Below are 55,922 nucleotides of genomic sequence, written 5' to 3' on the forward strand. Positions count from 1 at the left end.
GGTGGGGTAGGGCGGGAGGACGTGTGAGGTGGTGTCGTGTCCCGCCGCGATCGAGGGTGCGGTGGCTCAGGGAGCCTGAGCGCGGGGCACTCTTGGTAGAGTGGGGCGGGTGGGTGCTCACCCGCCCCACTCTAGGAGGAGGGGCCGGGGCTCAGGCTCCCTGAGCCACCGCGTCCTCGATCGCGGTGGGACCGGAGACGATCTCCCACGTCTTCGCGATGGAGGTCGGCTGCGCCAGGGCGGCGATCACCGTGGCGGCGACGTCCGCTCGGGGGATGCTCCCCTTCTCGACGGAGGTGCCGAGCGTGATCGTGCCGGTGCCCTCGTCGTCCGTCAGCCCGCCCGGGCGGAGGATCGTGTAGTCGAGGCCCGAGTCGCGCAGTGCCGCGTCGGCGTCGCGCTTGGCCTCGACGTAGGCCTTCCAGCCCTCCTCCGTGTCCTCGGGGAGCGGCTCGTCCACACCGATCGCGCTGACCTGCACGAAGTGCTGGACCCCGACGATCGCGGCGGCCTTCTGGCTGAGGACGGACGCCCCCAGGTCGACGGTGCGCTTGCGCTCCGGGCCCGAGTCGGGTCCGGCTCCGGCGGTGAAGACCATGCCGTCGACGTGGCCCAGCGCCTCGGCGAAGGCCTCGGGCGTCGTGTCCTCGAGGTCGTGCACGAGCGGCTCGCCGCCCAGCCGGACGATGTCCTCGGCGTGATCGGGGTTGCGGATCACTCCGACCGACTCGTGGCCGGCGTCGTAGAGCAGGTGCAGGATCTGCTGCCCCACCTTGCCGTGGGCTCCGATGACGGCGATGCGTGTCATGGACGTTCCTCTCCTCGTCGGGGCGGGTCGCCCCGTGTTCGTGGTCCCCTCCATCCTGCCGCGGCGTCCCTGGACGCCCCCAGGCCTTGACGGCGTCCGGGCGCCGGGCCGTCAGGCGGCGAGGCGGTCGTCGCGTCCGGTGATGGCGAGCAGGCGGCTCTGGAGGGAGGCGGCGTCGTCGACCGGCACGGGCGCGGCGTAGAGGCCGCTCGCGCGCAGGGTCTCCTCCTGGGGTGCGAAGAGCTCCCAGACCGCTGCGACGAGCTCCTCGTCCAGCCGCTCGTCGCTGCCGGTCGCGCGGGCGAGGTCCCAGGCGTGGACGGTCACATCTGCCGTCTGCTCCTGCAGCAGCTCGACGGCGCTGACGGTGTCGCGCCCCAGCTGCACGGTCGCCGCCGGGTCGACGGTGCGGACAGCGACGCGCAGGCGGTCGGTCACGCGGCGCCACTCGCTCCTCAGATCGGTGGCGACCGACTCGAGGCGCAGCGCCGACTCGTCGCCGCCCGAGAGGAGCGTGTGCGCGCGCTGCTGCTCGCGGACGACGTGCAGCACCAGAGCGCGCGTGTCCCACTCGGTGTCGGGCGTGGGGGCCGACCAGTCCTCGACGGCGCTCAGCCGGAGCTCGAAGGCGCGGTGGGCGCGGTCCTGCAGATCGAGCCAGCGGCTCATCTCGGCGCCGGGGCCGGTCTCGGTGGCGGTGGGGGAGTCGGGCTGCTCGTGCGTCATGGTCTCTCCGGAGCGTCGTGGTGCTCGGGTCAACCGCGAGTGGTCGGCGCTCATTCCCGGGCGCGGCGGTCGAGCGGCCGATGTCGGTGGTGCGTGCGAGCATGTCCAGAGGCGTGGGCGAGCAGGACGGAGCGGCGTGAGCAAGCAGGACGGCACGGCGTGAGCGAGCAGGACGGCACCGCGTGAGCAAGCAGGACGGCACGGGGCGGCAGGTCACGACCGAGCCCTTCGACGACCCGCGCGCGAGCATCATGCACATCGACATGGACGCGTTCTTCGCCTCCGTCGAGCTGCTCGACCGGCCGGATCTGCGCGGGAGGCCGGTCATCGTGGGCCACCACGGAGCGCGCTCCGTCGTCACAGCGGCGACCTACGAGGCGCGCCGCTACGGCGTCAACTCGGCGATGCCCATGGCGGTCGCCCTCCGCCGCTGCCCGCAGGCCGTGGTCCTCGAGCCGCACATGGAGCGCTACCGCGAGGCCTCTCGCCGCGTCATGGCGATCTTCGACTCCTTCACGCCGCTGGTCGAGCGTCTGAGCATCGACGAGGCGTTCCTCGACGTCGCGGGTGCCCGCCGCATCTCGGGCTCACCGTTCGCGATCGGCACCGAGATCCGCCGCCGGGTGCACGCCGAGCTCGGGCTGACCTGCTCGGTCGGGATCGCCAGCACCAAGTTCGTCGCCAAGCTCGCCTCCGGCCGCTCCAAGCCCGACGGTCTGCTGGTCGTCCCCGCCGACGGCGTCCGCGAGTTCCTCGATCCGCTGCCCGTGAGCGCGCTGTGGGGAGTCGGCGCGAGCACGGAGGAGGCGCTCGTCCGCCGCGGTCTGCGCACCGTCGCCGACGTCGCGACCACCCCGCTGCCGTCGCTGGTGTCCGCCCTCGGCGAGGCGACCGGGAGGCGCCTGCACGCCCTGGCGAACGGGGTGGATCCGCGGCCGGTCGACACCCGCCAGATCGAGAAGAGCGCCGGACACGAGATCACGTTCGCCGACGACGTGGCCGACCCCGAGCTCGTCCGTCGTGAGCTGCTGCGGCTCTGCGACAAGGTCGCCGTGCGGATGCGCCGCTCGGGAGTGCGCTGCCGCACCGTCGCGGTGAAGGTGCGCTTCGGCGACTTCAGCACCCTCACCCGCTCCCGCACGCTCGTCGAGGCGACGGACGTGGCCCGGGTCCTCTACGAGGCCTCCTCCGCGCTCCTCGAGGCGGCCAACCCGATGCGGCGGCCCGTGCGGCTGATCGGCGTGCGCGGCGAGCAGCTGGTCGAGGGCGACGACGTCGCGTTCTCCCTGTGGAGCGACTCCGACGACTGGCGCGACGCGGAGCTCGCGGTCGACGGCGTGGCCGCCCGCTTCGGCTCCGGGGCCGTGCGTCCCGCCTCGCTCCTGTCCCGGTCGGCTCCCGAGTCGGCCAAGGGGATCGACCTCAGCGACACGCTCGCTACGCGGAACCGATCGTCAGACTGATCGGGCGGTGGTCGGAGCCGTTCGGCGGCAGGACCGCGACGGTCGCGGCGGTGACGCCGTCGGCGAGCGCGTGGTCGAGCGAGACGAGCGGCAGCAGGGACGGCCAGGTCGCCGGGAAGCCGACTCCACCCGTGCGGACGAGGCCCGCCTCCGCCAGCACCGGAGCGAACAGGTGGTCGTCCGTCGGCGTGTTGAAATCACCGATGACCAGCGTCCGCTCCGACTCGTCGTCTCGGAGAGCGGTGGCGAGGTTCGAGAGCATGGTGTCCCGCTCCTCGTGGTCGCCCGGCCGGAACGAGGCCAGGTGCACCACGAACAGGCGAGCGCTGCCGACCGGCGTGTCGACGTCGACGGCGAGCGCGCGCTCCCAGCCGAGCCCGAGGTCGAGCGGCTCCTCGTCGGTCAGCTCGGTCCTGCTCCAGACGCCGACGGTGCTCGAGACGGACGAGTACGGGTACTCGTCCGCCAGCTCGGCGTCGACCGCGTCCGCGGCGTCTCCGTCGAGCTCCTGCAGCGCGATCACGTCGGGGCCGCGGGCGGCGAGCGAGGCGGCGAGCCCGCCGGCGTCGCCGCTCGTCTCGATGTTCTGGCTGACGACGGTGAACGAGCCGGAGCGCACGGCCGGCGCCGGCAGGGCGACCGGCAGCACCAGCACGCCGTAGACCATCGCCAGCACGGTGACCGCGGCCGCCGTCCGGCGCGACCGGAGGGCCGCCGCGGCCGCGATGAGGAGCAGCACGAGGAGCCCCGTCCAGGGGATCCCGACCTCGAGGACCGACAGCCAGCCGATCGGATCGGGCAGTGCGCGGTGGAAGGCGAGGAAGGCGGCGAGCACGAGGCTCGCGACCGCCACCGCGGCCGAGCGCACGGGGCGGCGGCGGCGGGTACGGGCGGACATCCGTCGATCATGGCAGCAGGTCCCCGGAGGTCCATGGACGAGTCCTGTGCGCCCCGGCGGGCCGCTTGTCGCCGCGGAGAGCCGCGGAGTACCGTCGCACCATGCCCAACATCGCAGTCTCCCTGGCCGACACCGTCACCACCGCGGGTACCGCGACGATCTACGGCGAGCCCGTCACCGTCGACGGCGTCTCGCTCGTCCCCGTCGCCCTCCGCTGGTTCGGCTTCGGCGGAGGCAGCGGCTCCGAGGACGGCCAGGAGGGCGGCGGCGGGGGCGGCGGCGCCACGGTCATCCCGATCGGCGCCTACATCAAGGACGACCTCGGCCTGCGTTTCCAGCCGAACGTGATCTCGGTCCTTGCCGTCGGCATCCCCTTCGTGTGGGTGACCGGCAAGGCCCTCGCGCGCATCATCCGCGCCCTCAAGAAGTAGCCGGAGCGGCCCCACGTCAGCTGGCGCGCTGCTGGCGCGCGGGGTACCACTTCTTCTTCGTCCGGCCGAAGCCGACGATCAGCCGCTCGGCGTCGTCCGGCCGGCGTGGGTCGTAGATCACCGCGGCGGGCTCGCCGGCCATCCACGCGTCCCCGCGCTTCAGCGGGTACTTCTGCGCGCGCTTCTCCACACCCTCGGCGGTCCGGTAGACGACCAGGAGCCGGCCCAGATCCCGTGCCGAATCGCGGTCGCCGCGTGCCGGATCCGGCCCGACGACGCGCGCGGGCACCCGCGTGCCGTAGCTGAGCAGCTCACGGCGGATCCGGGCACGGCGCTGCCAGAGCAGGGCCTGCAGCAGGAGGATCAGCAGCACGGCCAGGACGACGACCACCGACCACGACATGACGTCTATGATTGCCGACGAACACGGGAGTCCGGTGCACCGGGCTGAGAGGAAGGCAGCAGCCTTCGACCGTCGAACCTGATCTGGGTCATGCCAGCGAAGGAACGTTTCGATCTCCTCTTACCAACCCGTGCCCTCCATTCGCTTCCACGAAAGGGCACGTCAGTGCAGAACACGAACGCGCAGAACACGAACGCGCAGAACACGAACGCGCAGAACACGAACGCGCAGAACCTCACCTCCTCCGCCCCGGCCCGGCGCGATCTGCGCTGGCGGGTCGTCGACATCGTGGTGGCGAGCGTCGTCGCCGTCGCGAGCGGGATCGTCTTCTGGGCCTGGGGCCTGGCGACGAACGTCCTCGGCCTCGCCTTCGAGTTCCTGCCCGGGCTCGGCGGGCTCCTCGGCGGCGGCTGGCTCTTCGCCGGCGTCCTCGGCGGCCTGATCATCCGCAAGCCCGGAGCCGCGCTCTACACCGAGCTGGTCGCCGCGGCCGTGTCGGCTCTGATCGGCACCCAGTGGGGCTTCACCGTGCTGATCTCCGGACTCGTGCAGGGACTCGGCGCGGAGATCGTCCTGGCGCTCTTCCTCTACCGCAGCGGCCGTCCGCTCGTCGCGATGCTGGCCGGTGCCGGTGCCGGGCTGGCCCTCGCGATCAACGACCTGCTGTCGTACTACGCCGTCAACGACGCGCTCTTCAAGACCGTCTACGTCGCCTCCTCGATCGTCTCGGGCGCGCTCCTGGCCGGGCTGCTGTCCTGGTTCGCGGTGCGGGGGCTCGCGGCCTCGGGAGCGCTGGACCGCTTCGCCTCCGGGCGCGAGGGCCGGACGGTCGAGGGAGCCGGCGCGGGCGCTCGATGAGCGGCGCTTCCGTCCGGGCGCGGGGCTGGAGCTGGCGGCACGCGGGACGCTCCCGCGACGCCCTCTCCGGCCTCGATCTCGCGCTGGAGCCGGGGGAGCGCGTGCTGCTCCTCGGCCCCTCCGGCGCGGGAAAGAGCACGCTGCTGCACGCCCTGGCCGGCGTCCTCGGCGGGGAGGAGGACGGCTCCGCGGCGGGCGAGCTCGAGATCGACGGAGCCGCGCCGCTCACCCGGCGCGGTGTCGCGGGGCTCGTGCTGCAGGATCCGGACACTCAGGCGGTCCTGGCGCGGGTCGGCGACGACGTCGCGTTCGCCTGCGAGAACCTCGGCGTGCCGCGCGAGGAGATCCCCGCGCGGGTTCGGGAGGCGCTCGGCGACGTCGGTCTCGACGTCCCGTTAAACCACTCCACCTCGGCGCTCTCGGGCGGGCAGAAGCAGAGGCTCGCTCTGGCGGGCGTGCTCGCCATGCGTCCGCGGCTCCTGCTCCTCGACGAGCCCACCGCCAACCTCGATCCGGACGGCGTGCGCGAGGTGCGGGCGGCGGTGGAGCGCACGGCCGCCCGCACGGGGGCGACGCTGATCGTCGTCGAGCACCGGGTCGACGTGTGGGTCGGCCTCGTCGACCGGGTCGTGGTGCTCGGGCGGGACGGCGCGGTCGTCGCCGACGGCGCTCCGGTCGAGGTCCTCGATCGGGCGCACGACGTGCTCGGCGCCTCCGGCGTCTGGCTGCCCGGTGACACCCCCGCCCGGCGCGGGGCGAGCGTGCTGCCCTCGCCCGCCGCCCTGAGCGCGCACGACCTCGCCATCGGCCGGCCCGTCCTCGGGCGCCGCCGCTCGACCATCGTGGCCTCGGGGCTCGAGCTCGCCGTCGACTCCGCGCGGGCCACGGCCGTGCTGGGACCCAACGGCGCGGGGAAGTCGACCCTCGCGCTCACGCTGGCCGGTCTCCTGCCGCCGGCCGCGGGGCGGGTGACCGCCTCCGAGTCGCTCCGCGCCGGTGCGGGCCCGGAGCCGATCCGCTGGACCTCGGCTCAGCTCGCCGGACGGATCGCGATGGTGTTCCAGGAGCCGGAGCACCAGTTCCTCACCGCTCGCGTGCGCGCCGAGCTCGCGCTGGGCGCCCGCGACGAGGCGGAGCGGCGGCGGGCGGAGGAGCTCCTGGAGCGCCTCGGCCTCGCGCACCTCGCCGACGCCAACCCGTTCACCCTCTCCGGAGGCGAGAAGCGGCGTCTGGCCGTCGCATCCGCCCTCACCCGGTCGCCGTCCGTGCTCGTCCTCGACGAGCCGACGTTCGGGCAGGACCGCCTGACCTGGGAGGTGCTCGTCGACCTCCTCGCCGAGCAGCGCGACGCGGGCACGGCGGTGCTCGCCGTCACCCACGACGAGACGCTGGTCGCCGCCCTCGCCGACTCGGTCGTCACCCTCGGCGCCCGTGAGGCGGTGTCGGGATGACGCTCCTCGACTCCGTTCCCGCGCGCAGCCGGATCGCTCGGGCCAACCCTGTCGCCAAGCTCCTCGCCAGCCTGGTGATCGCGTTCGCGCTCCTCCTCACGGTCGATGCGGTCTCCGCGGCGACGGCGCTGGCGCTCGAGCTGCTGGTTCTGCCGTTCGCGGGGCTCCGGGCGGGTGAGCTCGTGCGGCGGACGGCTCCCGTCTGGATCGCGGCTCCGCTCGCCGGCCTCTCGACTGTCCTCTACGGGCGCGACAGCGGCGCCGTCTACGCGGAGTTCCTCATCGTCTCGGTCACGGAGGGATCCGTCGCCCTCGGGCTGGCCATCGCGCTGCGCGTCCTGGCGATCGGACTGCCGAGCGTGGTCCTCATCGCCACCACCGACCCGACCGACCTGGCGGACGGCCTCGCGCAGATCCTGCGACTGCCCTCGCGCTTCGTGCTCGGCGCTCTCGCCGGCATGCGGCTCGTCGGTCTGCTCGTCGACGACTGGCGCACCCTGTCGATGGCCCGCCGGGCCCGCGGGGTCGCCGACGGCCGCGGGCCCGTCGAGGCGCTCCGCAGCCTCGCGGCCCGCACGTTCTCGCTGCTCGTGCTGGCCATCCGGCGGGGGAGCAGGCTCGCAACGGCGATGGAGGCGAAGGGCTTCGGCTCCGGCGTCCCGCGCACCTGGGCGCGGCAGTCGCGCCTCGGAGCCGGCGACCTCCTGCTGCTCGCGGGCGGAGTGCTGATCGCTGCCGTCGCCGTGACCGCCGCCGTCGTCACCGGCTCCTGGAGCTTCGTCCTGCATGGCTGAGCGGATCCTGCCGCTGACGGATCGGACGGCGGGCGACCTCGCCCGCTCCGTGATCGCGCGGCGTCGTCGGACGGTGCTGCTGGACGGACCGAGCGGCTCCGGCAAGTCGACGTTCGCGCGCGCGCTGGTCGAGCAGCTCCGTCTCGCGCCGGCGGCATCGTCGGTCGCGCTCGTGCGGATGGACGACCTCTACCCCGGCTGGACGGGCCTGGACCGGGCGTCGCGGGAGACGGCCGGGACGCTCGTCCGCCCCCACGGCCTCGGCCTCGCGGCGCACTGGCGGCCCTGGAACTGGGCCGCGGGGACGACGGCCGGGCGCCGCGTCGTCCGCGAGCCGCTTCTCGTGCTCGAGGGCTGCGGATCGGCCGGCGCCGCCGCGCGCCGCCACGCCGATCTGGTGGTCTGGCTCGAGGCCGACGACGAGGTGCGGCGCGTGCGCGCGCTCGAGCGCGACGGCGAGCTCTTCGCTCCGCACTGGGACGCCTGGGACCGCGACTTCCGCTCCTACTGCGCTCGGGAGCGGCCCCGGGAGAACGCCGACCTCGTGCTGGACACGGGCGGCGGGGGAGCAGTGCGCGGCTGAGGGGTCCCCGCCGAGCGCGGCGACGAGCGGATGCCGGTGGGGGGCTCTCCCTCGGCGGCGGTCAGGCCCAGCCGAGCTCGTGCAGCCGGTCGTCGTCGATGCCGTAGAAGTGGGCGATCTCGTGGACGAGGGTGACGTGGATCTCGTCGCGCAGCGCGTCCAGATCGTCGCACGCGGCGAGGTGCGGCTCGCGGAACAGCACGATGCGGTCGGGCATCTCGCCGAAGCCGTAGCGCTCGCGCTCGGTGAGGGCGACGCCGTCGTAGTAGCCGAGCAGATCCAGGGTCCCGTCCTCGGGCCGGTCCTCCACGACGAACACGACGTTGTCGAGCCCGTCGACCATGTCGTCCGGGAGCGCGTCGAGCTCGGAGATCACCAGGGCTTCGAAGGCGTCCTCGTCCAGCTCGAGCATCCGGGACCTCTCTGCGTCGGCGATCGCTGCCGGTCGCCGGATGTGCGAAGAGGCCCGGAGTCGGAACTCCGGGCCTCTTCCGCTGCATGCACAGCCACTGGGGTGAGTAACGGGGCTCGAACCCGCGACCTCCTAGACCACAACCAGGCGCTCTGCCAACTGAGCTATACCCACCAGGAGCGTGTTCCGGCGGGGTGACCCGCCGAAGCAACTGTACGAGAGTACTACATCCGCGAGGCGAACTCGTCCACGACGGCGGCCGACACGGCCTGCACCTCGGCGGTGCTCGGCCCCGGCTGCTCCACGAACACGGCACGGCGGTAGTACTGCAGCTCGCGGATGCTCTCGAGGATGTCGGCGAGGGCGCGGTGTCCGCCGTGCTTCTTGGGCGCGTTGAAGTAGATGCGCGGGAACCAGCGCCGTGCCAGCTCCTTGATCGTGCTGACGTCGACGTTGCGGTAGTGCAGGTGGCCGTCGAGACGCGGCATGAACTTCGCGAGGAAGGCGCGGTCGGTGCCGATCGAGTTGCCGGCGAGGGGGGCCTGCTGCTCCGCCGGGACGTGCTTCAGCACGTACTCCAGCACCTCGTACTCGGCCTCCGCGACGCTGACGCCGGAGGGGATCTCGACCAGCAGCCCGGAGGTCTCGTGCATCGACCGGACGAAGTCGCCCATGTTCTCGAGCGCGGTCGCGTCGGGCCGGATGACGAGGGAGAGCCCCTCGTCGAGCGGGTTCAGCTCGAAGTCGGTGACGACGACGGCGATCTCGACGAGCTCGTCGACGGAGAGGTCGAGCCCCGTCATCTCGCAGTCGATCCAGACAAGACGGTCGGGGGCGCTACTCATGCGGGGCAGTCTATCGGCGGCCGCCGACACCCGGTCCGGCCGCCTCGCTCCTCCTACACTGGACCCTCGTGATCACGCTCGCCTGCTGCCTCCTCATCGTCAACGCCGTGTGGAACGCGATCGTCTGGCCGCCCTTCCTCCGCCGCGTCCGCAAGGACCCGCGGGCGCGCGACGCGGACGGCCGCGCGACGACCTTCCTCCGCGTGCACACGGTCCTCATCGGCGTGTCGCTCGCCCTCGCCGTGGTCTCCCTGGTCGTGGGAGTGCTGGGACTCGTCCGGGGCGCCTAGGCCCCGGCGGGCGCGGCCCCTGCGCTTCGGTATCGTGGTCGGAGTCCGCCCCCGTAGCTCAGCGGATAGAGCAGGAGCCTTCTAATCTCTTGGTCGCAGGTTCGATTCCTGCCGGGGGCACCATCGGATCGGGAGCGCGCCGGTCGCCGTCCTTAGTCTTGTCCCGGTGGCGTGCGGATCAGCGTCGACGCCTCGCGCCCGTCCTTCGACCGCGTCGCGGCCTCTCCTCGGGCGGCGCTGCGCTCCTCCGAGGAGTGACGCCCGGCACCCACGGGGTTTTCCTCCGCTCCGGTGACCCTCGGACGAGGACTCGCGGTCGCTCCACCAGTAACACACCGGCAAATCGGAGGCAACACCGGCGTGTTTCCCACCCGAAGTCGTTTGAGTGTCATTCAGGCACCTAGTCTTGGGGTGTCCGGAATTACAACGACGTAACGAACGGAGGTACGACCATGCTGCTCCTCGCCATCCTCGGTGGAATCGCCGTCGCGTGGACGATCGTCGCGGCGCCCCTCGCCGTACTGGTCGGCCGAGTCGCCCGTGCACGTGATGCACACAGCTAGTCAGTACACGCACCGCCCGCACCACGGAGAAGGCCCCGATCGCACTCGCGATCGGGGCCTTCTTCTCGTGGTCGGGAGCACTCAGACCGAGCTGCGCTCCTGGCCTCGGTCGTCGTCCGAGGCGGACCGCTCGAACCGGGCCTCGTCCGCCCGGACGACCGCCTCGTCGTCGGCCGGCACGTCGTCGCGGTCTCCGTCGGCCGGAGCCGACGGCGTCGCGTCGTGCTCCGCGTCCGGCTGCGGCTCGGCGGCAGGAGCCGAGCGCTGCGGGTCGACGGGCGGCAGCTCCTCCACGGGACGCTCGCGCGACGGCACCTCCAGGCGGTCGACGTCGGCGAGCAGGCGGCGGGTCTCCTCCTGCGAGGCGTCCCCGGCCGACGCGGGGAGGACGATCGTGGGCGTCTGCGGGGCTGCAGAGCCGGAGGCGGAGCCCGCGCCGACGACGACCGGTGCGACGGCGGTCGGTGCGGCGGCCGGGGGAGCGGTGCGCTGGGGAGCGGCCTCGGCGGTGCTCGCGGCCCGATCGGACGACGGAGCGGACTCGGCGGAGCGGTCTCGACCCGTCTCCGAGAAGCGCCAGCGCTCGAGGTCGGCGAGGAAGGCCTTCCGGGCGCGCCCGGGCTTGTCCCGCCACTGCACGAGGCGGTCGCGGAACTCGCCCACGCTCGCCTGCGTCTGGTAGCCGCCGGTGCTCGACGTGTGCTTCAGCTCGGCGAGCTCGTGAGCGGCCCAGTTGGCCGCGACTCCGGAGCCCTTGACGGGCAGGAGGCGCAGGTGCGTCTCGGCCTGCGCGGACGCGCGGTCGCTGAGGACGCGCTCCGGGCTGCTGAGGACGTTCCAGGCCGAGGCGTCGACCGCGGCGTCGACGAGCGTCGCGATGACCGCGTTCTTCCGCTCGTGATCCTGCTGACGGATGAGGCGCGCGATGGACGCTCGGAAGACGGAGGCGATCACGATCGCTCCGACCACCACGGCCAGCAGGACCACAGCGGCCGTGAAGACCGCCTGGTGCCCGTCGCTCGTGCGGATCCAGGACATGAACTCGTTCCACCACTGCATGGGGCGAACGCTATCCGGGGCGGTCGCCTCGGCCCGGTCGGCACGCCGCCGACCGGGCGGATCGGCGCGTCAGGCGACGCGGAAGACCTCGATCGCGTCGTCGACGCTCCAGAACTCGCCGAGCTCGGCGCCGGCGGGCATGCCCGCCCGCAGCAGCCGGGCGCGGTACCGCTCGCCGAGCGGATCCTCGACCAGCTCGATGTGACCGACCACGGCGCCCGAGCCGGTGCTCACGCGCCACAGCCGGGCGTTGACCCGGGTGAGCGTCGGCGGGGTGCGGGTGGCGTGCAGCGTGGACAGGGACATCGGTTCCTCCTGCTCGAGTCTCGGAGCACCCACCGGCCGAGTGCTGTCGCAGACTACGGCCGACCACCGACATCCCCGCCGGGGCGTCAGCGCAGGGTCGTGCCGTGCACCGCGAACTCCTCGATCGCGTCGATCTCCTCCTGCGAGAGGGGGCCGGCGTCCAGCGCGGCGACGTTCTGCTCGAGCTGCGCGACGCTCGACGCGCCGATGATGGCGCTCGTGACGGTGGGCACCCGGAGCACCCAGCTCAGGGCGAGCTGGGCCAGCGACTGGCCGCGCTGCTGCGCGATCGCGTCCAGGCCGCGGGCGCGCGTCAGGTACGCCTCGTCGATCCGGTCGGAGGAGAGGAAGCGCGACGTCGCCGCACGGGACCCCTCCGGCACGGTGCCGTCGAGGTAGCGGTCCGTCAGGAGCCCCTGCGCCAGCGGCGAGAAGACGATGCAGCCGGTGCCGAGCTCGTCGAGCACGGGGAAGAGGCCGTCCTCGGGTCCGCGGTCGAAGAGGGAGTAGCGGGGCTGGTGCAGGAGGAGCGGGACTCCGCTGCCCGCCAGTGCCGCCTGCGCGGCCCGGGTCTGCTCGGGCGAGTAGTTCGAGATGCCGGCGTAGAGCGCTTTGCCCGACTCCACGGCCGAGACGAGAGCGCCCATGGTCTCCTCGATCGGAGTCTCCGGGTCCGGACGGTGCGAGTAGAAGACGTCGACGTAGTCGACGCCGATCCGCTGCAGGCTCTGGTCGAGCGAGGAGAGCAGGTACTTGCGCGAGCCGCCGTCCCCGTACGGGCCGGGCCACATGTCGTATCCGGCCTTGGACGAGATGACGATCTCGTCGCGGTACGGGCGGAGGTCCTCCGCGAGGATGCGGCCGAAGGCCGTCTCGGCGGCGCCGTAGGGCGGTCCGTAGTTGTTCGCGAGGTCGAAGTGGGTGACGCCCAGGTCGAACGCGCGGCGGAGGATCGCGCGCTGCGTGTCGAGGGAGCGGTCGGATCCGAAGTTGTGCCAGAGGCCCAGCGACAGGGCGGGCAGCAGCAGGCCGCTCCGTCCGGTGCGTCGGTAGTCCATGCGGTCGTAGCGGGCGGGGGCGGCGTCGTAGCTCACGCCGCGACTCTATTGCAGGGGGCGGATCCGCGGAATGCAGGGGGCCGTGAGCGTGTTGGACCGACTGACGCCTCCGGCACCCCGGACGCGTCGACGCGACAGGAAGTGAGTCACACGCAATGCGCACATTCGTACTCGCCGGAGGATGCTTCTGGTGTCTGGACGCCGTCTACCGCGTCCTCGACGGCGTGACCGACGTCGTCTCCGGCTACACCGGCGGCCGCACGACCGAGCCCGACTACGAGGACGTCTGCTCCGGGCGCACCGGCCACGCCGAGGCCGTCGCCGTCACCTTCGACCCCGAGGTCATCCCCGAGCAGGTCGTCCTCGACGTCTTCTTCACCCTGCACGACCCGCGACAGCTGAACCGCCAGGGCAACGACGTCGGCACGCAGTACCGCTCGGCGATGTTCTACTCCTCCGACGAGGAGAAGGAGCTGTTCGAGACGGCGCGCGACCGTGCGTCCGAGTGGTGGGACGGCCCGATCGTCACCGAGATCTCGCCGCTGGGCGTGTACTACCCCGCCGAGGACTACCACCAGGACTTCTTTGCGAAGAACCCGGGCCAGGGCTACTGCATGGCGGTCGCACTGCCCAAGGTGAACAAGATCCGCAAGTCCTACTCGAGGTACATCACCGCGTCGTAACGCTCCTCCACAGAGGACGATCCGCTCGTCCTCTCCCCAGAAGGGCCCGCCTCCACCTCGGAGGCGGGCCCTTCGTCGCGACACTGGCACTGCGGCGCCCGAGCGGTACCAGCCCCCTCCGCCCGGGCGCCGTGCCCGTCGCAGCCGTGGCGGGGCAGGAGTAGAGAGGACACGACCATGACCGACACGCTGACCGTCATCGGGACCATCGGCACCGAGCCCCGGAGCATCGACACCTCCAGCGGCACCGCGATGACCAGCTTCCGGCTCGCCTCGACGCAGCGGCGCTACGACCGCTCGGAGCAGCGCTGGGTCGACGTCTCGACCAACTGGTACACCGTCACCGCGTTCAACGGCCTGGCCGGCAACGCGCTGTCCTCCCTGTCGCGCGGCGACCGGATCCTCGTCACCGGGCGGCTCGGGGTGAGGGCCTGGGAGGCGGGAGGCAAGGCCGGTACCGATGTGGTCCTCACGGCCGAGGGCATCGGGCACGACCTCGCCTGGGGGACCAGCAGCTTCACGAAGACCGTCGGGCGCGCCTCTGCTCCCGCCCCTGCCGCCGAGCCCGCGTGGAGCGAGGAGGCGCCGCGCGAGGGCGCCGCGGCGGGTGACTGGGGCGCGTCGGGCCATGACCGCGGTGATGCCGCGCCCGAGCCGCCGGTGGCGGCGGGCGTCGGCGGAGGCGCTCCCGGTCTCTCGGTAGGATCCGGGGAGACCCCGTTCTGATCCGGGGGACCGGAGCGAGAGCCGTCCCGGTCGGGAGGAGCCGGGCGTGACACGGAACCGAGCGGCCCGCATCGCGCTCGTGCTCGGCGGTCTCGCCGTCTGCCTCTCCGGTTGCACATCGCCGTCGGCGCCGGACCCCGTGGTGTCCTCCTCCGCGGCCGAGGCACCGACACCGGCGGAGTCCGCCGCACCCGTCGCCTTTGTGCCGGGCGGGACGACGGAGCAGAACCTCCCCGTGTTCGAGCAGACCCTTCGCGCGGCGGCTGAGCCCGATCCGGAGGTGAGCGGCTCCAGCGTGGTCGACGCGCTCGTCGCGGCGGGGTTCTCCCGCGGGTCGATGCAGCTGACAGCGGACGAGACCTCGGTCGGACTCGACGCGGACTCGGTGCAGGTCTCCGTCAAGCTCGGGGAGTCGTGCCTCATCGGCCAGTACGGCCCGAAGAGCGGCGGGGTGCGGGCGGTGATCGCGGCACCGATCGCGACCGGCGCCTGCCTGGTCGGCCGGACCGTCCCGATCCAGGGCTGACGCGCTCGCCTCGACCGGGGTCCGCTCCGCCATGCGCCCCGGTCGGGGTCCGGAAGGGCGAAAGGATCCTCGACAAGCCCCCTCGCCCGTCGAGCCCGAGAGAGCCCGGTGTTCGCCCGTCGCTCCTGCAGGACCACTCCGACCGGTGCGGATCCGAGCGTGAGCACCGCCTCGTGCGGGCGGACCGGTCGACGATCCCGGTGGTCGGCGGCGCCCTCCCCTCCCCGGGACGCCGCTCCGCACGGTTAGGCTGCCCTGGCCGACACGTGTGCCCCAGCAGGGGCACCGCGACGGACGTGCCGACGGGAGTGCTCGGCACGAGGACCACGACGAGGGGGAACTCGCCATGACCACATCCCGACCGCAGACGACGACGCGAGCGAGGTGGAGGCGCACCGCCATCGCGGTCGCGAGCACGGCAGCCGTCGTCCTCGGAGTGACGACAGGAGCCGGAGCGGCTGCCGCCGCGGAGAGCCGGATGGTCGCGCTGACGAGTCCCTACAACTGGTCGACCACCGAGACGTTCTCGGCCGCCCAGATCAGTCCCGTCGCGGGCGACGTCACCGCGCTCGACGTCACGCTCTCCGACTCCGCTCGGCCGACGGGTTCCTATCCGGCGTTCACGACCTACAACTGGGCGATCGGTGACTACGACCTCGCCGGGTCGGCGAAGCTCGCGTCCGGGAGCCGCAGCTTCCGCATCGACCTGAAGCAGCCCCTCGCCTCGTTCGGCAGTGGAACCGTGCCCCTCCAGATCACGGCGCAGAAGCAGCCGATCAAGAACCCCCGGGAGCCGATCGGCCAGCCGGTCGACAGCGGCTACGAGCTGACCACGTCGGCCACCCTCTCCGTTGCCGGAGCCTCCGGCAGCGGCGGCGTCGGCGGGGTAGACCTCAGCGGGACCGCGCAGACGCTCCAGCGCAGCGCCGCCTACTTCGCCTACAGCAACGCCGCTGAGGTGCCGGACGTGAAGGGCGGCGACACCGTCGTCCTCGAGTCCAACCAGCCCGGCTTCTACGACCTCCAGGGGCTCACCGCCTACGTCGGTCCCAGCAGGACCGAGCGGATCCCCGCCCAGGTCGTCGCGGACAACGATCAGTCCAAGGTCACCGTGACGATCCCGTCCAGCGCCTACGACGCCTACAAGGACCGCGTGAGCAGCCTGCTCCAGGTCACCGGCATCAGCAACGGCAGGGTGGAGCAGCCCCGCGGAGCGACCATCACGTCGGACGCCGCGGTCCGCGTGACAGGAAGCGGAGCCACCACCCCGCCGGTCACGCCGACCCCGACGGCCACCGCGACCACCCCGCCGGTCACGCCGACCCCGACCACTCCTCCGGTCACGCCCACGCCGACCGCAACGCCGACCGCCCCGCCCGCCGGCTCGCCGGCCGTCTCGCGCATCTCGGGCACCGACCGTCAGGGCACCGCGGTCGAGGTGTCCAAGCGCACCTTCCCGGCGAACGTCCCCGTCGTCTACGTCGCCACTGGGCAGAACTTCCCGGACGCGCTCAGCGCCGGACCCGCCGCGGCCAAGGCGGGCGGGCCGCTGCTCCTGGTCGACCGCGACTCGATGAGCCAGGTCGTCCGCACCGAGCTGACGCGTCTCAAGCCCGCGAAGATCGTCGTCGTCGGCTCCGAGCTCAGCGTCGGCAGCCAGGTCTACAACGACCTGGCCGGGTACGCGACGAACAGGAACATCACGCGCCTCGGCGGAGTCGACCGCTACGACACCTCGAAGAAGATCCTGCAGTACGCCTTCCCCACCGGCTCCTCGAGGGCCTGGCTGGCGACGGGCGAGAAGTTCCCCGACGCTCTGAGCGCCAGCGCCGCGGCCGGCGCGAAGGACGCTCCGGTAGTGCTGACCAACGGAACCGGCTCCACGGTGGACCCCCTCACCCAGCAGATCATCAGCGGCCTCAAGATCAGGACGCTGACCATCGCGGGCTCCTCGCTCTCGGTCAGCGCCGGCATCGAGCGCTCGATCACGGGCCCGGTGATCACCCGCATCGGCGGGACCGACCGGTACGACACCTCGGAGAAGCTGAACAAGGCGGCCTTCACCTCGGCGAAGACCGTCTACCTCGCGACCGGTGAGAAGTTCCCCGACGCCCTGGCCGGAGCCACGGCGGCGGGCTACACCGGGAGCCCGCTCTTCGCGGTCCAGCCCACCTGCGTGCCCCGGGCGGTCCTCGCCGACATCACCGCATCCAAGGCGACGCAGGTGATCCTGCTCGGCAGCACGGACACGCTGTCCGAGGCGGTGGAGCGCCTGACGCCCTGCAGCTGATCCGCACCGTCGGCCGCTGACGCGATCCGCCCTCCCCACCGGCCCGGCGGGAGCGGAGGGCGGTCCGCGTTCAGACGCTCCCTCCGACGCGGACCGGCGAGTTCCCGTTATCCTCGACTGGTGCGGACGGTCCCGCGGCCTGCGCTCCGCGTCGGCCGGGGCCCGGCGTCCCGCCCCGGTCCGAGCCTCCGTCAGCGCCTCCGCGCGGAGCAGGGGACCGGCGGGCGACCCGACTCCGCGCAGACCGACGGACTTGAGGACTGGGCATGGCTGAATACATCTACTCGATGGTGCGCGCGCGGAAGGCGGTCGGCGACAAGCTGATCCTGGACGACGTCACCATGTCGTTCCTGCCGGGAGCGAAGATCGGCGTGGTCGGGCCCAACGGCGCCGGCAAGTCGACGATCCTGAAGATCATGGCGGGGCTGGACACGCCGAGCAACGGCGAGGCGCGGCTCAGCCCGGGCTACACCGTCGGCATCCTGATGCAGGAGCCCGAGCTCGACGAGACCAAGACGGTACTCGAGAACGTCCAGGAGGGCGTGGGCGAGATCAAGGGCAAGATCGACCGCTTCAACGAGATCTCCCTCGCGATGGCCGACCCGGACGCCGACTTCGACAGTCTCCTCGCCGAGATGGGGACCCTGCAGGAGGCGATCGACGCCGCCGACGCCTGGGACCTGGACTCGCAGCTGGAGCAGGCGATGGACGCGCTGCGCACCCCGCCGGGGGACTCCCTCGTCACCAACCTCTCGGGTGGCGAGAAGCGCCGCGTGGCGCTCACCAAGCTCCTCCTGCAGAAGCCCGACCTGCTGCTGCTCGACGAGCCCACCAACCACCTCGACGCCGAGAGCGTGCTCTGGCTCGAGCAGTTCCTCTCGAAGTACCCCGGCGCCGTGCTCGCCGTCACCCACGACCGGTACTTCCTCGACAACGTCGCGGAGTGGATCGCCGAGGTCGACCGCGGCCACCTCTACCCCTACGAGGGCAACTACTCGACGTACCTCGAGAAGAAGAGCGCCCGCCTGGAGGTCCAGGGCAAGAAGGACGCCAAGCTCGCCAAGCGGCTCACCACCGAGCTCGACTGGGTGCGCAGCAACGCCAAGGGCCGTCAGGCCAAGTCGAAGGCGCGCCTGGCGCGCTACGAGGAGATGGCGGCCGAGGCCGAGAAGACGCGCGTGCTCGACTTCGAGGAGATCGTCATCCCGGTGGGCCCACGTCTCGGCTCCCAGGTCATCGACGCGAAGAAGCTGCACAAGCAGTTCGGCGAGCGCGTCCTCATCGACGACCTCAGCTTCACGCTGCCCCGCAACGGCATCGTCGGCGTCATCGGCCCGAACGGCGTCGGCAAGACAACGCTCTTCAAGACGATCGTGGGCTTCGAGCCGCTCGACTCGGGCGACCTGAAGATCGGCGAGACGGTCGACCTCTCCTACGTCGACCAGAGCCGCGGCGGCATCGACCCGCAGAAGAACCTGTGGGAGGTCGTCTCCGACGGGCACGACTACATCACCGTCGGGAAGACCGAGATCCCCTCCCGCGCCTACGTCTCGCAGTTCGGCTTCAAGGGCCCGGACCAGCAGAAGAAGGCCGGCGTCCTCTCCGGTGGCGAGCGGAACCGCCTCAACCTCGCGCTGACGCTCAAGCAGGGCGGCAACCTGCTCCTGCTCGACGAGCCCACCAACGACCTGGACGTCGAGACCCTGGGCAGCCTCGAGAACGCGCTCCTCGAGTTCCCGGGCTGCGCCGTGGTGATCACGCACGACCGGTGGTTCCTCGACCGCATCGCGACCCACATCCTCGCCTACGAGGGCACCGAGGAGGATCCGGCCAACTGGTACTGGTTCGAGGGCAACTTCGAGGCGTACGAGGAGAACAAGATCGAGCGCCTCGGCCCGGACGCGGCGAAGCCGCACCGCTCCGCGTACCGCAAGCTCACCCGCGACTGATGCGCCTGCACGTCGCCATCCCGCTGCGCTGGTCGGACTTCGACGCCTACGCGCACGTGAACAACGCCGAGATGCTGCGCCTGCTCGAGGAGGCGCGCATCCAGGCGTTCTGGAAGCCGGACTCGCCGCAGCCCGGCGGGATGGCGACGGCGGTGCTCGACGCACGGCCGGGCGCCGAGTCGATCAGCCTCATCGCCCGGCAGGAGATCGAGTACCTCGCACCGATCCCGTACATGCGCGCGCCGATCGACGTGGAGCTGTGGATCGGGCGGATCGGCGGGGCGAGCCTCGAGGTCTGCTACGAGCTCTACTCGCCCGCCGGCGTCGTCCCGCGGGTGCTCTTCACGAAGGCGGCCACCACTCTGGTGCTGGTCACGGCCGCGACGGGCAGGCCCCAGCGCATCCCGGAGGAGCTCCGCGAGGCGTGGGGCCCCTACGTCGAGGAGCCCATCACCTTCTCGAAGCGGGGCTGAGCTCAGCCCAGGGGGACGCGGACCATGCCCTCCTGGGCGACGCTCGCCACGAGCACGCCCTCCTGCGTGTAGATGCGCCCGAGCGAGAGCCCGCGTCCGCCGGACGCGCTCGGCGCCTCCTGCACGTAGAGGAGCCACTGGTCCACGCGCGCGGGGCGGTGCCACCACATCGCGTGGTCGAGGCTCGCGATCCGCAGGCCGGGCGTCGTCCAGGCCGCACCGTGCCGGCGGAGCGTGGATTCGAGGATCGTGTAGTCGCTCGCGTAGGCGAGGGCGGCGCGGTGCAGCATCGGATCGTCCGGCAGTGGTCCGAGCGAGCGCATCCACACGCTCTGGTGCGCGACCCGCTCGGGGTCGGCCCGGAGGTACACCGGCTGCTCGACGTGCCGCACGTCGAAGGGGCGCTGCGTGGCCCAGAAGCTGCCGACCGGGTGGTCGACCCCCGCGAGGATCTCGGCGGTGCTCGGCAGCGACTCCGGGTCGGGGATCCCCTCCGGCATCGGCGCCTGGTGGTCGAGGCCCTCGTCCTCGGTCTGGAACGAGGCGATCATCGAGAGGATGGGGCGTCCGTTCTGGTAGGCCTGCGTCCGCCGCGTGCAGAAGGAGCGGCCGTCGTGGATCCGGTCGACCGAGAACGTGATCGGCAGGGAGACGTCCCCGGGGCGGAGGAAGTACCCGTGCATCGAGTGCACGGAGCGCCCCTCGACGGTGCGACCGGCCGCGATGAGCGACTGCGCGAGGACCTGGCCGCCGAAGACCCGCCCCTCGGGCATCCACTGCGAGGGACCCGTCGAGATGTCCTCGCTGGTGCGGGCGCCGGTGTCCGTCAGGTCGAGCGCGGTGAGGAACGAGGACAGGGGATCGGGCACGGTACCTCCGGGGTGTCGGGCGGTGGGGCGAGCGGCCTCGGGTAAGTTTATCGACGCGATGAGTTCGTCCTTCTCCCTGGCGGATCCGCCCAGCCTGTCGGATCTGCGCGTCTTCCTCGGCCGTTCGGCCCGGGTCGAGGACGGTGCGGTCCGGCTCCTCGCCGACGACCACGTGCTGGCCGCCTACACCGCGATCCTCCAGCCCCGCGGTCTGCTCGACCGCTCCGCGACCGTGCTGGGCCTGCGCGTCTTCGCGCTCGACGAGCCCGCCGGCTTCGACCGGGTCGTGCCGATCCGTGCGCTGTCGGACCGCCTCGCCCGCCTGCAGTGGGAGCCGGGCGGAGCGGACGGCAAGCCGGTCGTGCTGCCCGACGGCGACGACGCGACGGCGGGACCCTGGGCGGGCGTCTCCCCGCCCCGCGGCGGCTGGACCCGGCGCGAGCCCGTGGACCCGGGCTTCCTGGAGCGCGTCGCGCGCGAGGGGATCGACGAGATCGCGGCGGCCGTCGGCTCCGAGACGGGCGAGCAGATCGTCGGCCGCGTGCGGTCGAGCGTCTGGGGCCGCCCGCTCGACGGCCTCGAGGACGTCCCGGCGGGAGCGGCGTTCGCCCTCTTCGCGCTCGGGTTCCTCGGCGCCGACGACCCGGTCGCCCTGCTCGAGAGCGGCGCCTGGCGCCGCCTCACCTCACGGCGCGGACACGTGCTGGTCCGCACCCCGGGCTGAGCGGCTACTCCTCGAAGGTGTTCACCATCGCGTGGGCGGCGCGCTCCAGGTAGTCCCAGAGCAGGGCGTCGTCGGCCGGAGCGAGCTCGAGATCGTCGACGGCCGTCCGCATGTGCTGGAGCCAGTGGTCGCGGGCCTCGGGGTTGATCCGGAACGGCTGGTGCCGCATCCGCAGGCGCGGGTGGCCGCGCTCCTCGCTGTAGGTGCCCGGGCCGCCCCAGTACTGCTCGAGGAAGCCGGTCAGCCGCTGGATCGCGCCCTCGAGGTCGTGCTCGGGGTACATCGGCCAGAGGACCTCGTCCTCGCGGACGCCTTCATAGAAGCGGCGGACCAGGCGCTCGAACGTCGGCCGGCCGCCGATGTGCTCCCAGAAGCTGCGCAGCGGAGGCGTGCCGCCGATCTGCAGGCCGCTCACGAGCGCGCTCCCGTCGGGCCGGAGGTGCCTCCGCCGTCCTGGGGCGGCGTCCCGCTCCCGCGCCGCAGCGCGCGGGGGAGCCGCACGGGCTTGCCGTGCTCGGTGCTGATCGTGGGGGAGGGCGTGGTCCGCGGCGGTTTGGCGCCTCCGACGCTCGTCGCCCCCTCGAAGCCCTCGAGGACGACGGTGGCCAGCGAGGGGAGCTTCACGTCGAGCGCGTCGAGCGACTTCTTCAGGCGCAGGCGCAGCTCGCGGGCGACGTCGTCCTTGGCGGTGGTGCGGGTCTTGACCACGACCCGGATGACCAGGGCGTCGTCGGCGATGGACTCCAGGCCCCAGAGCTCGGGCTTGTCGATGATCCGGGCCCGCCAGCGGCTGCTCGCCGCCAGCTCGTTCGCGGTCGCGAGGACCGTGGACTGCACCTGCTCGAGGTCCGTCTCGTAGGGCACGGCCAGGTCGACGATGACGCGCGACCAGCCCTGCGACATGTTCCCGACCCGGACGATCTCGCCGTTGCGGACGAACCAGAGGGTGCCGTTGACGTCGCGGATCTGCGTCACCCGGACGCCGACCGACTCGACCACGCCCGTCGCCTGCCCGGTGTCGACGACGTCGCCGACCCCGAGCTGGTCCTCTGCGACCATGAACAGCCCGTTCAGGACGTCCTTGACGATGTTCTGCGCGCCGAAGCCGAGGCCCGCGCCGAGGGCGGCCGTCAGCAGGGCGAAGGAGCCGATGAGGTCCTTGTCGATCGTCGTCACGATCATGACCAGGGCGATGACGACGATCAGGATCGAGCTCAGGTTGTTGAGGATCGACCCGAGCGTGCGCGTGCGTTGCACCACCCGCACGGCCGCGAGCGGCGACGCGGCGATCGACTGGGTGTCCTCGACGCGCTGGCGGCGCTTCACTCCCGACACGATCTGGTCGACGACTCGGCCGATCACGAAGTGGGCGATGACGCGCACCAGCAGCGCGCCCAGCACGATCCCGAGGATCGCGACCACCTTCCAGAAGGGCTCGGACTCGAAGAAGGAGACGGTGGCGGCGACAGGGTCCGGGGTGGAGGTCTGAAGAAGCAGCATGACCGCTCCAGGCTACGGGACGCCTCCCTCCGAGACGGGTGCACGAGCCCCGAGCGCGTATAGATTCGAGGAGGGTCCGCTCGGACCCGGACACCGCCCTGGGAAGGACGCCCGATGCTCCACTCCACCCGGACTCCCGCCGAGAAGCGCCGCCTCTTCCGCGAGCGCCTCGCCTCGGGCGAGCTGCTGCAGCTGCCCGGCGCGTTCACTCCGCTCTCCGCGCGCCTCATCGAGGCGAAGGGCTTCGACGGGATCTACGTCTCAGGCGCCGTGCTCTCGGCCGAGCTGGGGCTGCCGGACATCGGGCTCACCACGCTCAGCGAGGTGGCCGGCCGCTCGCAGCAGATCGCGCGCCTGACCGACCTGCCGGTCCTCGTCGACGCGGACACCGGCTTCGGCGAGCCGCTGAACGTCGCGCGCACGGTGCAGATGCTCGAGGACGCCGGAGTCGCGGGGCTGCACATCGAGGACCAGGTGAACCCCAAGCGCTGCGGGCACCTCGACGGCAAGGCGGTCGTGGACGAGGCGACCTCGGTGCGGAGGATCGCGGCGGCAGTCGACGCGCGCCGCGACTCCGACCTGGTGATCATGGCCCGCACCGACATCCGCGCCCTCGACGGCCTGCCGGCCGCGATCGACCGCGCCAAGCGCCTCGTCGACGCCGGAGCCGACGCGGTGTTCCCCGAGGCGATGCGCGACCTGTCCGAGTTCGAGGCCGTGCGCGCCGCGATCGACGTGCCGATCCTCGCCAACATGACCGAGTTCGGCAAGAGCGAGCTGTTCACCGCGCAGCAGCTCGCCGACGTCGGCGTGAACGTCGTGATCCACCCGGTCTCGCTGCTCCGGATCGCGATGGGCGCCGCGATGCGGGCACTCGACGCGCTCAAGGCGGAGGGATCGCTCCGCTCGGAGGTCCCGGGCATGCAGACGCGCGCCGAGCTCTACGAGCTCCTCGACTACGCCTCGTACAGCCGCTTCGACGAGGGCGTCTTCGACTTCTCGCTCGCCGACCACTACGGCGCCTGAGCGCGCCGACCCGCACGAACCGGCGGCGCTCCCCGGCGCCGCCGCCCGCCTCTCGCGAAGGAGCGAAGGATGAGCACGACCGATCAGGACATCCGCAAGGGACTCGTGGGGGTCGTCGTCGACACGACGGCCGTCTCGAAGGTCGACCCGGCGTCGAACTCGCTGCTCTACCGCGGCTACCCCGTGCAGGAGCTCGCGGCGGGGACCTCGTTCGAGGACGTGGCCTGGCTGCTCTGGCACGGCGAGCTCCCCACTGCGGAGGAGGCGGCCGGGCTGGCCGCCGTGGAGCGGGCCCACCGCGCCCTGGCCCCCGAAGTGCGGACCGTGATCGACCTGCTGCCTCTGTCGGCGCACCCGATGGACGTCGTGCGGACGGCGGTGAGCGTCCTGGGCGCGCTCGAGGAGGATCCGGACGCCGACGCTGCCGAGGCCGTGCTGGAGCGCTCCGTGCGGCTCTGGGCGGCACTGCCGGCGATCGTCGCCTACGCCCAGCGCCGCCTGCGCGGCCTCGAGCCGATCGAGCCGCGCGACGACCTCGACTACTCCGAGAACTTCCTCTGGACGACCTTCGGCGAGATGCCGGAGCCGGTCGTCGTCGACGCGTTCCGCGTCTCGCTGGTGCTCTACGCCGAGCACTCCTTCAACGCCTCGACCTTCACGGCCCGCGTCGTGACGTCGACGCTGTCGGACGTCCACTCCGCCGTGACCGCCGCCGTCGGAGCGCTCAAGGGACCGCTCCACGGCGGGGCGAACGAGGCCGTGCTGCACGTGCTCGACGAGGTCGGCACCGGACCGGAGGCGGACCGGCGGTCCCGCGAGTGGCTCGCCGAGGCGCTCGGGCAGCGCCGGAAGGTCATGGGGTTCGGCCACCGGGTCTACAAGTCGGGCGACTCGCGGGTGCCGACCATGGACGCCGCTCTCCGGCGGCTCGCCGAGCACGAGGGGGCCGGCGAGATGATGGAGCTGTACGACGCCCTGGCCGCGGCGATGGCCGAGCGGACGGGCATCCTGCCGAACCTCGACTACCCGTCCGGCCCCGCCTACCGGCTGATGGGCTTCGACACCGGGATCTTCACTCCGCTGTTCGTCGCCGCGCGGGTGGTGGGCTGGACGGCCCACGTGATCGAGCAGCGGGGCTCGAACGCGCTCATCCGGCCGCTGTCCGCCTACGACGGGCCGGAGCGCCGCTCGGTCCCGCAGCGCTAGGCGCCGGGAGCGGGGAGAGCCGCCCGGTCCCGCAGCGCCGAGCGCCGGGGGACCGGGCGGCTCGCTGTCAGCCCCGAGTGTCGCGCTCCTGGGCGCGGAGCGCACGCTCCACGCCGGCCAGGTTCTCGATCACGAGTCGGCGCAGCGCCGGGACCTCCGGGTTCGCGTCGAGCCAGGCGCGGGTGGCGTCGACGATCTCCTGCGAGGGCGTGGCGGCCGGGTAGAAGCCGACGACCAGGTACTCGGCGATCTTGTAGCTCTTCGACTCCCAGAGGGAGCGGAGGGCGTCGAAGTAGACCGGGACCATCGCGTCGAGCAGGCGCGGGTCGGCGGCGCGCTGGAAGCCCAGGCCCGTCGAGCGGACGATCGTGTTCGGTGCCGAGTCGTCGGCCGTGACGGAGTCCCACGCCGCGCGCTTCGCCTCCGCGGTCGGCAGTGCGGCACGGGCGTGCGCGGCCGACTGCTGGCCGGTCGCCGTGTTGTCCGAGGCGAGCGCCGCGTCGATGTCGTCCGCACCGGCCCGCCCGCCGGCGACGAGAGCGATCAGCAGCTCCCAGCCGAGGTCGGTGTCGATGTCGAGGCCGTCGAGAGCGGTGGAGCCGTCGAGCAGCGCCTGCACGGCCTCGAGGTGCGCCGGGGTGGACGCGATCGCGGCGAAGAACTTCACGAACTGGAACTGCGCGTCGCTGCCCGGCCCGGCGCCCTGCGCGAGCGTCCACAGCTGATCGCCCGCCTCCTCGACGACCTCGGCCCGGTACTCCGGAGCGACGTACTGGGTGGCGGTGGCGACGAGCTGGTTGAGCACCGTCCGCAGGGTCGTGGACTCGGTCTCGGTCGCGACGTTGCCCAGGACGAGGCGGACGAAGTCGCGCGGCGCCGACTCGGCGTCGCGGGTCGAGTCCCAGACCGAGCCCCAGACCAGCGAGCGGGCCAGGGGGCTGTCGATGCTCGCGAGGTGCTCGACGGCCACGGCGAGCGAGGCGTCGTCGAGGCGGACCTTCGCGTAGGCGAGGTCGTCGTCGTTGAGCAGCACGAGCGCCGGACGGGTGCGGCCGATCAGCTCGGGCACCTCGGTGCGCTCCCCGTCGACGTCCAGCTCGAGGCGGTCGACGCGGACGAGGCGCTCGCCCTCGAAGTCGTACAGGCCGATCGCCAGGCGGTGCGGGCGGATCGTCGGGTACTCCTCGACCGCGGTCTGCAGGATCGCGAAGGACGCGATCGCTCCGCTCTCGTCGACCGCGATCTCGGGGCGGAGCGTGTTCACGCCGGCCGTCTCGAGCCACTGCGCCGACCACTCGGTGAGATCGCGCCCGCTGGTGGCCTCCAGCTCGACCAGCAGGTCGCGCAGCTCCGTGTTCGAGAAGGCGTGCTTGACGAAGTACTCGTGGACGCCGGCGAGGAACTCCTTCTCGCCGACCCACGCGACGAGCTGCTTGAGCACCGAGGCGCCCTTGGCGTAGGTGATGCCGTCGAAGTTGACCTGGACGTCCTCGAGGTCGTTGATGGTCGCGACGATCGGGTGGGTCGAGGGCAGCTGGTCCTGGCGGTAGGCCCAGCTCTTCTCCATCGCGGCGAAGGTGGTCCACGCCTCGGTCCACTCCGTCGCCTCCGCGGTGGCGAGGGTGGAGGCGTACTCGGCGAACGACTCGTTGAGCCAGAGGTCGTTCCACCACTTCATCGTGACCAGGTCGCCGAACCACATGTGGGCGAGCTCGTGGAGGATCGTGACGACCCGGCGCTCCTTGATCGCGTCCGTCACCTTGGAGCGGAACACGTAGGTCTCGGTGAAGGTCACCGCTCCCGCGTTCTCCATCGCGCCGGCGTTGAACTCGGGGACGAACAGCTGGTCGTACTTCGCGAACGGGTACGGGACGCCGAACTTCTCCTCGTAGAAGGCGAAGCCCTGCTTCGTCTTCTCGAACACGTAGTCGGCGTCGAGGAAGGGCGCGAGCGAGGCCCGGGCGAAGACCCCCAGCGGGATGGTGCGGCCGTCGGAGGAGACGAGCGAGTCGGTCTCGACCACGTAGGGTCCGGCGACGAGGGCCGTGATGTAGGAGGAGATGCGCGGGGTGGGCTCGAAGCTCCAGGTCGCGATCCCCTCGCCCGCCGGGACCGGCTCGGGAGTGGGCTGGTTCGACACGACCTGCCACTGCGCGGGCGCGGTGACGGTGAAGCGGAACTCGGCCTTGAGGTCCGGCTGCTCGAACACCGCGAAGACGCGGCGGGAGTCGGGCACCTCGAACTGCGAGTACAGGTACACCTCGCCGTCGACGGGGTCGACGAAGCGGTGCAGGCCCTCGCCCGTGTTGGTGTAGAGCATGTCGGCGACGACGGTGAGCTCGTTGTCCGCGGCCAGGGCGTCGAGGCGGATGCGGACGCCGTCGGCGACGTCGGCGGGGTCGAGCTCCGCGCCGTTGAGGGTGACGGAGTGGACCGTGCCCGTGACGGCGTCGATGAAGCTCGAGGCGCCCTCGGTGGCGGAGAAGCGCACCGTGGTCGTGCTGAGGAAGGTCTCGGCTCCCCGGGTCAGGTCGAGGGCGATGTCGTAGTCGTGGACCTGGATCAGCGAGGCGCGCTCCTGCGCCTCGCTCCGGGTGAGGTTGTCTCCTGGCACGGGGGTGCTCCATCCGTTCGTCTCGGGCGCTGCCGCGGGCGCCGGGGTGCGGGCGCCGCCGATCCACCCTAGAGCTGCCGGGACCCGCCGTGGAGCCCCGTGGCGCCGATCCTGCGGAGCCGCCGGGGAGCGCGGACGCGGCCCCGGCGAGCGGCGTAGCGTGTCCCCATGACCTCTGTGGACTTCTGGTTCGACCCCTCCTGCCCGTGGGCCTGGATGACCTCGCGATTCGTGGACGAGGTGACCCCCGCGCGCGACCTCGACGTGCAGTGGCACATCATGAGCCTCGCCGTCCTCAACGAGGACAAGGACGTGGACGACTCGTACCGCGCCTTCCTCCCGCGCGCGCTGCGCTACACGCGCCTGGTCGCCGCCGTCGCCGAGCGCGAGGGCCGCGAGCACGTGAAGCCGCTCTACGACGCGCTCGGCACCCGGATCCACCCGGGGGGGCGCACCGACGTCGACGCGGTGATCGCCGAGTCGCTCGCCGAGCTCGGCCTGCCCGCGGAGCTCGCCGCCCACGCCGACTCGGACGAGTACGACGAGCCGATGCGCGCCTCCCACTTCGACGGGATCGAGCGGGTCGGCCAGGACGTCGGCACCCCGGTCATCGCGATCGGCGACGTCGCCTTCTTCGGCCCCGTCATCTCGCCGATCCCGAGGGGCGAGCAGGCGCTGACCCTCTGGGACGGCATCGTCGCCGCCGCCTCCTTCGACGGCTTCTTCGAGCTCAAGCGCTCGCGGACCCGCGACCCGCAGTTCGACTGAGCCGACCCGCGGTACTCTGGCTCCCGGCCCGGGCACCGCGGGCCCCAGACGGCTCTTCCGGAGGAGTTCTCTCGTGCGCATCCACATCGCCACGGACCACGCAGGGCTGGACTTCAGCCGTCACCTGATCGAGCACCTCGGTGCCGCCGGTCACGACGTGATCGACCACGGCCCCACGTCCTACGACCCGCTGGACGACTACCCGTCCTTCTGCATCAACGCCGCCGCCGCGGTCGTCCGCGATCAGGAGGCGGGGGTCGAGGCTCTCGGCGTCGTCTTCGGCGGCTCGGGCAACGGCGAGCAGATCGCGGCGAACAAGGTCGCGGGCGTGCGCGCGGCGCTCGTGTGGAACCTGAGCACCGCCGTGCTGGCCCGCCAGCACAACGACGCGAACGTCATCTCGATCGGGGCCCGCCAGCACTCCGTCGAGGAGGCCACCGGCTTCATCGACGCGTTCGTCGCCGAGCCCTTCACCTTCGAGGAGCGGCACGTGCGCCGCATCGCGCAGCTCGCCGAGTACGAGGCCACCGGCGACATCGCCGGCCGGGTCGTCGACTCCGCCGCGAAGGAGCGCTGAGTGCCCGAGGGGCACTCCGTCCACCGGATCGCCCTGCAGTTCGAGCGCGACGTCGTCGGGCACCGCGTCGCGACCAGCAGCCCCCAGGGCCGCTTCACCGAAGGAGCCGCGCTCCTCGACGGGCGCGAGGTCCTCGAGTCCACGGCCGTCGGCAAGCACCTGCTGCTGCGCTTCGAGGGCGACCTGACGCTGCACGTCCACCTCGGCCTCTACGGTGCGTGGGACTTCCTCGGGCACGTCTCGCCGCTGTTCCCGGACGGCAAGGCCGGCAGCAGCATCGGCGCTCCCCGGCGCCGCCGCGCCGTGCGCCTCTCCGAGACGGAGCACGAGACCGACTCCGACCTCGACGAGTTCCCGCCGCCGCCCGTGGGCGCGGTGCGCGTGCGCATCATGACGGAGGAGACGGTCGCCGACCTGCGCGGCCCCACCGCCTGCGAGGTGATGGACCCCGCCCAGGTGGAGGCCCTCCTCGCCCGCCTCGGTCCGGATCCGGCCGTCGACGACTCCGACGAGGCGCGCGACCGCTTCGTGAACCGGCTCCGCAGGACGGCGACGCCGGTCGGGCTGGTGCTGATGGACCAGTCCGTGGTCAGCGGCATCGGCAACATCTACCGCGCGGAGCTGCTCTACCGCGCCGGCCTCGACCCGCACACTCCCGGCAAGCAGGTGCCGCTGGAGCTCGCACAGGAGCTGTGGCGGGACTGGGCGGACCTGCTCGAGGACGGCATCCGGACCGGGATGATGATCACGCGCCGCGGCCTGACGAAGACCGAGCGCTCGAAAGCCGTCCGCAGCCGCGCCGAGCGCAACTACGTCTACAAGCGCGAGGGCCTGCCCTGCCGCGTCTGCGGCACGAACGTGCTGCTCGAGGAGATCGGCGCGCGCAAGCTCTACTGGTGCCCGGTGTGCCAGTCGTGAGCTCCGGTGGAGAGACGCCGGCCCGGTCCCGCGCCCGCCGAGCCGTCCGCCCCGCGCTCCGCGAGGCCGCCCGATGACCGGCGGTCTCCTGCTCCGGGGCGCCCGCCTCCTCGGCTCGTCCCGACCCGGTGCCGTGCTCCTGCGCGACGGCCGCGTGGAAGCGGTCGGACCGGACGCCGCCGCCGCCCCGGGCGACGAGGTGCGCGACCTCGACGGGCGCTGGGTGCTCCCCGGCCTCTGGGACGAGCACGTCCACTTCTCCCAGTGGGCGATGACGGCACCGCGCCTGGACGTCTCGTCAGCCGACTCGGCCCGCGGAACGGCGGACGCGGTCCGACGTCGCCTGGCGGAGGAGCCCGGTACCGGCACGCTGATCGGCTTCGGCTTCCGCGACGGCCTCTGGCCGGAGCCGCCCACGACCGCGCTCCTGGACGAGGTCTCTCCGGAGCGGCCCGTCGTGCTGATCAGCGGCGACCTGCACTGCGCCTGGCTGAACTCCGCCGCGTACCGGCGCTACGCCGTCGCTCCCGAGCCCGAGCTGCTGCGCGAGGACGCCTGCTTCGAGCTCGTCACCGCACTCGGAGCCCTCGGCGACGACGAGCTCGACGCGCTCGCCGACGCGGCGGCCCGGCGGGCTGCGGCCCGCGGGGTGGTCGGCGTCGTCGACCTCGAGATGCGCTGGAACGCGGGGGACTGGCCCCGTCGCGTCGACGGCGGAACCCGATCCCTCCGCGTCGACACCGGCGTCTACCGCGACCACCTCGACCGCGCCCTCGCGGAGGGACTGCGCACGGGCGACGAACTCGACGGCGGTGACGGCCTGCTGCGGATGGGCCCGCTCAAGGTCCTGATCGACGGCTCCCTCAACACGAGGACCGCCTACTGCGCCCACCCCTACGCCGACCACTACGGCTACGGCGTCCTCACCGTGGAGCCCGCCGAGCTGGACGAGCTGCTCGCCCGCGCGGCCGCCGGGGGCATCCGCTCCACCGTGCACGCGATCGGAGACGCCGCGGCGACGCTGGCTCTGGACGCGCTCGGCCGGGTCGGCGGGGGCCGCATCGAGCACGCTCAGCTGCTCGCGGAGACCGACCTTCCGCGGTTCGCCGCGCTCGGCGTGGAGGCCGGAGTGCAGCCCGCGCACGCGCTCGACGACCGCGAGGTGGCGGAGCGGTACTGGCCGGGACGGACCGGCCGGGCGTTCCCGCTGCGCTCGCTGCTCGACTCCGGGGCCCGCGTGGTGCTCGGCTCGGACGCTCCGGTCGCTCCGCTCGACCCGTGGGTCGCGATCTCGGCCGCGGTCGCGCGGGCGCTGCCCGGCGACGAGCCCTGGCATCCGGAGCAGCGGGTGAGCGTCGAGGAGGCGATCGTCGCCTCGACCCGGGTGCGCCGGCTCAGGCCCGCGGCCGGCGATCCCGCCGATCTCGTGGTGGTCGACCGCGATCCGCTCGCCGCCGACGCGGGAGCCCTCCGATCCATGCCGGTCGCCGCGACCCTCCTGGCGGGCCGCTTCACGCACGGCGGCTGACCCGCGCCCGTCGCGACACCGGCTGCTCCGGATCGCGCGAACGGGCCCGGGAACGACGACGGCCCGCGGGATCCGAGGATCCGCGGGCCGGTCGACGCGTGGTGCTCAGCTCTCGCTGACGTGGGCGAAGAGGAACCAGCGGTCCTTCTCGAGGCCGCGGCCGATCTCGATCGCGACGTCCTGGCTGCTCGCGTCGATCTCGGCGAGCTCGGCGATCGCCGTGTTGACGGTCGCGATGGCGACGTCCATCTGGCGGATGATCTCGACGATCGCGTTCTCGGAGCGCTGGAAGCCGGGGGTGAGGGGTTCGGACTGCGTCGCCGAGGCGACGGTCTGGATGCGGGCGTCGACCGGGAGGCCGAGGGCGACGACGCGCTCCGCGGCGAGGTCGGCCCACTCGATGGCGCGGCCGACGATCGCGTCGAGCAGCTCGTGGACGCCGATGAAGTTGGCGCCGCGGACGTGCCAGTGCGCCTGCTTGCCGTTGACGGCGAGCGCGGTCATCTCGACGACGACGGGGCTGAGGAACTGGGCGACTCCGGATGCGACATCCGGGTTCGACGAGGTGAGCGACGTGACGGACGTGGTGGACATCGTCTGGTCCTTTCGAGAGGGGGTGACTGATCGTCAACAGTACGCAGATCCCTCGGCGCCGCAAGGAAGCGCAGGCTCGGCTCAGTCCGGTGAAGGACAGGCTCACCTCTGTCGCGGAGGGGCGTCACGGGGGCTTCCCCCCGGGTGCCCGGAGCCGTGCCGCCGGTACGCTCGACCGGGTCGCGGCGGCGGCGGGAGCGGACAGGAGGCGCGGATGAGCGGAGCATCGACGGCCCTCGGCGAGGCCTCGCGCGCCTACCTCCGGCTCTGGCGCGGACTGCCCCGGGAGGTGGTCGCGCTGGTGGCCGCGATCCCGGTCGCGCTCCTCGGCGCCTTCTGCGCCGGCGTCGCGCTGGCCGTCGCGCTCGGGCTCGTCGGAGTCCTGATCGGCCTGGTGTTCCTGCCCGCCGCCCTCTACACGGCGCGCTTCTTCTCGCGGGCCGCCGTCGGCCTCGACGTGCTGGCCGGACGGCCCGCCGTCCCCCGGCCGCAGTGGCGGCGACCGCCCTCCGCCGTCACTCCCTCGACCTTCGCCCTCTACGGTCCGGTGATCGACGGGCACTACTGGCTCGCTCTCCTGCACACGCTCGTCGTGGCTCCGGTGCTCGCGCTGCTGTCCGGACTGCTCCTCGCGCTGTGGACCTGGGCGGGCCCGGGCACGGTGGCCGCCGCGCTCACGGGGGCCCCCGGTCCGGCCCGCCTGCTGGCCGAGAGCGGAGCCGCTCTGCTGGGCGCCCCGCAGCCTCCGGCGGGACTGGTCGCCGCGGCGACGGTCGCCACGACCGTCCTCTTCGTCTCGACCCTGCCGTTCGCCACCCGCGGCCTCTCCCTCCTGCACTGGCTGGTCGACCGTCTCCTGCTCGGCCCGTGGGAGTCGGAGGCGCTCCAGCGCGAGGTCGCCGAGCTGAGCGCCTCCCGCGGCGCAGCCGTCGCCGCCGAGGACCGCGCGCTGCGCCGGCTCGAGCGCGACATCCACGACGGCCCGCAGCAGCGCCTGATCCGGGTGCAGATGGACCTGGCCTCGGCCCGCAACCGACTCGCCGCCGACCCGGAGTCCGCCGCCCGCCTGGTCGACGAGGCTCGCGAGCACGTGCGCGCCGCGCTCGACGAGCTGCGCGCCCTCTCCCGCGGCGTGGCGCCGCCGATCCTGCAGGACCGGGGCTTCGAGGCGGCGGTGCACTCGCTCGCCGAGCTCAGTTCGGTGCCGGTCGAGGTCCTCACCGAGCACCCCGTGGCGGACGTGCCGCCCGAGGTCGAGCGCAGCGTCTACTTCGTCGTCGCCGAGCTGCTCGCCAACGTCTCCAAGCACTCTGGTGCCCGATCGGTGCGGGTGCATCTCGACACCCGCGACTCCGGCACTCCGGGGGAGCGCTGGCTCGACGCCTGGGTGGTCGACGACGGAGTCGGCGGGGCGTCGCCGGTCGCCGGTCACGGTCTCGAGGGGGTCGGCGGGCGCGTCCGGGGCCTGCGCGGGATCCTGAGCGTGGAGTCGCCGGTCGGCGGGCCGACCACGGTCGGGGTGCACGTCCCCTACCGCCCGGCCGTCCTATCCTGAGAGCGTGCCCGTGATCCGCGTCGCCATCGCCGAGGACTCGGTCCTCCTGCGCGAGGGCCTGGTCCGCCTCTTCGAGGACGCGGGGCTCGCCTCCGTCGGCGCCTTCGGGGACGCGGACGCCCTGCTCGCCGATCTGGCGCGGGACCCGGCCGGCGTCGACGTCGCCGTGCTCGACGTCCGGATGCCGCCGACCTTCCGCGACGAGGGCGTCCGCGGGGCGCTGGAGATCCGCCGGCGCTACCCGCAGGTGTCGGTCCTGCTGCTCAGCCAGTACGTCGAGGTCACCTACGCGCAGGAGCTGCTCGGCTCCGGCGACGGCGGACTCGGCTACCTCCTGAAGGACCGGGTCGCCTCCGTAGAGGAGCTGCGCGACGCCGTCGAGCGCGTCGCGGCGGGCGGAACCGTCCTCGACCCGCAGGTCGTCGCCTCGCTCCTGCAGCGCAACCGCGACCCGCTCGCCTCGCTGACCCCGCGGGAGCGGGAGGTGCTGGAGCAGATGGCCCAGGGGCGCACGAACGCGGGCATCGCCTCCGCTCTCTTCGTCGGCGTGGGCGCCGTGGAGAAGAACGTGACCGCGATCTTCCAGAAGCTCGGGCTCGAGGACTCGGGCTCCGACCACCGGCGGGTGCTGGCGGTCCTCGCCTTCCTGCGCGCCGGGCGCTGACCACCGGAGAAGAGGAGAACCCGATGCTGTCGAGTCCCGCGGAGGGCGCCCGCGTCCTCGCCCTGACCGGGGGACGCGCCCCGGAGATCGCCGACACCGCGTGGGTCGCTCCGGGCGCCACCGTGATCGGCTCCGTGCGCCTGGGGGAGCGGGCGAGCGTCTGGTACGGCGCCGTCCTGCGCGCCGAGCACGCGCGGATCGAGCTCGGCGCCCGCAGCAACCTCCAGGACGGCGTCGTCGTCCACGTCGACGCCGACTACGACGCGGTCATCGGCGCCGGAGTCTCGGTCGGGCACAACGCGGTGCTGCACGGCTGCACCCTCGAGGACGACGTGCTGGTCGGCATGAGCGCGACCGTCCTGAACGGGGCCGTCGTCGGCACCGGCTCGCTGATCGCCGCAGGCGCCGTCGTCCTCGAGGGGACGGTCGTCCCGCCGGGCTCGCTGGTGGCGGGCGTCCCCGGGAGGGTCCGGCGGGAGCTGACGGAGGAGGAGCGCGAGGGCATCCGCCGGAACGCCGCCTCGTACCTCGCCCTGACGGAGGAGCATCGCGGCGCGGTCGGCTGAGCACGCCCGGAACGCCTCGGAACGACGAAGAGCCCCGGACATCCGGGGCTCTTCGAGAGGAGAGGGGCTGACGAGAATCGAACTCGCATCATCTGTTTGGAAGACAGAGGCTTTACCACTAAGCTACAGCCCCGGATCGCTGGTCTGACGACCGCGAACCGGTGCGACCGGGTCTCTCGACCGGGCACCAGGACAGCGTAGTACATCGCGCGAGCACCGTGGACACCCCGGTCGTCCTCCGCCGCGCGGTTCCGGTCGCCGCTGCCGCGGTGCAGTACACTTGCGAAGGCCATTTCGGCGTGTCGCGCAAGCGCACGTGCGGGGACGGCTCGACGAGAGTCTCACGCACGGTGCCCAGGCCCGCGCATCCGGGGCGTAGCTCAGCTTGGCTAGAGCGCCCGCTTTGGGAGCGGGAGGTCGCAGGTTCGAATCCTGTCGCCCCGACCACGAGTACTCATCGTGACGACATCGACCCGTGACGACCGTCATCCGGCGCCGACACCAACCAGCACAGGAGATCCCCTCACGTGAAGACCACGGTAGAACAGCTGAGCCCGACCCGCGTGAAGCTCGCGATTTCGGTCACCCCGGACGAGCTCGGCCCCAGCATCACGCACGCCTACGGCCACATCGCCGAGCAGATCAACGTCCCCGGCTTCCGCAAGGGCAAGGTCCCGCCCGCCATCGTCGACCAGCGCGTCGGCAAGGCCGCGGTGCTCGAGCACGCGGTCAACGAGGGCCTCGACGGCTTCTACCGCGAGGCCGTCCGCGAGACCGAGGTCCGCCCCCTGGGCCGCCCCCAGGCCGACATCGTCGCCTGGCCGAGCGACAAGGACTTCACCGGCGACCTCGAGCTCGCCATCGAGGTCGACGTGCGCCCCGAGATCACCGTCCCGGACTACGACGGCATCGAGCTCACCGTCGAGGCGGCCGAGGTCACCGACGCCGACGTCGACGCCGAGCTGGACAAGCTCCGCAGCCGCTTCGGCACCCTGGTCACCGTGGACCGCCCGGCGAAGACCGGAGACTTCGCGCAGATCGACCTGGTCGCCTCCATCGACGGCGTCGAGGTCGACACCGCCAACGCCATCTCGTACGAGCTCGGCTCGGGCGAGCTGATCGAGGGCATCGACGAGGCGCTCGACTCGCTCACCGCGGGCGAGAGCACCACGTTCACCGCTCCGCTGCTCGGCGGCGACCACGCCGGCGAGCAGGCCGAGATCGCCGTCGCGCTCACCGCCGTCAAGGAGCGCGAGCTCCCCGAGGCCGACGACGACTTCGCGCAGATCGCCAGCGAGTTCGACACCATCGCCGAGCTGCGCGAGTCGCTCAAGGAGCAGGCCGCTCAGCAGAAGACCTTCGGCCAGGGCGGCGAGGCCCGCGAGAAGCTCGTCGAGGCGCTGCTCGCCCTCGTCGAGGTCCCCGTGCCCGCCGGTCTCGTCGAGGACGAGGTGCACCGCCACCTCGAGGGCGAGAACCGCCTCGAGGACGACGAGCACCGCGCCGAGGTCAAGGAGGCCAGCGAGAAGACCTTCAAGACGCAGATCCTCCTCGACCACGTCGTCGAGCAGGAGAAGGTCCAGGTCAGCCAGGACGAGCTCACGCAGTACCTCATCCAGGGTGCGGCGCAGTACGGCATGGAGCCGAACGAGTTCATCAAGATCCTGTCCGAGAACAACCAGATCGGCCAGATGGTCGGCGAGGTCGCCCGCAACAAGGCGCTCGCGATCGTCCTCGGCAAGGCGAAGGTCACCGACACCGAGGGCAACACCGTCGACCTGACCGCGTTCACCGCGGTCCCCGGTGACGACGAGGCCGTCGAGGCCTCCGACGAGGCCGTCGCCTCGGACGAGACCGAGGTCGTGGAGGAGGCTCAGGCCGCCGCCGACGCCGAGGTCCCCGCGGAGCCTGTCGCCGAGGAGCCCGCCGCCGAGGAGGAGCCCGCCCCGGCCCCCAAGAAGAAGCGCGCGCCGGCCAAGAAGAAGGCCGCCGCTCCCGCCGAGGAGACCCCGGCCGCGGAGTAGTCGCCGCGAGCACGTCAGGAGCCGCCCCCCGATCCGTCGGAGGGCGGCTCCTCTCGTTGGGGGGGGGGGGGCTCCGGTCCGCCCCGGGCGAACACGGGCGACTCCCGCTCCGCCCCGGGCGAACACGGCCGGATCGGGTTGGCGGCGTCCGATAGATTCGCCTCCGAAGCGACAACTGAAACGGAGCAATACATGGCCGACATGGTTATGCCCAACAGTGTTTTCGACCGCCTGCTCAAGGACCGGATCATCTGGCTCGGTTCCGAGGTGCGCGACGAGAACGCGAACGAGATCGCCGCGAAGCTCCTGCTCCTGGCAGCCGAGGACTCCGAGCGGGACATCTACCTCTACATCAACTCGCCCGGCGGCTCCATCACCGCGGGCATGGCGATCTACGACACGATGCAGTTCGTCCCGAACGACATCGTGACCGTGGGCATCGGGATGGCGGCCTCCATGGGCCAGCTGCTCCTCACCGCCGGAACCCAGGGCAAGCGCTACATCACCCCGAACGCGCGGGTGCTCCTCCACCAGCCGCACGGCGGCTTCGGCGGCACGGCCTCCGACATCCAGACCCAGGCGCAGCTCATCCTCGACATGAAGAAGCGCCTCGCCGAGATCACCGCCAAGGCGACCGGCAAGACCGTCGAGCAGGTCAACGAGGACGGCGACCGCGACCGCTGGTTCAGCGCCGAGGAGGCCCTCGCCTACGGCTTCGTCGACCACATCCGCTCGTCGGCGACCGACGTGGCCGGCGGTGGCGGAACCGCCATCGACGAGTAGTCCAGCGAACGCGCCGAGAGATCAGGAACAGACAATGACCACACCCACCTTCGGCGGAACGGCGTTCGGCTCCGGAGCCGCACCGTCCTCGCGCTACATCCTCCCCACGTTCGAAGAGCGCACGGCCTACGGCTACAAGCGCCAGGACCCGTACGCCAAGCTCTTCGAGGACCGCATCATCTTCCTCGGAGTCCAGGTCGACGACGCCTCCGCGGACGACATCATGGCCCAGCTCCTCGTGCTCGAGAGCCAGGACCCGGACCGCGACATCGTCATGTACATCAACTCGCCCGGTGGATCCTTCACCGCGATGACGGCGATCTACGACACGATGCAGTACATCCGCCCGCACATCCAGACGGTCGTGCTCGGCCAGGCCGCCTCGGCCGCCGCCGTGCTCACCGCCGCGGGAACGCCCGGCAAGCGCCTCGCGCTGCCGAACGCGCGCATCCTCATCCACCAGCCCGCCGTGCAGCAGGGCGGGGGCCAGGCCTCGGACATCGAGATCCAGGCCGCCGAGATCATGCGCATGCGCGAGTGGCTCGAGGAGACGCTGTCGCACCACTCGAACCGCTCGATCGAGCAGGTCAAGAAGGACATCGACCGCGACAAGATCCTCGGCGCGAGCGACGCGCTCGAGTACGGGCTGATCGACCAGGTGCTCACCAGCCGCAAGAGCCTCCCGGCTCTCACGGCGTAGGGCGTCCAGGAGGGGCCGGGTGGCGGAGCGATCCGCCGCCCGGCTCCTCTCTGCGTCCTCCGTCGCCGTAGCAAAGCGCCACACGAGGCGCAAGGCACGGCGAATCCGGCCCGCCTGCCGAGCCCTCGCGGCTCAGCGGCTAGGCTCGGAGCAGTGTCAGGGGGCTCGTCCCGCTCGCACCGGCCGGAGCTCCGGGCTCCGTTGCACGACCGACCGACGCACGACAGACGCACGACAAGGAAGTGGGGCATCCCCGTGGCACGTATTGGCGAAAGCGCCGACCTGCTGAAGTGCTCCTTCTGCGGCAAGAGCCAGAAGCAGGTCCAGCAGCTCATCGCGGGACCGGGCGTCTACATCTGCGACGAGTGCGTCGAGCTCTGCAACGAGATCATCGAGGAGCGCCTCTCCGAGTCGAGCGAGGAGACGAGCCACGAGTTCGACCTCCCGAAGCCGAAGGAGATCTTCGGCTTCCTCGAGGAGTACGTGATCGGGCAGGAGCAGGCCAAGAAGGCCCTCGCCGTCGCCGTGTACAACCACTACAAGCGCGTGCGGGCCCGCAACACCATCACCGCCGCCGACGCGATCCACGACGAGGTCGAGATCGCCAAGAGCAACATCCTGCTCATCGGCCCCACGGGCTGCGGGAAGACCTACCTCGCCCAGACCCTCGCGAAGCGCCTCAACGTGCCCTTCGCCGTCGCGGACGCCACGGCCCTCACCGAGGCGGGCTACGTCGGCGAGGACGTCGAGAACATCCTCCTCAAGCTCATCCAGGCCGCCGACTACGACGTCAAGCGTGCCGAGACCGGCATCATCTACATCGACGAGGTCGACAAGATCGCGCGGAAGGCCGAGAACCCCTCGATCACGCGCGACGTCTCGGGCGAGGGAGTGCAGCAGGCACTGCTCAAGATCCTCGAGGGCACCGTCGCCTCCGTGCCCCCGCAGGGCGGGCGGAAGCACCCGCACCAGGAGTTCATCCAGATCGACACGACGAACGTCCTCTTCATCGTCGCCGGCGCCTTCGCCGGACTCGAGGACATCATCTCGTCGCGGGCGGGCAAGCGCGGCATCGGCTTCGGCGCTCCGCTGCACAACAAGGAAGACGAGATCAACATCTTCAGCGAGGTCCTCCCGGAGGACCTGCACAAGTTCGGGTTGATCCCCGAATTCATCGGGCGTCTCCCCGTCGTGACGACGGTCACGCAGCTCGACCAGGACGCGCTCATGCAGATCCTCACCGAGCCGCGCAACGCGCTCGTGAAGCAGTACCAGCGGATGTTCGAGATCGACGGCGTCGAGCTCGAGTTCGACCGGGGCGCTCTCGAGGCCATCGCGGACCTGGCGGTCCTCCGCCAGACCGGCGCCCGCGGACTGCGCGCGATCCTCGAGGAGGTGCTCGGCCCGATCATGTTCGAGGTGCCCTCCTCGGACGAGGTGGCTCGGGTCGTCGTCACCCGCGCCGCGGTGCTCGACAACGCGGCCCCGACGATCGTCCCCCACGCTCCCCGCCGTCAGGAGAAGAGCGCCTAGTCGCTCCCCGCCCCGCTCTGCCAGTTCACCGCGATTGGCCCGGCGGATCGTCGGCCGAGTCGCTCCCGCTTCCCTAACCTGGCGGAGCGCGCCGACGGCGCGTCCCGTCGCCTCGGTGCCGGTCGATCCTCCGGGAGGCTCCGCCATCGTCCAGCCGCTGCTCGCCGGGATCGTCGCCGCCCTGACCGGCTTCTCGAGCTCGTTCGCGATCGTGCTCGCCGGGGTGGTCGCGGTGGGCGCGACCGACGCACAGGCAGCCTCGGGCCTCCTCGCCGTCTGCGTGCTGCAGGGGGTCCTCTGCATCGTGCTGAGCATCCGCTACCGCGTGCCGATGACCTTCGCCTGGAGCACGCCGGGAGCCGCCCTGCTGGCCGCGACCGCGACGCTCCCCGGTGGTTTCGACCGCGCGGTCGGGGCGTTCCTGGTCGCCTCCGCTCTGCTGGTGGTCACCGGGCTGTGGCCGGCGCTCGGGAGGCTCGTCGCGCGCATCCCGCGGCCGCTCGCGAACGCCATGCTCGCGGGCATCCTGTTCCCGCTCGTCCTGGCGCCGGTGCGCGCGGCGGTCGAGATCCCCGCGCTCGCGCTGCCGGTGATCCTGCTCTGGCTGCTGCTCCTGCGGCTCCTGCCCCGCTGGGCGGTGCCGGCCGCAATCGCCCTGGCGATCGTGCTGCTGATCGTGACGGACGGCGCGGCACTCGCCGGTGCGCCGCTGCTCCCCGTGCCGCAGTTCGTCGCTCCGGTGTTCGAGATCGGAGCGATGGTCGGGATCGGCCTGCCGCTCTACGTGGTCACCATGGCCGGGCAGAACATCCCGGGCATCGCGGTGCTGACGAGCTTCGGCTTCGCGGCCCACTCGCGTCCCGGGATCGTCTCGACCGGTGCTCTCTCCGGGGTCTCGGCGATCTTCGGCGGCGTGCCGATCAACTACGCCGCGCTCAGCGCCGCGCTGACCGCGGGTCCCGAGGCCTCGCCGCGGCCGGAGCAGCGCTGGGTCGCCTCGGTCTCGGCGGGCGCCTCCTACCTCGTGCTGGGCGTGTTCGCCGGAGCGGCCGCCGCGCTGGTGTCCTCCGCGAGCCCGCTGCTGATCGAGGCGGTCGCCGGTCTGGCGCTGCTGGGGGTGTTCGTGTCGGCGGTGCAGGCCGCTGTGGAGGACGCGCGGCTGCGGCTGCCGGCGGCGGCGACGCTCCTGGTCACCGCCTCCGGCACGACCATCGCGGGGATCGGATCGGCGTTCTGGGGCCTGGTCGTGGGACTCGTCCTCCTCGCCTGGCTCGTCCCCCGGCGCCGCTAGAGGAGGCCGCGGCGCGCGAGCAGCGGCTCGGTCCGCGCATCCCGCCCGCGGAACGCGCGGTACGCGTCGAGCGGATCGCGGGAGCCGCCGAGCTCGAGCACCCCGCGGCGGAAGCGCTCGCCCGCCGAGCGGTCGAGGCCGCCGTTCTCCTCGAACCACTCGACCGTGTCCGCGTCGAGGATCTCGCTCCAGATGTAGGAGTAGTAGCCCGCGGAGTAGCCGCCGGAGAAGACGTGCGCGAAGTACGTGCTGCGGTAGCGGGGCGGCACGGCGGTGAGGAGGAGGCCCGCGCCGTCGAGCACGTCGCGCTCGAAGGCGGCCGCGTCGCGCGGCTCGACCGGGGCCGGCAGGGAGTGCCAGGCGAGGTCGAGCAGGGCGGACGCCAGGTACTCGCTCGTCGCGAAGCCCTCGCCCCACAGCGCGGACGCCTCGAGGCGCTCGACGGTCCCCGCGGGCAGGGCCTCGCCGGTCTCGACGTGGCGGGCGTACTCGGCGAGGAGCCCGGGGCGGCGCACCCACGTCTCGTTCACCTGGCTCGGGAACTCGACGAAGTCCCGGAACACCGCGGTACCGGCGAAGCGCGGGTACCGCGTGCTCGCGAACAGGCCGTGCAGGGCGTGCCCGAACTCGTGGAAGAGCGTCTCCACCTCGTCGAGGCTGAGAAGGGCGGGCTCGCCCGGGCCCGGAGCCGACAGGTTCAGGTTGTTCACGACGACGGCGGAGTCGCCGAGCAGCGAGGTGCGGCTGGACAGGGAGTTCATCCACGCCCCGCCGCGCTTCGAGTCGCGGGTGAAGGGATCGAGCAGGAACAGGCCCAGCGGGGTCCCGTCCTCCTCCTGCACCTCGAACACGCGGACGTGCTCGCTGTAGCCGGCCAGGTCGCTCCGCTCCGAGAAGCGGACGCCGTAGAGACCGGTGGCGGCGGCGAACACGCCGCGGCGGAGCACCCGCTCCAGCTCGAAGAAGGGACGCAGTGCGCTGGAGTCGACGGAGTAGCTCTCCGACCGCACGCGCTCCTCGTAGTAGGCGCGATCCCACGCCTCGATCGTGAAGCGCGGCGCTCCGGCGGCGTCCTGCTCGGCGTCGGCGGAGGCCTGCATCCGCTCGAGTTCGATCCCTGCGTTCCGGGCGGCTGGAGCGGCGAGCTCGCGCAGCAGCGACAGGACGCGCTCCGGCGAGCCCGCGGTCTGGCCCGAGATCACGAACTCGGCATGCGAGGCCGCGCCCAGCAGAGCTGCGCGCTCGGCCCGCAGCGCGACGATCTGCTGCAGGGTCGCGGTGGTGTCGTGCGGCCCGCCCTCCGCACCGCGGCCGACAGAGGCGCGCAGGACGCGCTCGCGGACGCCGCGGTCGCGCAGACGCGCGAGCCAGGGGTGGCCGGAGTAGAGGGGCAGGGTGATCAGCCAGCCGTCGACACCGCGGTCGGCGGCGGCGCGCGCGGCGGCCGAGACGTCGGACTCGTCGAGCCCGTCTAGGCCGGCGACGTCCTCGAGGAGGACCGCCCGGTCGTTCGACTCGGCGAGCAGGTCCTTCTCGAAACGCGTGGTCAGGGTCGAGAGCTGCTCGTTCAGCTCGCCGAGCCGTGCCTTCCCCGCGTCGTCGAGGAGCGCACCGGAGCGCTCGAACCCGGTGATCCTCCGTTCAAGGAGGTAGGCCGTCTCGGCGTCGAGGTCGAGCTCCGTCGACTGCTCGGCGAGAGCGCGGAGCCGGGCGAACAGGCGCGGGTCGAGGCTGATCGCATCGCTGTGGGCCGAGAGCAGCGGAGCGAGCTCGGCCTCCAGAGCGTCGGTGAGCGGAGTGCGGTCGGAGGCGGCGACGGTGAAGAAGACGGCGCTCACCCGGCGCAGCTCGCGGCCCGCCCGCTCGAGGGCGACGAGGGTGTTCTCGACGGTCGGCGGCTCGGAGGCGCCGGTGATCGCGTCGATCTCGGCGCGGTGCCGGCGGAGGGCCTCGAGGAACGCCGGGCGGTAGGCCTCGGGGTCGACGGCGGCGAAGTCGGGGAGCCCGTGGGGGAGTCTGCTCGGCTCGAGCAGGACGGCGACGGGATCGGGAGCGCTCATCCTGCGAGCCTAGAGCTCGAGCGGGGGAGAGGGCTCCGGCTCAGGATCGCAGGACGCGCGCGCTCACCGGGCTCGGCGACCGCGCCGCGAAGGGGCGTCAGCCCCAGTCGTCGTCGTCCTCGCCCTCCACGCGGCCCTGCGGCTGCGTGATGTAGGCAGCGTCCTCGTCGGGACGGTAGGTGATCGTCGTGCCGTCGTCGAGTTCGAGGACGGGCCTGCCCTCGAGCCAGGTGAGCGTCCAGCGCCAGTCGGCGGTCGCCGTGCCGGCCGCGGCGAGCTCGCCCTCGACGTCGCCGATGGCGGTGACGACGATCTCGGGGAGGGTCTGCGGCGGCACCTGGCCGACCGACCAGCGGGTTCCGAGCTGCATGGGAGGGGTCCTCTCGACGGTGGGGAGGGAGGCGGGACGGTTCCCGCCTCCCGGGAGCGGCGCTACGCCTCGGTCTCGAGCTCGATGCCGACCGCGAGGGCGTCGCCCTCGGCGAAGTCGAGCGCCGCGATCCTGCCGACGGCCGCGAGGTCTCCCGCGGCGAGCCGGAGGGACGCGACGAGCTCGGCGGGCGCCGTCACCAGGGCGGAGCGGGCCGGCGTCTTCTGCGAGGCCTTCGCATCGGTCTTCGCGCGCCGGATGGCCGTGAGGACCGAGCTCGCCGCGGCCAGGACGGCGGGGTCGCCGCCCAGTCCCTCGACGGTCGGCCAGGGTCGCAGGTGCACCGAGTCGTCGTGCGACCACGACCAGGTCTCCTCCGTCGCGAACGGCAGGAACGGCGCGAACAGGCGCTGGAGGACGTCGAGCGCCCGGTGCAGGGCGGCCGCGGCGGACGCGCCGTCCTCGCTGTACGCGCGCTCCTTCACCAGCTCCAGGTAGTCGTCGCAGAACGTCCAGAAGAACGCCTCCGTCGTCTCGAGGGCGCGGGCGTGGTCGTAGTTCTCGAGCGCCGTCGTCGCGTCGGCGACCACGGTGTCGAGGGTGGCCAGCATGCTGAGGTCGAGAGGGTCGGTGACCTCGGCGCCCTCGGCGAGAGGGAAGCCGTGGATGAACTTCGCCGCGTTGAGGATCTTGATCGCCAGTCGGCGGCCGATCTTGATCTGCGTCGGGTTCTGCGGGTCGAAGGCCGCGTCGGTGCCCAGGCGCGAGGAGGCGGCCCAGTAGCGGACCGCGTCCGAGCCGTGCTGCTCGAGCATCGCGGCGGGAGTGACCACGTTGCCCTTCGACTTCGACATCTTCTTTCGGTCGGGGTCGACGATGAAGCCGGAGACGGTCGCCGTGCTCCACGGGGCGCGGCCGTCCTCGAGCTGCGAGCGCAGGAGGGTCGAGAAGAGCCAGGTGCGGATGATGTCCTGGCCCTGCGGGCGCAGGTCGTAGGGAGCGACCAGCTGCCAGAGCTCGTCGTCGCGCTCCCAGCCGCCCGCGAGCTGCGGGGTCAGCGAGGAGGTCGCCCAGGTGTCCATCACGTCGAGCTCGCCCTGGAAGCCGCCCGCCGCTCCGCGCTGGTCCTCCGAGTAGCCGGGGGCCGGGTCGCTGGAGGGATCCACCGGCAGCGCCGCCTCGTCCGGCACTATCGGGGAGTCGAAGACGGGGTTGCCGTCGCCGTCGAGCGGGTACCACACCGGGATCGGCACGCCGAAGAAGCGCTGGCGCGAGATCAGCCAGTCGCCGGAGAGGCCGTTCACCCAGTTCTCGTAGCGGACGCGCATGAACTCCGGCACGAAGCGCACGTCGCGGCCGAGCTCCAGCAGGCGCTCCTTGAGCACCGCGTCGCGAGCGCCGTTGCCGATGTACCACTGGCGGGTCGACACGATCTCGAGCGGCTTGTCGCCCTTCTCGAAGAACTTGACCTGGTGCGTGATGGGGCGCGGGTCGCCGACCATCTCGCCGGACTCCTTCAGCAGCGCCACGACGGCCTGCTTCGCGGAGAAGACGGTCTTGCCGGCGAGCTGCTCGTAGGCGGCGCGGCCCGCATCGCTCGTGATCGCGGCGGGAGCCTCCGAGATCAGGCGGCCGTCGAAGCCGATGATCGCGCGGTTGGGCAGGTCGAGCTCGCGCCACCAGACCACGTCCGTGATGTCGCCGAAGGTGCAGATCATCGCGATGCCCGAGCCCTTATCCTTCTGCGCGAGGTGGTGCGCGAGCACCGGGACCTCGACGTCGAAGAGCGGCGTGCGGACGGTGGTGCCGAACAGCGCCTGGTAGCGCTCGTCGTCGGGGTGCGCGACGAGGGCGACGCAGGCCGGCAGCAGCTCGGGACGGGTCGTCTCGATGAAGACGTCCTCGCCGCCGTCGCGGTGGAAGCCGAGGCGGTGGTAGGCGCCGGGCTGGTCCTTGTCCTCGAGCTCCGCCTGGGCGACGGCGGTCCGGAAGGTGATGTCCCAGAGCGTCGGGGCCTGCGCCTGGTAGGCCTCGCCGCGGGCGAGGTTGCGGAGGAAGGCGCGCTGCGAGGCGGCCTGCGACTCGTCGCCGATGGTCCGGTAGCTCTGCGACCAGTCGACGGACAGGCCGAGGGCCCGCCAGACGTCCTCGAACTGCTTCTCGTCCTCGACGGTGAGGCGCTCGCACAGCTCGACGAAGTTGCGGCGCGAGATCGGCTTCTGGTCGGCGGCCTTGCTGCTCTTGTTGTCGCCGCCCTCGAACGGGGGCGTGAAGCCGGGCTCGTAGGGGAGCGTCGGGTCGCAGCGCACACCGTAGTAGTTCTGCACGCGGCGCTCGGTGGGCAGGCCGTTGTCGTCCCAGCCCATCGGGTAGAAGACGCTCTTGCCGCGCATCCGCTGGAACCGCGCGACGACGTCGGTGTGCGTGTAGGAGAAGACGTGCCCGATGTGCAGCGACCCGGACGCGGTGGGTGGCGGGGTGTCGATCGAGTAGACGTCGGCGCGGGTGAGGCCGGTGCGGTCGAACCGGTAGGTCCCGTCGGTCTGCCAGCGGAGGCCCCACGTGCCCTCCAGGCCCTCGAGGGCGGGCTTCGCGGGGAGGCGGTCGGCGAGGGTCATGATGCTCCGGTTCGCTATGGGCGGCACCGTGTCGGTGGTGATGGTGCCTGGATGGGGGCTCCGGGGCGAGTCGCCCGCCGGCCGCGACGATTCTACCGGAGCGGCGGGAGCCGGGTCAGTCGACGACGGGGGTGAAGCCGGCGCGGACGGGCGCGAGCGCCTCGTCGAGATAGGGCACGAGCTCGCCGCGGGTGGGGCCCGCCGCGGCCCACGCCTGCACGGCCGCCACCGCGGCTCCGACGCTCGCGTAGGCGATGGCGCGCGAGAGGTGCGAGGGCAGCGGGCGCGCGCTCCGCTCCTCCACGAAGCGGGCGATGACGGCCGCCTGCCGGGCGAGGCGGCCGAGGGCCGACGCCTGCAGCTCGTGGACGCTGCCGATCATCTCGGACTGGGTGAGCACCCATGGCACCGTCGCGGGTCCGAAGCCGGAGCCGATCGCGAGCAGCGCGTCGCCGAGCGCGTCCATCACCGGCGCCTCTGCCGCCGTCTCGGCCAGCGCCTCCGGGAGCTCTGCCAGCCGGTCGTCGACCAGCACCCAGAAGACGTCGCTCTTGGACTCGAAGTAGTTGAAGAAGGTGTTGCGCGAGACGCCCGCGCGCTGGGCGATCTGCTCGATCGTCGTGCCCGCGTAGCTCTGCTCGACGAAGAGGTCCAGAGCGGCGTCCTCGAGCATGGAGCGCGACGACGCGCGGGGCCGTCCGCGCTGCACTCCTCGCACCATGAACCGCTCCTGCTCCGCTTCCCCCGACGCGCTAGGATAGCGCCGGACGACTTCGACCCGGCCATCACCGGTGAGTCTCCGGAAGAACGGCGCCGGCTCCGGCCTGCGCCCAGTAGACCCGGACGGGTGCGGCCCGTGACAGCCGATCGAGTGGGAACGCGTCAGCGGGCACTCCTCCGGGAGCGACCGGCCGACCGGTCCAAGCGAGGTGGTACCGCGACCCGGCCCGGGGTCTGAGATCCGGGCGGGCCGTCCTCGTGCAGACCAGCAGCACTGCCAGGAGACCGCACGTGACCTACCCCCTGACCCCGCCCACCCCGCACGGAGCCGAGCCCGCCGAGGGCTCCGCGTTCGGCCGGGGCGTGTCCCCGTCGCCGCGCTTCCCCGAGATCGAGGAGCGCGTGCTCGCGTACTGGAAGGCGGACGACACCTTCCAGGAGTCGATCCGGCAGCGCGAGGGATCGCCGGAGTGGGTCTTCTACGACGGCCCGCCGTTCGCCAACGGCCTGCCGCACTACGGGCACCTCCTCACCGGCTACGCCAAGGACGTCTTCCCCCGCTTCGAGACGATGCGCGGACGCCAGGTGCACCGCCGCTTCGGCTGGGACACCCACGGCCTGCCCGCCGAGCTCGAGGCGGAGCGGCAGCTCGGCATCACCGACAAGTCCCAGATCGAGGAGATGGGCGTCGCGGCCTTCAACGCCGCCGCGAAGGAGTCGGTGCTGCGCTACACCGGGGAGTGGCAGGACTACGTCACCCGCCAGGCGCGCTGGGTCGACTTCGACGACGACTACAAGACGCTCGACCCCACCTTCATGGAGTCGGTGATCTGGGCGTTCAAGCAGCTCTACGACAAGGGCCTCGCCTACGAGGGCCACCGCGTGCTGCCGTACTGCTGGCGCGACCAGACGCCGCTCTCGAACCACGAGCTGCGGATGGACGACGACGTCTACAAGATGCGCCAGGACCAGACGGTCACCGTCACCTTCCCGCTGGTCGGCGAGACGGCGGAGGCGCTCCAGCTGACGGCGGTCCGCGCTCTCGCGTGGACGACGACGCCGTGGACGCTGCCGACGAACCTCGCGCTCGCCGTCGGGCCCGACATCGAGTACGCGGTCGTCCCCGCCGGCCCGAACGGCGCGGCCGACGGCAGGGGCGAGCCCGAGGAGCGCGAGCTCTCGGCCGAGTACCTGCTCGCCATCGACCAGGTCGGCGCCTACGCGAAGGACCTCGGCTATCCGGACGCGGAGTCGGCCCTGGCCGCCGTCTCGCGCACCCACCGCGGCTCCGAGCTCGAGGGGATCAGCTACGACCGCCTCTGGGACCACTACGCGGACACCGAGGCCTGGGGCACGCAGAACGCGTGGCGCATCCTCGTCGCCGACTACGTGACCACCAGCGAGGGCACCGGCATCGTGCACCAGGCGCCCGCCTACGGCGAGGACGACCAGAAGGTCTGCGAGGCGGCGGGCATCCCCGTCATCATCTCGGTCGACGACGGCGGCCGCTTCCTGCCGCAGATCAGCGAGGTCGCCGGCCTCCAGGTCTTCGACGCGAACAAGCCCCTCACGCAGCTCCTGCGCGCGGGCCACCGGCTGCTCCGCCAGGCGAGCTACGAGCACTCGTACCCGCACTGCTGGCGCTGCCGCAATCCGCTGATCTACAAGGCGGTCTCGAGCTGGTTCGTCCGCGTCACCGCGATCCGCGACCGCATGGAGGAGCTCAACCAGGAGATCACCTGGGTCCCCGAGAACGTCAAGGACGGCCAGTTCGGCAAGTGGCTCTCGGGCGCGCGCGACTGGTCCATCAGCCGCAACCGCTACTTCGGCTCGCCGATCCCGGTGTGGAAGAGCGACGACCCGGAGTACCCGCGGATCGACGTCTACGGCTCGCTGGACGAGCTGGAGCGCGACTTCGGCGTGCGCCCGGACGACCTGCACCGGCCGTTCATCGACGAGCTGACCCGCCCGAACCCCGACGACCCGACCGGGCGCTCGACGATGCGCCGGATCAGCGACGTCCTCGACGTCTGGTTCGACTCCGGATCGATGCCCTTCGCCCAGGTGCACTACCCGTTCGAGAACGCGGACTGGTTCGACACCCACAACCCGGCGGACTTCATCGTCGAGTACATCGGGCAGACGCGCGGCTGGTTCTACACGCTGCACGTGCTCTCCACCGCGCTCTTCGACCGCCCGGCGTTCCGCAACGTGGTCAGCCACGGCATCGTGCTGGGCAACGACGGGCAGAAGATGTCCAAGTCGCTGCGCAACTACCCGGACGTGGCCGAGGTCTTCGACCGCGACGGCTCCGACGCCATGCGCTGGTTCCTGATGTCGAGCCCGGTCCTCCGGGGCGGCAACCTCGTCGTGACGGAGGAGGGCATCCGCGAGGGCGTCCGCCAGGTGCTGCTGCCGCTGTGGAGCACCTGGTACTTCTTCTCCCTCTACGCCAACGCCTCGGCGGGCGGCGGCTACGAGGCGACCAGGCGCACCGGCTCCGAGGACGTCCTCGACCGCTACCTGCTGGCCAAGACCCGCGATCTGGTCGAGACCGTGACCGGCCGGCTCGAGGCGCTGGACTCCACGCTCGCGGCCGCCGCGCTCCGCGACTTCAGCGACGTGCTCACGAACTGGTACGTGCGCCGCTCCCGCGACCGCTTCTGGCAGGGCGTCGACGAGGACGGCCGCGGATCGGAGGCGTTCGACACGCTCTACACGGTCCTCGAGACCGTGTGCCGCGTCGCCGCCCCGCTCCTGCCTCTCGTCACGGAGCAGATCTGGCAGGGCCTGACCGGCGGCCGCAGCGTCCACCTCACCGACTGGCCGGAGGCGGACGAGTTCCCCGCCGACCCGGCGCTCGTGCACGCGATGGACGCGGTCCGCGGCATCTCGTCCACCGCGCTCTCCCTCCGCAAGCAGGCCGGGCTCCGCGTCCGCCTGCCGCTCGCGCGCCTGACCGTCGTGGTCGGCGACGCCGCCGAGCTCGCGCCGTTCGAGGCGATCCTCCGCGACGAGCTGAACGTGAAGGAGGTGTCGCTGGTGCCGCTGGTCGACTCCAGCGCCGCCGACTACGGCGTCACCTCCCGTCTCGCGGTCAACGCGCGCGCCGCCGGGCCCCGGCTCGGCAAGGGCGTGCAGACCGTGATCAGGGCCGCCAAGGCCGGCGACTGGAGCGAGACGGACGGCGTCGTCACCGCCGGCGGCGTCGAGCTGGTCGAGGGCGAGTACGAGCTCACGCTCGAGGTCGGCGGCTCGGCCGGCGACGACCGCGCCATCGCCCTGCTCCCGCGCGGGGGCTTCGTGCTCCTCGACACGGCGACCACCCCCGAGCTCGAAGCGGAGGGGCTCGCCCGCGACCTCATCCGCGCCGTGCAGGACGCCCGCAAGGCGGCCGGGTTCGAGGTCAGCGACCGGATCGTCCTGGAGGTCGTGCTCGACGAGCCGAGCCTGCAGGCGCTCGAGCCGCACGCGCTCTGGATCGCGGAGGAGACCCTCGCGACCGGATGCGCGTTCACTCCGCTCACCACGGCTCTCGAGGGCGGCGAGGGCGCGATCGCCTTCGGCCCCGCGGGCACCGCCATCATCCGCGTCGAGAAGGTCGAGGCCGCCGATGTCTGATCCGTTCGAGCCGGACGACGCCGACCGCGCGGCCGCCGACGCCGTCTACGCCGCGCTGCTGGAGCGCCTGGGCGAGGCGAGCGTCCGCCCGCGCCTCGCTCCGACCCGGCGCGCCGTCGAGATCCTCGGCGACCCGCAGCGCGCCTACCCGGTGATCCAGATCGCCGGAACCAACGGCAAGACCTCGACCAGCCGGATGATCGAGAGCCTGCTGCGCGCCCACGGGCTGCGGGTGGGCCTGTTCACCAGTCCGCACCTCGAGCGCTTCAACGAGCGCATCGTCATCGACGGAGAGCCGATCTCGGACCGGAGCCTCGCCGACAACTGGCAGGACGTCGAGCCGTACCTGCGGATGACCGACGCCGAGCTGGCCGAGCAGGGCGAGGCGCCGCTGTCCTTCTTCGAGGCGATCACCGTCCTGGCCTACGCGGCCTTCGCCGACGCGCCGGTCGATGTGGCCGTCGTCGAGGTGGGGATGGGCGGCGAGTGGGACTCGACGAACGTCGCCGACGCGCAGGTCGCCGTCTTCACGCCGATCGCCCTCGACCACACCGACCGCCTCGGCTCGACGATCGAGGAGATCGCGCGCACCAAGTCGGGCATCGTCAAGCCGCTCGCCTCGGTGGTCTCCGCGAGGCAGGTCCCGGAGGCGGAGGCGGTGCTGCGGCACGCGGCCGAGGCCACCGAGTCGACGATCGTCGTCGAGGGGGCGGAGTTCGACGTCGAGTCGACGACCGTCGCCGTCGGCGGCCAGGTCGTCACCGTCCGGGGACTCGTCACCACGTACGAGCAGCTGCTGCTGCCGTTCTTCGGCGACCACCAGGCCGAGAACGCCGCCGTGGCCGTCGCCGCGGTCGAGACGTTCCTGGGAGGCGGGACGCAGGAGCTCACCGGCGACGTCCTCGACGAGGGCTTCGCCGCCGCGACCTCCCCGGGCCGCCTGCAGCTCGTCGGACTCGCTCCGCGAACCGTCGTCGACGCGGCGCACAACCCGCACGGTGCCGCGTCCCTCGCCGCCGCTCTCGGGCGCTACTTCGACTTCGACCGCGTGACGGCCGTCCTCGGCGTGCTGGCCGAGAAGGACGCCGAGGGGATCCTCCGGGAGCTCCGCCCCGTGGTGGACGAGCTGATCGTGACCACGGCGCCGAGCGATCGGGCGATGCCCGCCGAGGAGCTCGCCGCGCTCGCCCGCACCGTGTTCCCGGAGGAGGCGGTCCGCGTCGCCGACGACCCGCTGGGTGCTCTGACGGCCGGCCGCGTCCTCGCGGCGCGCACCGACAAGGGCGCTCTGCTGATCACGGGCTCGATCACCCTCGTCGGCCGCACGATCACTGCGGCCCGCGACGAGAACTGGATGGGCGCGTGAGGGCCGGACGCCCGCGGCGCTCGCGGACCGTCCGGGAGAGCCTCGGCTCGATCGTGCTCGGCTTCGAGGCGGTCATCGTCTTCCTCGCCACCCTGGTCGCCTTCGGGCTGAAGGCGGCCGACCCCGTGGTCGTGCTGGTCGGGGGAGCGGTGGTCTGCCTCGCGCTCGTCGCCACTCTGGGCCTGCTGAACCGGCCGGTCGGCTTCCGCATCGGCTGGGTGCTCCAGTTCGTTATCGTGGCCTCGGGCCTGCTGGTCCCGATCATGTACGTGATCGGCGCCGCCTTCGTGGCGCTGTGGACGTACTGCATGGTGACCGGCACCCGCCTCGACGCTCAGACGCGCCGGGCGGCGGAGCCCACCGACCCCACCGAAGGAGACCGCTGAACCATGGCCACCCAGGAGACCCTCGTCCTCGTCAAGCCCGACGGCGTCGCCCGCAACCTCACCGGCGAGATCCTCCGCCGCATCGAGGCGAAGGGCTACTCCCTCGTCGACGTGAAGCTCGTCGAGGCCGACCGCGAGCTGCTCGCCGCCCACTACGCCGAGCACGAGGGCAAGCCCTTCTACGAGCCGCTCGTCGAGTTCATGGAGAGCGGCCCGATCGTCGCCCTGCGCATCGCGGGCGACCGCGTGATCGAGGGCTTCCGCGCCCTCGCCGGCACCACCGACCCGACCACGGCCGCTCCCGGCACCATCCGCGGCGACCTCGGCCGCGACTGGGGCCTCAAGGTCCAGCAGAACCTCGTGCACGGGTCCGACTCCGAGGAGTCGGCCGCGCGCGAGCTCGGCCTCTGGTTCGCCTGAGCCGCTCGGCCGCCTGCCTCTGACGACGTCCGTCAGAGGTAGGCGAGCACGTTCAGCCTCACCTGCGCGATCACCGCGATCAGCAGGTAGCAGAGCAGCGTGATGAACGGGACCCAGCCGTAGGCGGCACCCGCGAAGCGGCGCACCCCGGCGGGGACGGGGAACACGCCCTCACGGAGGTTGCGGAGCGTCACCAGCCAGAAGCCCGGGATGACGACGGCCCAGGTGAGCATGCACCAGGGGCAGAGCGTTCCGAGCGCGAAGACGCTCGTCGCGATGAGCCAGCCCACGAACACCAGGGCCAGCAGGAAGCCGACGTTGAAGGCCGCCCAGAACCACCGGTCGAACCGGGCGCCCGCGAGCAGGCCCAGCCCCACCACGATCGGCGCGATCCATGCCGCCAGGCCGATGAGGGGGTTCGGGAAGCCGAAGACCGCGCCCTGCGCCGAGTTCAGGTTCGCACTGCACTGCACGAGCAGGCTGAAATCGCAGCCGAGGCCCGCATCGGGGTTCTCGAGAGCGGCGAACTTGTCGTTCGTGAGAGCGAAGGCGGCGGTCCAGCCGATCACGCCGAGGACGATCAGCAGGACGGCGAAGAGGACGGGGCGCTGCTGGGTGGGGGCGTCGCGCACCCCGGGATCGCTGGACACCGGGGGATTATGGCACGCGCCGGATCGGCGCCTCTGGGAATGCGTGCGATAATCGGAGCCGTCGGTCCGGGGGACCCCGCATCGACGCGAAGAAGGTTTACCGGGCGAGTACCGGGCCACAGGAGATCGACAGCGTTCCGCGAATGGACGTGCCGGATCTCCGCTCCGCCGGGAGTCGACCGCAGGTCGCACCGCGGGGGAGCGCGTGTCGGATAGTCAGTTCCGAGAGTGCAGCTGCAACCGGAGTCCCGCGCCACGAGCGCGACGGGACCGGGGGAGCGGAAGGATTCGCGGCGGGCCGAGGCCCCTCGCACGAGAGAAGCATCCGGGAAGACGACGCGGCGGACGACCCGGCCGAGGAGTGCACCAGGAATGGTGGAAGACAACAGTACGAGCGGATCCGATCCGGACCGCGACGAGCCCCGCAGCGGGGCCAGGAAGATCAGCCGCCTCTTCGGTGGCCGCCGGGCGAGCCGGCGGACCGAGTCGAGCGCGCCAGCGACAGGGGAGACGATCATCGACAGCAACGAGACCGACCAGACCGGAGCCGAGGGCACCGAGCTGCCCGAGACCGGGAGCGCCGCGGAGGCGGCCGAGCCGTCGACGTCGACGGGCGCGGTGTTCTTCAACGCCCTCCCGCAGACCCCGGGCGCCGAGCAGGAGGAGCCGCGACGGCCCGCACTGCCGAGCCCGTCGCTGCTGTTCCAGGCGCCGGTCCTGCCCGACTACGTCGAGCTGGCTCCGCTGCCTCCCCGCGGCGCGCCGCTGGGCGTCCAGGAGGAGCGCGAGAGCCCGGCCGAGGAGCAGGGCTCCGTCCGCCGCCGCTCGCGCCGCCGCAGCGGCGAGAGCGAGAGGTCCGGCTCCGACGACCCCGAGAACACCGTCGTCCGGGTCCGCCAGCCGCGCGAGCAGCGCGAGGCCCGCGAGCCCGAGCTCATCACCGAGCCGCAGCGCATCAAGGGCTCGACCCGCCTCGAGGCCAAGAAGCAGCGCCGCCGCGACGGCCGCGACGCCGGCCGGCGCCGCACGGTCGTCACCGAGTCCGAGTTCCTCGCCCGCCGGGAGGCCGTCGACCGCGTCATGGTCGTCCGCTCGAAGGAGGACAGCATCCGCATCGGCGTGCTCGAGGACGGCGTCCTCGCCGAGCACTACGTCGCCCGCTCGCAGGAGGCGTCGCTCATCGGCAACGTCTACCTCGGCCGCGTGCAGAACGTCCTCCCGAGCATGGAGGCCGCCTTCGTCGACATCGGACGCGGGCGCAACGCCGTGCTCTACTCCGGCGAGGTCGACTGGGACGCCGCGAACAACGCCGGCGGCCCCCGCCGGATCGAGCTCGCGCTCAAGCCCGGCGACCGGGTCCTCGTCCAGGTCACGAAGGACCCCGTCGGCCACAAGGGCGCCCGTCTCACGAGCCAGATCTCGCTCCCCGGCCGCTACCTCGTCTACGTGCCCAACGGCTCGATGAACGGCATCTCGCGCAAGCTCCCGGACACCGAGCGCGCCCGCCTGAAGAAGATCCTCAAGGAGGTGCTGCCCGAGAACGTGGGCGTCATCGTCCGGACCGCGGCCGAGGGCGCCACGGAGGAGCAGCTGACCGTCGACGTCGAGCGCCTGACCGCGCAGTGGACGGCTCTCAGCGCGAAGGCCGCGACCGGTCAGGCTCCCGCTCTCCTGCACAGCGAGCCGGACCTGCTGATCAAGATCGTCCGCGACGTCTTCAACGAGGACTTCGAGAAGATGGTCATCGCCGGCGACGACGCCCGCGAGACCATCGAGCTCTACCTCAGCCAGGTCGCACCCGATCTGCTCGAGCGCGTCGAGGTCTACACGGGTGAGAAGGACGCGTTCGACGAGTTCCGCATCACGGAGCAGATCGAGAAGGCGCTGGAGCGCAAGGTGTGGCTGCCCAGCGGCGGCTCGCTCGTGATCGACCGCACCGAGGCGATGACGGTGGTCGACGTCAACACCGGCAAGTTCGTCGGCTCGGGCGGGAACCTCGAGGAGACGGTCACGAAGAACAACCTGGAGGCGGCCGAGGAGATCGTCCGCCAGCTGCGCCTGCGCGACATCGGCGGCATCATCGTCGTCGACTTCATCGACATGGTGCTCGAGTCCAACCGCGACCTCGTGCTCCGCCGCCTGGTCGAGTGCCTGAGCCGCGACCGGACGAAGCACCAGGTCGCCGAGGTCACCTCGCTCGGCCTCGTGCAGATGACCCGCAAGAAGCTGGGCCTGGGCCTGCTCGAGACCTTCAGTGAGAACTGCGAGATCTGCGCCGGACGCGGCGTCATCGTCCACCACGACCCCGTGCTCAAGCACCGGTCGACCGCCGCTCCGCAGCAGGAGCAGCGCCGCCGGGGCAAGGGCGGCGAGCAGCAGCCCGCCGCCTCCGGGCGCTCGAACGGCGGGCAGAACGGGCAGGGCGCGCCGGCGACCAAGCCGGTCAGCACCCACGCCATCACGGACGACGCGAAGAACGCGCTCGCGCAGATCGCCGCCAGCACCATCCACCCCCAGGCCGTGCGCCAGGCGGCGGAGGAGGCGGCCGCGCTGGTCGAGGACGCCGCCGAGACCGTCGAGGCCATGGCGCCGGAGGAGTCCGCCACGGCACCCGAGGAGCAGCCGTCCGAGCCGAGCCGTCGCGGCGAGCGTCCCGCTCGGGGCGAGCGCCGTCGT

General features: G+C 72.2%; 52 protein-coding genes, 4 tRNA genes and 1 riboswitch (1 of these 57 running past the window's edge). Of the genes, 35 read left to right on the forward strand and 21 right to left on the reverse strand.

Annotated elements, in window-relative coordinates:
* Window positions 1–151: 151 nt before the first annotated feature.
* Together C5C39_RS11175 and C5C39_RS11180 are read right to left on the reverse strand one after the other, a co-directional pair.
* A complete protein-coding gene (locus C5C39_RS11175; protein ID WP_104328467.1) occupies window positions 152–808 on the reverse strand; it encodes an SDR family oxidoreductase in 657 nt (218 codons plus the stop codon).
* 111 nt (window positions 809–919) lie between these two features.
* Window positions 920–1,534: a TIGR03086 family metal-binding protein gene (locus tag C5C39_RS11180; protein WP_258059445.1), complete on the reverse strand. Its 615-nt coding sequence runs from the start codon at window positions 1,532–1,534 to the stop codon at window positions 920–922.
* Between the two features lie 182 nt (window positions 1,535–1,716).
* Between C5C39_RS11180 and dinB the strand changes: the two genes are divergently transcribed.
* Entirely contained in the window at window positions 1,717–2,997 is a 1,281-nt protein-coding gene (gene dinB / locus C5C39_RS11185; RefSeq protein WP_104223726.1) for a DNA polymerase IV, read from the forward strand.
* Here the strand turns inward: dinB and C5C39_RS11190 are convergent.
* The gene (locus tag C5C39_RS11190) at window positions 2,972–3,895 is read right to left on the reverse strand and encodes an endonuclease/exonuclease/phosphatase family protein (RefSeq protein WP_104353400.1); all 924 of its coding nucleotides are present in this window, start codon (window positions 3,893–3,895) and stop codon (window positions 2,972–2,974) included. The two genes, dinB and C5C39_RS11190, sit on opposite strands and share 26 nt — an antisense overlap.
* A gap of 101 nt (window positions 3,896–3,996) precedes the next feature.
* On the opposite strand from C5C39_RS11190, the gene C5C39_RS11195 reads away from it, so the two are divergent.
* The gene (locus tag C5C39_RS11195; protein WP_104223724.1) at window positions 3,997–4,326 is read left to right on the forward strand and encodes a hypothetical protein; all 330 of its coding nucleotides are present in this window, start codon (window positions 3,997–3,999) and stop codon (window positions 4,324–4,326) included.
* Between the two features lie 16 nt (window positions 4,327–4,342).
* On the opposite strand, the gene C5C39_RS11200 is transcribed toward C5C39_RS11195, so the two are convergent.
* The gene (locus tag C5C39_RS11200; protein ID WP_104345229.1) at window positions 4,343–4,729 is read right to left on the reverse strand and encodes a DUF3592 domain-containing protein; all 387 of its coding nucleotides are present in this window, start codon (window positions 4,727–4,729) and stop codon (window positions 4,343–4,345) included.
* A gap of 14 nt (window positions 4,730–4,743) precedes the next feature.
* Window positions 4,744–4,851, forward strand: a riboswitch (TPP riboswitch).
* Between the two features lie 43 nt (window positions 4,852–4,894).
* On the opposite strand from C5C39_RS11200, the gene C5C39_RS11205 reads away from it, so the two are divergent.
* Genes C5C39_RS11205 through C5C39_RS11220 form a run of 4 tightly spaced genes read left to right on the forward strand, consistent with a single transcriptional unit; the run spans window position 4,895 to window position 8,415 of the window.
* The gene (locus C5C39_RS11205; protein ID WP_374953318.1) at window positions 4,895–5,587 is read left to right on the forward strand and encodes an ECF transporter S component; all 693 of its coding nucleotides are present in this window, start codon (window positions 4,895–4,897) and stop codon (window positions 5,585–5,587) included.
* Window positions 5,584–7,038 carry an ABC transporter ATP-binding protein gene (locus C5C39_RS11210; protein WP_104353401.1) on the forward strand — a complete coding sequence of 485 codons (1,455 nt, stop codon included), beginning with the start codon at window positions 5,584–5,586 and terminating at the stop codon, window positions 7,036–7,038. Before C5C39_RS11205 ends, C5C39_RS11210 begins: the two co-directional genes overlap by 4 nt.
* The gene (locus C5C39_RS11215; protein ID WP_104223720.1) at window positions 7,035–7,832 is read left to right on the forward strand and encodes an energy-coupling factor transporter transmembrane protein EcfT; all 798 of its coding nucleotides are present in this window, start codon (window positions 7,035–7,037) and stop codon (window positions 7,830–7,832) included. Before C5C39_RS11210 ends, C5C39_RS11215 begins: the two co-directional genes overlap by 4 nt.
* Entirely contained in the window at window positions 7,825–8,415 is a 591-nt protein-coding gene (locus C5C39_RS11220; protein WP_219813334.1) for an AAA family ATPase, read from the forward strand. The genes C5C39_RS11215 and C5C39_RS11220 overlap by 8 nt, the downstream gene beginning before the upstream one ends.
* A 61-nt stretch (window positions 8,416–8,476) precedes the next feature.
* Here the strand turns inward: C5C39_RS11220 and C5C39_RS11225 are convergent, their stop codons facing one another.
* The 3 genes from C5C39_RS11225 to orn form a co-directional block, all read right to left on the reverse strand.
* Window positions 8,477–8,827, reverse strand: a complete 351-nt coding sequence (locus C5C39_RS11225; protein WP_104223719.1) for a metallopeptidase family protein — start codon at window positions 8,825–8,827, stop codon at window positions 8,477–8,479.
* A 98-nt stretch (window positions 8,828–8,925) separates the two neighbouring features.
* Window positions 8,926–9,001, reverse strand: a tRNA-His gene (locus tag C5C39_RS11230).
* Between the two features lie 50 nt (window positions 9,002–9,051).
* The gene (orn, locus tag C5C39_RS11235) at window positions 9,052–9,672 is read right to left on the reverse strand and encodes an oligoribonuclease (RefSeq protein ID WP_104223718.1); all 621 of its coding nucleotides are present in this window, start codon (window positions 9,670–9,672) and stop codon (window positions 9,052–9,054) included.
* Between the two features lie 68 nt (window positions 9,673–9,740).
* Between orn and C5C39_RS11240 the strand changes: the two genes are divergently transcribed.
* Window positions 9,741–9,962 (forward strand): SCO4848 family membrane protein, encoded by a 222-nt coding sequence (locus C5C39_RS11240; protein WP_104223717.1) that lies wholly within the window; start codon window positions 9,741–9,743, stop codon window positions 9,960–9,962.
* A gap of 47 nt (window positions 9,963–10,009) precedes the next feature.
* A tRNA-Arg gene (locus C5C39_RS11245) sits at window positions 10,010–10,085 on the forward strand.
* 521 nt (window positions 10,086–10,606) lie between these two features.
* Here C5C39_RS11245 and C5C39_RS11250 read toward each other — a convergent pair.
* The 3 genes from C5C39_RS11250 to C5C39_RS11260 all read right to left on the reverse strand — a co-directional run bounded on the left by C5C39_RS11250 (window position 10,607) and on the right by C5C39_RS11260 (window position 12,984).
* A complete protein-coding gene (locus C5C39_RS11250) occupies window positions 10,607–11,584 on the reverse strand; it encodes a hypothetical protein (protein WP_104238546.1) in 978 nt (325 codons plus the stop codon).
* Between the two features lie 69 nt (window positions 11,585–11,653).
* A complete protein-coding gene (locus tag C5C39_RS11255; protein WP_104223715.1) occupies window positions 11,654–11,890 on the reverse strand; it encodes a hypothetical protein in 237 nt (78 codons plus the stop codon).
* An 86-nt stretch (window positions 11,891–11,976) separates the two neighbouring features.
* A complete protein-coding gene (locus C5C39_RS11260; RefSeq protein WP_104353402.1) occupies window positions 11,977–12,984 on the reverse strand; it encodes an aldo/keto reductase in 1,008 nt (335 codons plus the stop codon).
* Between the two features lie 119 nt (window positions 12,985–13,103).
* Between C5C39_RS11260 and msrA the strand changes: the two genes are divergently transcribed.
* From msrA to C5C39_RS11290, 6 genes are all read left to right on the forward strand, one after another.
* Window positions 13,104–13,631, forward strand: coding sequence for a peptide-methionine (S)-S-oxide reductase MsrA (msrA, locus tag C5C39_RS11265; RefSeq protein ID WP_104223713.1), 528 nt, complete (start codon window positions 13,104–13,106; stop codon window positions 13,629–13,631).
* Between the two features lie 177 nt (window positions 13,632–13,808).
* Window positions 13,809–14,357, forward strand: a complete 549-nt coding sequence (locus tag C5C39_RS11270; protein WP_104232526.1) for a single-stranded DNA-binding protein — start codon at window positions 13,809–13,811, stop codon at window positions 14,355–14,357.
* Window positions 14,358–14,403: 46 nt separating this feature from the next.
* Window positions 14,404–14,883: a DUF6993 domain-containing protein gene (locus tag C5C39_RS11275; RefSeq protein ID WP_104353403.1), complete on the forward strand. Its 480-nt coding sequence runs from the start codon at window positions 14,404–14,406 to the stop codon at window positions 14,881–14,883.
* Window positions 14,884–15,229: 346 nt separating this feature from the next.
* Window positions 15,230–17,173, forward strand: a complete 1,944-nt coding sequence (locus C5C39_RS11280) for a cell wall-binding repeat-containing protein (RefSeq protein ID WP_146083922.1) — start codon at window positions 15,230–15,232, stop codon at window positions 17,171–17,173.
* Between the two features lie 266 nt (window positions 17,174–17,439).
* Window positions 17,440–19,122: an energy-dependent translational throttle protein EttA gene (gene ettA, locus C5C39_RS11285; RefSeq protein WP_104353405.1), complete on the forward strand. Its 1,683-nt coding sequence runs from the start codon at window positions 17,440–17,442 to the stop codon at window positions 19,120–19,122.
* Window positions 19,122–19,595 carry a thioesterase family protein gene (locus C5C39_RS11290; protein ID WP_104223707.1) on the forward strand — a complete coding sequence of 158 codons (474 nt, stop codon included), beginning with the start codon at window positions 19,122–19,124 and terminating at the stop codon, window positions 19,593–19,595. Before ettA ends, C5C39_RS11290 begins: the two co-directional genes overlap by 1 nt.
* A 2-nt stretch (window positions 19,596–19,597) precedes the next feature.
* On the opposite strand, the gene C5C39_RS11295 is transcribed toward C5C39_RS11290, so the two are convergent.
* Window positions 19,598–20,464: an acyl-CoA thioesterase II gene (locus tag C5C39_RS11295; protein ID WP_244230637.1), complete on the reverse strand. Its 867-nt coding sequence runs from the start codon at window positions 20,462–20,464 to the stop codon at window positions 19,598–19,600.
* Window positions 20,465–20,522: 58 nt separating this feature from the next.
* Here C5C39_RS11295 and C5C39_RS11300 point away from each other — a divergent pair, with 58 nt between their 5' ends.
* Entirely contained in the window at window positions 20,523–21,188 is a 666-nt protein-coding gene (locus C5C39_RS11300) for a hypothetical protein (protein ID WP_104223706.1), read from the forward strand.
* Window positions 21,189–21,192: 4 nt separating this feature from the next.
* On the opposite strand, the gene C5C39_RS11305 is transcribed toward C5C39_RS11300, so the two are convergent.
* Entirely contained in the window at window positions 21,193–21,603 is a 411-nt protein-coding gene (locus C5C39_RS11305) for a globin (RefSeq protein ID WP_279630823.1), read from the reverse strand.
* Window positions 21,600–22,688 (reverse strand): mechanosensitive ion channel family protein, encoded by a 1,089-nt coding sequence (locus tag C5C39_RS11310; RefSeq protein ID WP_104223705.1) that lies wholly within the window; start codon window positions 22,686–22,688, stop codon window positions 21,600–21,602. The genes C5C39_RS11305 and C5C39_RS11310 overlap by 4 nt, the downstream gene beginning before the upstream one ends.
* Window positions 22,689–22,802: 114 nt before the next feature.
* Here C5C39_RS11310 and prpB point away from each other — a divergent pair, with 114 nt between their 5' ends.
* Entirely contained in the window at window positions 22,803–23,714 is a 912-nt protein-coding gene (gene prpB, locus C5C39_RS11315) for a methylisocitrate lyase (RefSeq protein ID WP_104223704.1), read from the forward strand.
* Window positions 23,715–23,783: 69 nt separating this feature from the next.
* A complete protein-coding gene (locus C5C39_RS11320) occupies window positions 23,784–24,920 on the forward strand; it encodes a bifunctional 2-methylcitrate synthase/citrate synthase (RefSeq protein ID WP_104353406.1) in 1,137 nt (378 codons plus the stop codon).
* Window positions 24,921–24,987: 67 nt separating this feature from the next.
* Here the strand turns inward: C5C39_RS11320 and pepN are convergent, their stop codons facing one another.
* Entirely contained in the window at window positions 24,988–27,534 is a 2,547-nt protein-coding gene (gene pepN, locus C5C39_RS11325) for an aminopeptidase N (protein ID WP_104353407.1), read from the reverse strand.
* Window positions 27,535–27,702: 168 nt separating this feature from the next.
* Between pepN and C5C39_RS11330 the strand changes: the two genes are divergently transcribed.
* The 4 genes from C5C39_RS11330 (at window position 27,703) to C5C39_RS11345 (ending at window position 31,325) form a co-directional block, all read left to right on the forward strand.
* The gene (locus C5C39_RS11330; protein WP_104223701.1) at window positions 27,703–28,302 is read left to right on the forward strand and encodes a DsbA family protein; all 600 of its coding nucleotides are present in this window, start codon (window positions 27,703–27,705) and stop codon (window positions 28,300–28,302) included.
* A gap of 73 nt (window positions 28,303–28,375) precedes the next feature.
* A complete protein-coding gene (locus C5C39_RS11335) occupies window positions 28,376–28,879 on the forward strand; it encodes a ribose-5-phosphate isomerase (protein WP_104223700.1) in 504 nt (167 codons plus the stop codon).
* Entirely contained in the window at window positions 28,880–29,797 is a 918-nt protein-coding gene (locus C5C39_RS11340) for an Fpg/Nei family DNA glycosylase (RefSeq protein ID WP_104328457.1), read from the forward strand. It begins immediately after the preceding gene.
* A 73-nt stretch (window positions 29,798–29,870) separates the two neighbouring features.
* Complete coding sequence (locus tag C5C39_RS11345; RefSeq protein WP_104353408.1) at window positions 29,871–31,325, forward strand: amidohydrolase; 1,455 nt, start codon at window positions 29,871–29,873, stop codon at window positions 31,323–31,325.
* A gap of 105 nt (window positions 31,326–31,430) precedes the next feature.
* On the opposite strand, the gene C5C39_RS11350 is transcribed toward C5C39_RS11345, so the two are convergent.
* On the reverse strand, window positions 31,431–31,919 hold the full coding sequence (locus tag C5C39_RS11350; protein WP_104226731.1) for a Dps family protein: 489 nt from the start codon (window positions 31,917–31,919) through the stop codon (window positions 31,431–31,433).
* A gap of 214 nt (window positions 31,920–32,133) precedes the next feature.
* On the opposite strand from C5C39_RS11350, the gene C5C39_RS11355 reads away from it, so the two are divergent.
* The 3 genes from C5C39_RS11355 to C5C39_RS11365 are packed head-to-tail and all read left to right on the forward strand — an operon-like array spanning window position 32,134 to window position 34,704.
* The gene (locus tag C5C39_RS11355; RefSeq protein WP_104353409.1) at window positions 32,134–33,474 is read left to right on the forward strand and encodes a histidine kinase; all 1,341 of its coding nucleotides are present in this window, start codon (window positions 32,134–32,136) and stop codon (window positions 33,472–33,474) included.
* Between the two features lie 4 nt (window positions 33,475–33,478).
* Window positions 33,479–34,138, forward strand: coding sequence for a response regulator transcription factor (locus C5C39_RS11360; protein WP_104353410.1), 660 nt, complete (start codon window positions 33,479–33,481; stop codon window positions 34,136–34,138).
* Between the two features lie 23 nt (window positions 34,139–34,161).
* Window positions 34,162–34,704: a gamma carbonic anhydrase family protein gene (locus tag C5C39_RS11365; RefSeq protein ID WP_104353411.1), complete on the forward strand. Its 543-nt coding sequence runs from the start codon at window positions 34,162–34,164 to the stop codon at window positions 34,702–34,704.
* A gap of 62 nt (window positions 34,705–34,766) precedes the next feature.
* On the opposite strand, the gene C5C39_RS11370 is transcribed toward C5C39_RS11365, so the two are convergent.
* Window positions 34,767–34,837, reverse strand: a tRNA-Gly gene (locus C5C39_RS11370).
* Between the two features lie 236 nt (window positions 34,838–35,073).
* Here C5C39_RS11370 and C5C39_RS11375 point away from each other — a divergent pair.
* The 6 genes from C5C39_RS11375 to C5C39_RS11400 all read left to right on the forward strand — a co-directional run bounded on the left by C5C39_RS11375 (window position 35,074) and on the right by C5C39_RS11400 (window position 41,035).
* Window positions 35,074–35,151 (forward strand) — tRNA-Pro (locus tag C5C39_RS11375).
* Between the two features lie 80 nt (window positions 35,152–35,231).
* The gene (gene tig, locus C5C39_RS11380; RefSeq protein ID WP_104353412.1) at window positions 35,232–36,728 is read left to right on the forward strand and encodes a trigger factor; all 1,497 of its coding nucleotides are present in this window, start codon (window positions 35,232–35,234) and stop codon (window positions 36,726–36,728) included.
* 192 nt (window positions 36,729–36,920) lie between these two features.
* Window positions 36,921–37,511: an ATP-dependent Clp protease proteolytic subunit gene (locus C5C39_RS11385; RefSeq protein WP_097165884.1), complete on the forward strand. Its 591-nt coding sequence runs from the start codon at window positions 36,921–36,923 to the stop codon at window positions 37,509–37,511.
* Between the two features lie 34 nt (window positions 37,512–37,545).
* Window positions 37,546–38,211 (forward strand): ATP-dependent Clp protease proteolytic subunit, encoded by a 666-nt coding sequence (locus tag C5C39_RS11390; protein WP_068253282.1) that lies wholly within the window; start codon window positions 37,546–37,548, stop codon window positions 38,209–38,211.
* A 255-nt stretch (window positions 38,212–38,466) separates the two neighbouring features.
* Window positions 38,467–39,744, forward strand: a complete 1,278-nt coding sequence (clpX, locus tag C5C39_RS11395) for an ATP-dependent Clp protease ATP-binding subunit ClpX (RefSeq protein WP_104247278.1) — start codon at window positions 38,467–38,469, stop codon at window positions 39,742–39,744.
* 115 nt (window positions 39,745–39,859) lie between these two features.
* Window positions 39,860–41,035, forward strand: a complete 1,176-nt coding sequence (locus tag C5C39_RS11400; RefSeq protein ID WP_104292156.1) for a benzoate/H(+) symporter BenE family transporter — start codon at window positions 39,860–39,862, stop codon at window positions 41,033–41,035.
* Here C5C39_RS11400 and C5C39_RS11405 read toward each other — a convergent pair.
* The 4 genes from C5C39_RS11405 to C5C39_RS11420 all read right to left on the reverse strand — a co-directional run bounded on the left by C5C39_RS11405 (window position 41,032) and on the right by C5C39_RS11420 (window position 46,804).
* Complete coding sequence (locus C5C39_RS11405; RefSeq protein ID WP_104353413.1) at window positions 41,032–43,095, reverse strand: M3 family metallopeptidase; 2,064 nt, start codon at window positions 43,093–43,095, stop codon at window positions 41,032–41,034. The genes C5C39_RS11400 and C5C39_RS11405 overlap by 4 nt on opposite strands.
* Window positions 43,096–43,192: 97 nt before the next feature.
* Complete coding sequence (locus C5C39_RS11410) at window positions 43,193–43,465, reverse strand: hypothetical protein (RefSeq protein WP_104250565.1); 273 nt, start codon at window positions 43,463–43,465, stop codon at window positions 43,193–43,195.
* Between the two features lie 62 nt (window positions 43,466–43,527).
* Entirely contained in the window at window positions 43,528–46,083 is a 2,556-nt protein-coding gene (gene valS, locus C5C39_RS11415; protein ID WP_104353414.1) for a valine--tRNA ligase, read from the reverse strand.
* 115 nt (window positions 46,084–46,198) lie between these two features.
* The gene (locus C5C39_RS11420; protein WP_104223688.1) at window positions 46,199–46,804 is read right to left on the reverse strand and encodes a TetR/AcrR family transcriptional regulator; all 606 of its coding nucleotides are present in this window, start codon (window positions 46,802–46,804) and stop codon (window positions 46,199–46,201) included.
* Window positions 46,805–47,094: 290 nt separating this feature from the next.
* Between C5C39_RS11420 and ileS the strand changes: the two genes are divergently transcribed.
* From ileS to ndk, 4 genes are read left to right on the forward strand one after another with little or no spacing between them, the layout of a single operon-like run.
* The gene (ileS, locus tag C5C39_RS11425; RefSeq protein ID WP_374953691.1) at window positions 47,095–50,424 is read left to right on the forward strand and encodes an isoleucine--tRNA ligase; all 3,330 of its coding nucleotides are present in this window, start codon (window positions 47,095–47,097) and stop codon (window positions 50,422–50,424) included.
* Window positions 50,417–51,790: a folylpolyglutamate synthase/dihydrofolate synthase family protein gene (locus C5C39_RS11430; RefSeq protein ID WP_104353415.1), complete on the forward strand. Its 1,374-nt coding sequence runs from the start codon at window positions 50,417–50,419 to the stop codon at window positions 51,788–51,790. Before ileS ends, C5C39_RS11430 begins: the two co-directional genes overlap by 8 nt.
* Window positions 51,787–52,176 carry a DUF4233 domain-containing protein gene (locus C5C39_RS11435; protein ID WP_104262805.1) on the forward strand — a complete coding sequence of 130 codons (390 nt, stop codon included), beginning with the start codon at window positions 51,787–51,789 and terminating at the stop codon, window positions 52,174–52,176. The genes C5C39_RS11430 and C5C39_RS11435 overlap by 4 nt, the downstream gene beginning before the upstream one ends.
* A 3-nt stretch (window positions 52,177–52,179) precedes the next feature.
* Window positions 52,180–52,596: a nucleoside-diphosphate kinase gene (gene ndk, locus C5C39_RS11440; protein ID WP_104223686.1), complete on the forward strand. Its 417-nt coding sequence runs from the start codon at window positions 52,180–52,182 to the stop codon at window positions 52,594–52,596.
* 32 nt (window positions 52,597–52,628) lie between these two features.
* On the opposite strand, the gene C5C39_RS11445 is transcribed toward ndk, so the two are convergent.
* Entirely contained in the window at window positions 52,629–53,246 is a 618-nt protein-coding gene (locus tag C5C39_RS11445; RefSeq protein WP_244230638.1) for a vitamin K epoxide reductase family protein, read from the reverse strand.
* 372 nt (window positions 53,247–53,618) lie between these two features.
* Between C5C39_RS11445 and C5C39_RS11450 the strand changes: the two genes are divergently transcribed.
* A protein-coding gene (locus tag C5C39_RS11450) for an Rne/Rng family ribonuclease (RefSeq protein WP_104353416.1) crosses the window boundary here: on the forward strand, window positions 53,619–55,922 show its 5' portion. The gene runs 318 nt beyond the window's last position; only the first 2,304 of its 2,622 coding nucleotides appear in the window; it begins with the start codon at window positions 53,619–53,621; its stop codon lies off the right edge, out of view.

It is taken from the genome of Rathayibacter sp. AY1F3 (genome assembly GCF_002931975.1).
Classification (GTDB): Bacteria; Actinomycetota; Actinomycetes; order Actinomycetales; family Microbacteriaceae; genus Rathayibacter.

Bases quoted from the DNA above. Each gene is read 5' to 3' on its own strand.
- C5C39_RS11410 (WP_104250565.1), bottom strand. From the start codon at position 43,465: ATGCAGCTCGGAACCCGCTGGTCGGTCGGCCAGGTGCCGCCGCAGACC.
- prpB (WP_104223704.1), top strand. From the start codon at position 22,803: ATGCTCCACTCCACCCGGACTCCCGCCGAGAAGCGCCGCCTCTTCCGC.
- C5C39_RS11180 (WP_258059445.1), bottom strand. From the start codon at position 1,534: ATGACGCACGAGCAGCCCGACTCCCCCACCGCCACCGAGACCGGCCCC.
- C5C39_RS11300 (WP_104223706.1), top strand. From the start codon at position 20,523: ATGAGTTCGTCCTTCTCCCTGGCGGATCCGCCCAGCCTGTCGGATCTG.
- C5C39_RS11310 (WP_104223705.1), bottom strand. From the start codon at position 22,688: ATGCTGCTTCTTCAGACCTCCACCCCGGACCCTGTCGCCGCCACCGTC.
- C5C39_RS11355 (WP_104353409.1), top strand. From the start codon at position 32,134: ATGAGCGGAGCATCGACGGCCCTCGGCGAGGCCTCGCGCGCCTACCTC.
- C5C39_RS11280 (WP_146083922.1), top strand. From the start codon at position 15,230: ATGACCACATCCCGACCGCAGACGACGACGCGAGCGAGGTGGAGGCGC.
- C5C39_RS11320 (WP_104353406.1), top strand. From the start codon at position 23,784: ATGAGCACGACCGATCAGGACATCCGCAAGGGACTCGTGGGGGTCGTC.
- C5C39_RS11175 (WP_104328467.1), bottom strand. From the start codon at position 808: ATGACACGCATCGCCGTCATCGGAGCCCACGGCAAGGTGGGGCAGCAG.
- C5C39_RS11330 (WP_104223701.1), top strand. From the start codon at position 27,703: ATGACCTCTGTGGACTTCTGGTTCGACCCCTCCTGCCCGTGGGCCTGG.
- valS (WP_104353414.1), bottom strand. From the start codon at position 46,083: ATGACCCTCGCCGACCGCCTCCCCGCGAAGCCCGCCCTCGAGGGCCTG.
- C5C39_RS11200 (WP_104345229.1), bottom strand. From the start codon at position 4,729: ATGTCGTGGTCGGTGGTCGTCGTCCTGGCCGTGCTGCTGATCCTCCTG.
- C5C39_RS11385 (WP_097165884.1), top strand. From the start codon at position 36,921: ATGGCCGACATGGTTATGCCCAACAGTGTTTTCGACCGCCTGCTCAAG.
- C5C39_RS11390 (WP_068253282.1), top strand. From the start codon at position 37,546: ATGACCACACCCACCTTCGGCGGAACGGCGTTCGGCTCCGGAGCCGCA.
- C5C39_RS11210 (WP_104353401.1), top strand. From the start codon at position 5,584: ATGAGCGGCGCTTCCGTCCGGGCGCGGGGCTGGAGCTGGCGGCACGCG.
- C5C39_RS11250 (WP_104238546.1), bottom strand. From the start codon at position 11,584: ATGCAGTGGTGGAACGAGTTCATGTCCTGGATCCGCACGAGCGACGGG.
- C5C39_RS11190 (WP_104353400.1), bottom strand. From the start codon at position 3,895: ATGTCCGCCCGTACCCGCCGCCGCCGCCCCGTGCGCTCGGCCGCGGTG.
- C5C39_RS11215 (WP_104223720.1), top strand. From the start codon at position 7,035: ATGACGCTCCTCGACTCCGTTCCCGCGCGCAGCCGGATCGCTCGGGCC.
- C5C39_RS11420 (WP_104223688.1), bottom strand. From the start codon at position 46,804: ATGGTGCGAGGAGTGCAGCGCGGACGGCCCCGCGCGTCGTCGCGCTCC.
- C5C39_RS11290 (WP_104223707.1), top strand. From the start codon at position 19,122: ATGCGCCTGCACGTCGCCATCCCGCTGCGCTGGTCGGACTTCGACGCC.
- C5C39_RS11350 (WP_104226731.1), bottom strand. From the start codon at position 31,919: ATGTCCACCACGTCCGTCACGTCGCTCACCTCGTCGAACCCGGATGTC.
- C5C39_RS11405 (WP_104353413.1), bottom strand. From the start codon at position 43,095: ATGAGCGCTCCCGATCCCGTCGCCGTCCTGCTCGAGCCGAGCAGACTC.
- C5C39_RS11255 (WP_104223715.1), bottom strand. From the start codon at position 11,890: ATGTCCCTGTCCACGCTGCACGCCACCCGCACCCCGCCGACGCTCACC.
- C5C39_RS11270 (WP_104232526.1), top strand. From the start codon at position 13,809: ATGACCGACACGCTGACCGTCATCGGGACCATCGGCACCGAGCCCCGG.
- C5C39_RS11365 (WP_104353411.1), top strand. From the start codon at position 34,162: ATGCTGTCGAGTCCCGCGGAGGGCGCCCGCGTCCTCGCCCTGACCGGG.
- C5C39_RS11430 (WP_104353415.1), top strand. From the start codon at position 50,417: ATGTCTGATCCGTTCGAGCCGGACGACGCCGACCGCGCGGCCGCCGAC.
- orn (WP_104223718.1), bottom strand. From the start codon at position 9,672: ATGAGTAGCGCCCCCGACCGTCTTGTCTGGATCGACTGCGAGATGACG.
- C5C39_RS11220 (WP_219813334.1), top strand. From the start codon at position 7,825: ATGGCTGAGCGGATCCTGCCGCTGACGGATCGGACGGCGGGCGACCTC.
- C5C39_RS11345 (WP_104353408.1), top strand. From the start codon at position 29,871: ATGACCGGCGGTCTCCTGCTCCGGGGCGCCCGCCTCCTCGGCTCGTCC.
- ettA (WP_104353405.1), top strand. From the start codon at position 17,440: ATGGCTGAATACATCTACTCGATGGTGCGCGCGCGGAAGGCGGTCGGC.
- ndk (WP_104223686.1), top strand. From the start codon at position 52,180: ATGGCCACCCAGGAGACCCTCGTCCTCGTCAAGCCCGACGGCGTCGCC.
- msrA (WP_104223713.1), top strand. From the start codon at position 13,104: ATGCGCACATTCGTACTCGCCGGAGGATGCTTCTGGTGTCTGGACGCC.
- C5C39_RS11225 (WP_104223719.1), bottom strand. From the start codon at position 8,827: ATGCTCGAGCTGGACGAGGACGCCTTCGAAGCCCTGGTGATCTCCGAG.
- C5C39_RS11195 (WP_104223724.1), top strand. From the start codon at position 3,997: ATGCCCAACATCGCAGTCTCCCTGGCCGACACCGTCACCACCGCGGGT.